Origin of the sequence: Streptomyces sp. AN091965, from assembly GCF_022698285.1 — a bacterium.
In the GTDB taxonomy this organism is placed as follows: domain Bacteria; phylum Actinomycetota; class Actinomycetes; order Streptomycetales; family Streptomycetaceae; genus Streptomyces.
In genome coordinates this window covers 1-55970 of record NZ_JALDMY010000001.1, presented here as the reverse complement: position 1 = coordinate 55970, position 55970 = coordinate 1, and the positions used below count along the sequence as shown (strand labels likewise).

At 70.9% G+C, this 55970-nt stretch carries 56 protein-coding genes and 1 pseudogene (1 of these 57 running past the window's edge); 28 read left to right on the top strand and 29 right to left on the bottom strand.

The features are described 5' to 3' along the window. Positions 1-499, bottom strand: partial view of a sensor histidine kinase gene (locus MQV74_RS00295; RefSeq protein WP_242713963.1) — the 5' portion only. It extends 716 nt beyond the left edge of the window; only the first 499 of its 1215 coding nucleotides appear in the window; the start codon lies at positions 497-499; its stop codon lies beyond the left edge, outside the window. Positions 500-674: 175 nt separating this feature from the next. On the opposite strand from MQV74_RS00295, the gene MQV74_RS00290 reads away from it, so the two are divergent. The 3 genes from MQV74_RS00290 (at position 675) to MQV74_RS00280 (ending at position 2075) form a co-directional block, all read left to right on the top strand. Further along, positions 675-824 (top strand): hypothetical protein, encoded by a 150-nt coding sequence (locus MQV74_RS00290; RefSeq protein ID WP_242713962.1) that lies wholly within the window; start codon positions 675-677, stop codon positions 822-824. A 211-nt stretch (positions 825-1035) separates the two neighbouring features. Further along, a complete protein-coding gene (locus MQV74_RS00285) occupies positions 1036-1539 on the top strand; it encodes a hypothetical protein (RefSeq protein WP_242713961.1) in 504 nt (167 codons plus the stop codon). After that, complete coding sequence (locus tag MQV74_RS00280; protein ID WP_242713960.1) at positions 1536-2075, top strand: GNAT family N-acetyltransferase; 540 nt, start codon at positions 1536-1538, stop codon at positions 2073-2075. Before MQV74_RS00285 ends, MQV74_RS00280 begins: the two co-directional genes overlap by 4 nt. 424 nt (positions 2076-2499) lie before the next feature. On the opposite strand, the gene MQV74_RS00275 is transcribed toward MQV74_RS00280, so the two are convergent. From MQV74_RS00275 to MQV74_RS00260, 4 genes are all read right to left on the bottom strand, one after another. Then, positions 2500-2916, bottom strand: coding sequence for a hypothetical protein (locus tag MQV74_RS00275; RefSeq protein ID WP_242713959.1), 417 nt, complete (start codon positions 2914-2916; stop codon positions 2500-2502). A gap of 266 nt (positions 2917-3182) precedes the next feature. Continuing rightward, positions 3183-3479, bottom strand: coding sequence for a hypothetical protein (locus tag MQV74_RS00270; protein WP_242713958.1), 297 nt, complete (start codon positions 3477-3479; stop codon positions 3183-3185). A 117-nt stretch (positions 3480-3596) separates the two neighbouring features. Next, a complete protein-coding gene (fabG, locus tag MQV74_RS00265) occupies positions 3597-4394 on the bottom strand; it encodes a 3-oxoacyl-ACP reductase FabG (protein WP_242713957.1) in 798 nt (265 codons plus the stop codon). A gap of 170 nt (positions 4395-4564) precedes the next feature. Then, positions 4565-5920, bottom strand: a complete 1356-nt coding sequence (locus MQV74_RS00260) for a tetratricopeptide repeat protein (RefSeq protein WP_242713934.1) — start codon at positions 5918-5920, stop codon at positions 4565-4567. A 105-nt stretch (positions 5921-6025) separates the two neighbouring features. On the opposite strand from MQV74_RS00260, the gene MQV74_RS00255 reads away from it, so the two are divergent. Both MQV74_RS00255 and MQV74_RS00250 read left to right on the top strand, forming a co-directional pair. Continuing rightward, entirely contained in the window at positions 6026-6181 is a 156-nt protein-coding gene (locus MQV74_RS00255) for a hypothetical protein (RefSeq protein ID WP_242713935.1), read from the top strand. Between the two features lie 499 nt (positions 6182-6680). Beyond that, positions 6681-8204, top strand: coding sequence for a chitinase (locus MQV74_RS00250; RefSeq protein WP_242713936.1), 1524 nt, complete (start codon positions 6681-6683; stop codon positions 8202-8204). A gap of 23 nt (positions 8205-8227) precedes the next feature. On the opposite strand, the gene MQV74_RS00245 is transcribed toward MQV74_RS00250, so the two are convergent. The 4 genes from MQV74_RS00245 to MQV74_RS00230 form a co-directional block, all read right to left on the bottom strand. Further along, positions 8228-8416, bottom strand: a complete 189-nt coding sequence (locus tag MQV74_RS00245) for a hypothetical protein (protein WP_242713937.1) — start codon at positions 8414-8416, stop codon at positions 8228-8230. A 210-nt stretch (positions 8417-8626) separates the two neighbouring features. After that, positions 8627-9373, bottom strand: coding sequence for an aminoglycoside phosphotransferase family protein (locus tag MQV74_RS00240; RefSeq protein WP_242728458.1), 747 nt, complete (start codon positions 9371-9373; stop codon positions 8627-8629). Between the two features lie 106 nt (positions 9374-9479). Next, positions 9480-10145, bottom strand: a complete 666-nt coding sequence (locus tag MQV74_RS00235) for an MSMEG_1061 family FMN-dependent PPOX-type flavoprotein (RefSeq protein ID WP_242713938.1) — start codon at positions 10143-10145, stop codon at positions 9480-9482. 210 nt (positions 10146-10355) lie between these two features. Continuing rightward, positions 10356-11948 (bottom strand): hypothetical protein, encoded by a 1593-nt coding sequence (locus tag MQV74_RS00230; protein ID WP_242713939.1) that lies wholly within the window; start codon positions 11946-11948, stop codon positions 10356-10358. Positions 11949-12722: 774 nt separating this feature from the next. Here MQV74_RS00230 and MQV74_RS00225 point away from each other — a divergent pair. The 5 genes from MQV74_RS00225 to MQV74_RS00205 all read left to right on the top strand — a co-directional run bounded on the left by MQV74_RS00225 (position 12723) and on the right by MQV74_RS00205 (position 19048). Further along, positions 12723-12989: an acyl carrier protein gene (locus tag MQV74_RS00225; protein ID WP_242713940.1), complete on the top strand. Its 267-nt coding sequence runs from the start codon at positions 12723-12725 to the stop codon at positions 12987-12989. After that, positions 12986-14212, top strand: coding sequence for a beta-ketoacyl-[acyl-carrier-protein] synthase family protein (locus tag MQV74_RS00220; protein WP_242713941.1), 1227 nt, complete (start codon positions 12986-12988; stop codon positions 14210-14212). The genes MQV74_RS00225 and MQV74_RS00220 overlap by 4 nt, the downstream gene beginning before the upstream one ends. A gap of 5 nt (positions 14213-14217) precedes the next feature. Next, positions 14218-16434, top strand: coding sequence for an MMPL family transporter (locus tag MQV74_RS00215; protein ID WP_242713942.1), 2217 nt, complete (start codon positions 14218-14220; stop codon positions 16432-16434). Positions 16435-16618: 184 nt separating this feature from the next. Beyond that, positions 16619-17200: an AAA family ATPase gene (locus tag MQV74_RS00210; protein WP_242713943.1), complete on the top strand. Its 582-nt coding sequence runs from the start codon at positions 16619-16621 to the stop codon at positions 17198-17200. 342 nt (positions 17201-17542) lie between these two features. Beyond that, a complete protein-coding gene (locus MQV74_RS00205) occupies positions 17543-19048 on the top strand; it encodes an FAD-binding oxidoreductase (protein WP_242713944.1) in 1506 nt (501 codons plus the stop codon). 227 nt (positions 19049-19275) lie between these two features. Here MQV74_RS00205 and MQV74_RS41280 read toward each other — a convergent pair whose 3' ends face one another. Next, positions 19276-19821 (bottom strand): Clp protease N-terminal domain-containing protein, encoded by a 546-nt coding sequence (locus MQV74_RS41280; protein WP_374120558.1) that lies wholly within the window; start codon positions 19819-19821, stop codon positions 19276-19278. Position 19822: 1 nt separating this feature from the next. Continuing rightward, positions 19823-20065, bottom strand: a complete 243-nt coding sequence (locus tag MQV74_RS00190) for a hypothetical protein (protein ID WP_242713945.1) — start codon at positions 20063-20065, stop codon at positions 19823-19825. A gap of 751 nt (positions 20066-20816) precedes the next feature. On the opposite strand from MQV74_RS00190, the gene MQV74_RS00185 reads away from it, so the two are divergent. Then, positions 20817-21179 carry a hypothetical protein gene (locus tag MQV74_RS00185; RefSeq protein ID WP_242713946.1) on the top strand — a complete coding sequence of 121 codons (363 nt, stop codon included), beginning with the start codon at positions 20817-20819 and terminating at the stop codon, positions 21177-21179. Positions 21180-21617: 438 nt separating this feature from the next. Here MQV74_RS00185 and MQV74_RS00180 read toward each other — a convergent pair whose 3' ends face one another. The 3 genes from MQV74_RS00180 to MQV74_RS00170 all read right to left on the bottom strand — a co-directional run bounded on the left by MQV74_RS00180 (position 21618) and on the right by MQV74_RS00170 (position 24082). Next, positions 21618-22151, bottom strand: a complete 534-nt coding sequence (locus MQV74_RS00180; protein WP_242713947.1) for a GNAT family N-acetyltransferase — start codon at positions 22149-22151, stop codon at positions 21618-21620. A 335-nt stretch (positions 22152-22486) separates the two neighbouring features. Beyond that, complete coding sequence (locus MQV74_RS00175; RefSeq protein ID WP_242713948.1) at positions 22487-22915, bottom strand: DUF4331 domain-containing protein; 429 nt, start codon at positions 22913-22915, stop codon at positions 22487-22489. 456 nt (positions 22916-23371) lie between these two features. Further along, entirely contained in the window at positions 23372-24082 is a 711-nt protein-coding gene (locus MQV74_RS00170; protein WP_242713949.1) for a S1 family peptidase, read from the bottom strand. A gap of 310 nt (positions 24083-24392) precedes the next feature. On the opposite strand from MQV74_RS00170, the gene MQV74_RS41040 reads away from it, so the two are divergent. Further along, the gene (locus tag MQV74_RS41040) at positions 24393-24941 is read left to right on the top strand and encodes a hypothetical protein (RefSeq protein WP_308402212.1); all 549 of its coding nucleotides are present in this window, start codon (positions 24393-24395) and stop codon (positions 24939-24941) included. A 3-nt stretch (positions 24942-24944) separates the two neighbouring features. Here MQV74_RS41040 and MQV74_RS00160 read toward each other — a convergent pair whose 3' ends face one another. The 3 genes from MQV74_RS00160 to MQV74_RS00150 all read right to left on the bottom strand — a co-directional run bounded on the left by MQV74_RS00160 (position 24945) and on the right by MQV74_RS00150 (position 27281). After that, entirely contained in the window at positions 24945-25301 is a 357-nt protein-coding gene (locus tag MQV74_RS00160; RefSeq protein ID WP_242713950.1) for a hypothetical protein, read from the bottom strand. 1403 nt (positions 25302-26704) lie between these two features. Next, on the bottom strand, positions 26705-26920 hold the full coding sequence (locus tag MQV74_RS00155) for a hypothetical protein (RefSeq protein ID WP_242713951.1): 216 nt from the start codon (positions 26918-26920) through the stop codon (positions 26705-26707). Between the two features lie 4 nt (positions 26921-26924). Next, complete coding sequence (locus MQV74_RS00150) at positions 26925-27281, bottom strand: hypothetical protein (RefSeq protein WP_242713956.1); 357 nt, start codon at positions 27279-27281, stop codon at positions 26925-26927. 405 nt (positions 27282-27686) lie between these two features. On the opposite strand from MQV74_RS00150, the gene MQV74_RS00145 reads away from it, so the two are divergent. The 3 genes and pseudogenes from MQV74_RS00145 to MQV74_RS00135 all read left to right on the top strand — a co-directional run bounded on the left by MQV74_RS00145 (position 27687) and on the right by MQV74_RS00135 (position 29896). Further along, positions 27687-28454, top strand: coding sequence for a helix-turn-helix domain-containing protein (locus tag MQV74_RS00145; protein ID WP_242713953.1), 768 nt, complete (start codon positions 27687-27689; stop codon positions 28452-28454). A gap of 14 nt (positions 28455-28468) precedes the next feature. Further along, a complete protein-coding gene (cyaB, locus tag MQV74_RS00140) occupies positions 28469-29023 on the top strand; it encodes a class IV adenylate cyclase (RefSeq protein ID WP_242713955.1) in 555 nt (184 codons plus the stop codon). A 296-nt stretch (positions 29024-29319) separates the two neighbouring features. After that, positions 29320-29896, top strand: a pseudogene (locus MQV74_RS00135) (transcriptional regulator). Between the two features lie 604 nt (positions 29897-30500). Here the strand turns inward: MQV74_RS00135 and MQV74_RS00130 are convergent. The 3 genes from MQV74_RS00130 to MQV74_RS00120 form a co-directional block, all read right to left on the bottom strand. Next, on the bottom strand, positions 30501-31076 hold the full coding sequence (locus tag MQV74_RS00130; protein ID WP_242713954.1) for a transcriptional regulator: 576 nt from the start codon (positions 31074-31076) through the stop codon (positions 30501-30503). Between the two features lie 148 nt (positions 31077-31224). After that, on the bottom strand, positions 31225-31926 hold the full coding sequence (locus MQV74_RS00125) for a class IV adenylate cyclase (RefSeq protein ID WP_374120559.1): 702 nt from the start codon (positions 31924-31926) through the stop codon (positions 31225-31227). Positions 31927-31940: 14 nt separating this feature from the next. Beyond that, positions 31941-32708, bottom strand: coding sequence for a helix-turn-helix domain-containing protein (locus MQV74_RS00120; RefSeq protein WP_242713953.1), 768 nt, complete (start codon positions 32706-32708; stop codon positions 31941-31943). 248 nt (positions 32709-32956) lie between these two features. On the opposite strand from MQV74_RS00120, the gene MQV74_RS00115 reads away from it, so the two are divergent. From MQV74_RS00115 to MQV74_RS00105, 3 genes are all read left to right on the top strand, one after another. Beyond that, a complete protein-coding gene (locus MQV74_RS00115) occupies positions 32957-33469 on the top strand; it encodes a hypothetical protein (protein ID WP_242713952.1) in 513 nt (170 codons plus the stop codon). A gap of 4 nt (positions 33470-33473) precedes the next feature. After that, positions 33474-33689: a hypothetical protein gene (locus MQV74_RS00110; protein WP_242713951.1), complete on the top strand. Its 216-nt coding sequence runs from the start codon at positions 33474-33476 to the stop codon at positions 33687-33689. 1403 nt (positions 33690-35092) lie between these two features. Further along, the gene (locus MQV74_RS00105) at positions 35093-35449 is read left to right on the top strand and encodes a hypothetical protein (protein WP_242713950.1); all 357 of its coding nucleotides are present in this window, start codon (positions 35093-35095) and stop codon (positions 35447-35449) included. Positions 35450-35452: 3 nt separating this feature from the next. Here MQV74_RS00105 and MQV74_RS41035 read toward each other — a convergent pair whose 3' ends face one another. Next, a complete protein-coding gene (locus tag MQV74_RS41035; protein WP_308402212.1) occupies positions 35453-36001 on the bottom strand; it encodes a hypothetical protein in 549 nt (182 codons plus the stop codon). Positions 36002-36311: 310 nt separating this feature from the next. On the opposite strand from MQV74_RS41035, the gene MQV74_RS00095 reads away from it, so the two are divergent. From MQV74_RS00095 to MQV74_RS00085, 3 genes are all read left to right on the top strand, one after another. Next, positions 36312-37022: a S1 family peptidase gene (locus MQV74_RS00095; protein ID WP_242713949.1), complete on the top strand. Its 711-nt coding sequence runs from the start codon at positions 36312-36314 to the stop codon at positions 37020-37022. Positions 37023-37478: 456 nt separating this feature from the next. After that, positions 37479-37907, top strand: a complete 429-nt coding sequence (locus MQV74_RS00090) for a DUF4331 domain-containing protein (protein ID WP_242713948.1) — start codon at positions 37479-37481, stop codon at positions 37905-37907. Between the two features lie 335 nt (positions 37908-38242). Then, positions 38243-38776 (top strand): GNAT family N-acetyltransferase, encoded by a 534-nt coding sequence (locus MQV74_RS00085; RefSeq protein ID WP_242713947.1) that lies wholly within the window; start codon positions 38243-38245, stop codon positions 38774-38776. Positions 38777-39214: 438 nt separating this feature from the next. On the opposite strand, the gene MQV74_RS00080 is transcribed toward MQV74_RS00085, so the two are convergent. Further along, the gene (locus MQV74_RS00080; RefSeq protein WP_242713946.1) at positions 39215-39577 is read right to left on the bottom strand and encodes a hypothetical protein; all 363 of its coding nucleotides are present in this window, start codon (positions 39575-39577) and stop codon (positions 39215-39217) included. Positions 39578-40328: 751 nt separating this feature from the next. Between MQV74_RS00080 and MQV74_RS00075 the strand changes: the two genes are divergently transcribed. Continuing rightward, on the top strand, positions 40329-40571 hold the full coding sequence (locus tag MQV74_RS00075) for a hypothetical protein (RefSeq protein WP_242713945.1): 243 nt from the start codon (positions 40329-40331) through the stop codon (positions 40569-40571). Between the two features lies 1 nt (position 40572). Then, the gene (locus MQV74_RS00065; protein WP_374120558.1) at positions 40573-41118 is read left to right on the top strand and encodes a Clp protease N-terminal domain-containing protein; all 546 of its coding nucleotides are present in this window, start codon (positions 40573-40575) and stop codon (positions 41116-41118) included. Positions 41119-41345: 227 nt separating this feature from the next. Here MQV74_RS00065 and MQV74_RS00060 read toward each other — a convergent pair whose 3' ends face one another. From MQV74_RS00060 to MQV74_RS00040, 5 genes are all read right to left on the bottom strand, one after another. Next, positions 41346-42851, bottom strand: a complete 1506-nt coding sequence (locus tag MQV74_RS00060; RefSeq protein ID WP_242713944.1) for an FAD-binding oxidoreductase — start codon at positions 42849-42851, stop codon at positions 41346-41348. 342 nt (positions 42852-43193) lie between these two features. Next, complete coding sequence (locus tag MQV74_RS00055) at positions 43194-43775, bottom strand: AAA family ATPase (protein ID WP_242713943.1); 582 nt, start codon at positions 43773-43775, stop codon at positions 43194-43196. 184 nt (positions 43776-43959) lie between these two features. Next, the gene (locus MQV74_RS00050) at positions 43960-46176 is read right to left on the bottom strand and encodes an MMPL family transporter (RefSeq protein ID WP_242713942.1); all 2217 of its coding nucleotides are present in this window, start codon (positions 46174-46176) and stop codon (positions 43960-43962) included. Positions 46177-46181: 5 nt separating this feature from the next. Beyond that, positions 46182-47408 (bottom strand): beta-ketoacyl-[acyl-carrier-protein] synthase family protein, encoded by a 1227-nt coding sequence (locus MQV74_RS00045; protein ID WP_242713941.1) that lies wholly within the window; start codon positions 47406-47408, stop codon positions 46182-46184. After that, positions 47405-47671, bottom strand: coding sequence for an acyl carrier protein (locus MQV74_RS00040; RefSeq protein ID WP_242713940.1), 267 nt, complete (start codon positions 47669-47671; stop codon positions 47405-47407). Before MQV74_RS00040 ends, MQV74_RS00045 begins: the two co-directional genes overlap by 4 nt. Before the next feature lie 774 nt (positions 47672-48445). Here MQV74_RS00040 and MQV74_RS00035 point away from each other — a divergent pair. From MQV74_RS00035 to MQV74_RS00020, 4 genes are all read left to right on the top strand, one after another. Beyond that, entirely contained in the window at positions 48446-50038 is a 1593-nt protein-coding gene (locus tag MQV74_RS00035) for a hypothetical protein (protein WP_242713939.1), read from the top strand. 210 nt (positions 50039-50248) lie between these two features. Further along, positions 50249-50914: an MSMEG_1061 family FMN-dependent PPOX-type flavoprotein gene (locus MQV74_RS00030; protein ID WP_242713938.1), complete on the top strand. Its 666-nt coding sequence runs from the start codon at positions 50249-50251 to the stop codon at positions 50912-50914. Between the two features lie 106 nt (positions 50915-51020). Continuing rightward, on the top strand, positions 51021-51767 hold the full coding sequence (locus MQV74_RS00025; RefSeq protein ID WP_242728458.1) for an aminoglycoside phosphotransferase family protein: 747 nt from the start codon (positions 51021-51023) through the stop codon (positions 51765-51767). A gap of 210 nt (positions 51768-51977) precedes the next feature. Continuing rightward, entirely contained in the window at positions 51978-52166 is a 189-nt protein-coding gene (locus MQV74_RS00020; RefSeq protein ID WP_242713937.1) for a hypothetical protein, read from the top strand. Between the two features lie 23 nt (positions 52167-52189). Here MQV74_RS00020 and MQV74_RS00015 read toward each other — a convergent pair whose 3' ends face one another. Together MQV74_RS00015 and MQV74_RS00010 are read right to left on the bottom strand one after the other, a co-directional pair. Beyond that, on the bottom strand, positions 52190-53713 hold the full coding sequence (locus MQV74_RS00015; RefSeq protein WP_242713936.1) for a chitinase: 1524 nt from the start codon (positions 53711-53713) through the stop codon (positions 52190-52192). 499 nt (positions 53714-54212) lie between these two features. After that, entirely contained in the window at positions 54213-54368 is a 156-nt protein-coding gene (locus MQV74_RS00010; protein WP_242713935.1) for a hypothetical protein, read from the bottom strand. 105 nt (positions 54369-54473) lie between these two features. On the opposite strand from MQV74_RS00010, the gene MQV74_RS00005 reads away from it, so the two are divergent. Then, a complete protein-coding gene (locus MQV74_RS00005) occupies positions 54474-55829 on the top strand; it encodes a tetratricopeptide repeat protein (protein ID WP_242713934.1) in 1356 nt (451 codons plus the stop codon). Positions 55830-55970: the final 141 nt, after the last annotated feature.

Below are 55970 nucleotides of genomic sequence, written 5' to 3'. Positions count from 1 at the left end.
CATACAGCCCCAGCAGCACCATCGACACCCCGGCCAGCGCGAAGAACGGCACCCCGTAGGCACTGACCTTGCCGTACTCGTAGCCGGGCAGCCGCAGCAGCACCAGCGGCGCGGTCAGCCACGCCCCGGCGGCAAGCACCGGCGCGCGCACGACGCCGAGATGACGCACCGCCCGCGGCATCAACAGCAGCAGCGCCCCCATCTCCACCAGCCCCGGAATGTGCTCCGGGCGCTGGGACAGCCGCATGGTGAGCACCGACAGCGCACACGAGAGGACCACCGCCGCCGTGCCCGCCCGCCACAGCCACCGCGCGGGCACCACCAGCCCCGCCACGGCCAGGACACCGCTCACCACGGTCGCCACCCCGGTGGGCCAGAACCCGGTGTCCAGGCCCTCCGTGACGATCACCGCCAGCACCACGGCGCCCCCGGCCCCCGCGGCCGCCCGGCGCGGCAGCGACCAGGTCCCCGTGGAGCGGCGCGCCAAAAGATCGATCATGACGGTCACCGTACGGTGCCCCCGCGCGGCCCTGCCTCCCCCTTTCGGCCGACCACACCCCCGCCCTGGGGCATCAGACCTTCAGCCGATCCCCCACCTCACCCCACCAGGCACAATCGGCATAGCCACCGGCCTTGTGGGCGGTGGCTATCCTCATCCACCCAGAGAAACAACCATGACTGAACACCCTCTCCGCCGCTGGCTCACCCGCCTCACCGTGCTCGTCTCCTGCCTGCCCTACGCACTGGTCCTGCTCAGCCAGGAACGAAAAGACCGCCGCGCCGCCCGCCACCACACCCGCCGCGACACCGGCAACACCCGCTGACCACCGGGCCCCTCCAGGGAGGGGCGGACCGACCTGCCGGACCTGGGGGAGCGGCTGGAGCAGACCTACGCCCTCCCAGACGTACGCCGCATGGGAGACGCTGGTCGCCGACCTGCCGTTGGGCGGTGGCCCGGGGCCGCAGACCCTCGTACTGAAGACGAACACGGCACCGATCCGGCAGACCGGCCCCTGGGCGGTGCCGGCGCACCGCGTGGCCGAGCGCCAGATGCTGAACATCCTGCTCGACTTCACCCAAGCCGCCTGCCCGCACCGCGAGGTGACCCTGGAGGCGACCTGCGGCACGGGCACCGTCCAGGCCGTGGTGCCCCCGGGCCGGACGGTACGCATCGACCCGGCGAGCACCAACACCGCGCACATCACCCACCAGGCAACCGGTCCCGCAGACCCCACCGCCCCGGTCCTGACAGGGCTCGGCCACCTCAGGATCCGGGCACATCAAGATCAAACGGCCCCGCAGGCAGCGGCACGACGGCCACCGGGACCCACCCGCCCGCGCGGTGGGGGCATCACGGGCAGCCCCCAACAGCGGTGGCCCGCCCGGGCGATGCAGCACACGCGCCGCAGCGGCGACCAGCGGCGCGCCCCGGCACCCCTGCCGGGCCCGGCCCTGGCGCGAAAACACCCCGACCGGCGCGCGGCCGCCCCGCACCGCGGCAGGCGATGTCAGTGCGTCCTGCCAGACTCCGCGCCATGACCACCGACTCCTTCCACCTGCACCAAGTCGCCTCGGCCCGGGACATCGACGCGCATGTGCGCCAGGCCCTGCTCGAGTGCTGGGCCGATGTCACCAACGACGGCGGCGCCGCGGGCTTCCCCTTACCGCCCCTCAACACCCAGCAGGCCGCGTCCGCCCTGGATGCCATCATCGAGGGCCTGGCCCCGCACACGTCCCGCCTGCTGACCGCCTGGGACGGCGGCGAACTGGTCGGCTGGCTGCACCTGCGCCGCGACGCCTCGCCCCTCACCGCCCACTGGGGGACCGTGCACCACGTGCAGACCCACCCCAGCATGCGCGGCCGGGGCATCGGCGCCGCCCTGACCGAACACGCCCACCACATCGCGGCCACCGAGATGGGCCTTGAGCAACTGCACCTGGCCGCGCGCGCCGGAGCGGGCCTGGAGACCTTCTACGCGCGCCTGGGCTGGCAGGAGATCGGCCGCTGGCCCAAAGCCCTGCGCCTGGCCCCCGGAGACGACCGCGACGAAATCCTCATGCTCCTGCACCTGTAACCCCCGCCCGGCGACGGACACCCCACCCGGCCAACGCGCCACCGGGCCACCCACGACACGGCGACCCCCGCCCTGCGCGGAGGCAACCGCACGCCGACGAGCCGCAGATCAGCCCCGAGCGGATGAGCCCCGGACGAAGGGACACGCAACCCGATGTCGCTGCACGAGATCGAGGACCTGGTCACGGACTCCGTACGCGTCCTGGACGGCCACGCCGAGCCGGGCGGCCCGCGCGTGCGGGGCCGGTTCGCGGCGCTGTACGCCTTCCAGAGCGCCCCGACCACGCCGAGCGGACCGACTGCCTCGCCGCGCAGTGGCCGTGAGCCCGCGGCGGACGGCACAGTCCTCCACCACACAGGCGCACCTCACGGCGCGGGTGCGCCACGGCTCGCGGGAACACCCCGTCGGCGCTGCCGGGGCCCGGTCAGGCGGCGTCGAGGGCGTCGGTGATCTTGCGGGCCATGGCGGTCGGCGCGGGGCCGGGCTCGGCGCGGTGCGCGCGGGCGGCGGCCTGCACGGCGATGGTCACGGTGGTGCGGAAGTTGGCGGCTTCGGCGGGGGAGTGCCGCTGGAGCAGTTCCATCGCTGCGGTGAGGGCGGGCAGTACGTGCTCGGCGAGTGCGGCGGTGGTGGTGCCGTCGAGGTGGGCGATGGGGGTCTTCTCGGCGAGGACGTGTCCGACCTGCCCGGTGGCGGAGGTCAGGGCGATGGTGCCCTGGGTGGCGGTCTTGTGGGGCTTTCCGGCGGCATCCGCGGCGGCCATGAGGCAGACGGCGCCGTAGGCGGCGGTGCGCAGGGTGTTCTTGTCCTGGTCAGTGAGGGCGGCGAGGGTGAGAGACATGAGGTGCTCCTTTAAGGGGATCGGGCCGGTGGCGGGGCCGCCGGGCCGGTGCTTGATGTCTCTACGATCTCCGCCGCGGCTGTCAGCGGCCTGACACCCCGCTGACACGGCCCCTGACACCGACGGCCGCCACCCACACCCCCGCGAGCCCGCCACACAGCCGGGCACCCGCCCGCCCAGGGCGACCGTACGGGCGCCGCGCCTTGGCCCCCCCGCATCAGCGCAAGCAGCCCCCGCGCCCCTCGCGGGGGTGATCTGCCGGTGGGCTAGCGCAGTTTGCCGCGTCCGCCGCCGGGTGCGGCGGCGGCCCGGCGGCCACGGGCGGGGCGGCGGTGCAGCCGTGGCCGGCGCGGCTGGCCCTCCAGGCCGACGGCGCGCCGGGCGAGCTCGCCGAGCTTGTCCTGCGGCAGGCCGCAGAGCGCGACGGCCTCGCGGACGGCGGCGGCGCAGCCGGGCCCGGTGCAGTGCGCGGGCGAGGCGGTCAGGCCGAGGCAGGGGTAGGCCATGTCCTCGGGGGGCAGGTAGAGGGCCGCGCACCCGATGCACACGTAGATCGATCGCATGGCTCTGCCTCTCCTCACCTCGCAGCGGGGCCTGTTGAGCAGGATGCCCGACAGGCCCCGCCGGTGTCAGGCGGCCCGGACGACCTCACTCGCCGTCACGCCACACGCCGGGGCCGCTCACGCGGTGGTGGTGAGCGCGTCGAGGGATTCCGGCAGGGTCTGGCCGCCGTCGATGGTGAGGCTCTGGCCGGTGATGAACGCGGCTTCGTCGGAGGCGAGGAAGAGCACCGCGTGGGCGATGTCGGAGCTCTCGCCGATCCGGCCCAGGGGGATGGAGGAGGTCATGCGCCGCAGGTAGTCCTCGCCCATCGCGTCCAGGCCCTCGGTGCGGACGTTGCCGGGCAGTACGGCGTTGACGGTGATGCCCTGCGGAGCGAGCTCCAGGGCCGCGCCGCGCAGGAAGCCGAGCTGGCCCGCCTTGCTCGCGCCGTAGTGGGACCAGCCCGGAAAGCCGGTGGCCGGGCCGGTGATGGAGGAGGTGAGGACGATGCGGCCGTGCCCGGCGCGCTCCATCGCGGGCAGGCAGGCCCGCACCGCGAGCATCGAGCCGCGCAGGTTGACCTGAAGGACCTCGTCGATGTCGGCGGCCGTCAGCGCGCGCAGCGGCTTCTCGGGGAAGATCCCGGCGTTCGCGCACAGCACGTCGACGTGCCCGTGACGGCGTTCGGCCTCCGCGGCCATCGCCTCGATCGCCTCCGGGTCACGCAGGTCCACGCCCAGGCCGCACACCTGGCCGCCGGTGGCCCGGGCCAGGTCGCCGGCGGCCTTCGCGGCGGCCGCGGCGTCCCGCCCGGTGAGCGCCACGGCCGCGCCCTGCCGGGCGAAGAGCTCCGCGATGCCGCGTCCGATGCCGCGCGTTCCGCCGGTCACGATGACGGACCGGTCCTGCCAGATGGTGCCGGGGGTGAAGCTCATGCGGGGGAGTACCTCGCCGTCCTTGGTCGCCTTGTGCCTGCCTGCCTGCCTGCCCGACCGGTCGGCCCGGCGGGCAAGGCCACCGTAGGGGGAGCTCCCGCCCCAGGGCCTGCATTCAGCCGTGCCGCACACCCCCGCCGGCGGAGGGGAAGCCCAAGGACGGACAACGCTCACCCGCGGCCCGGCTGCTGCGCGGCCGTCAGGCGTGCCCACGCCTGCTGGTTGTAGGGGCAGCGCGAGCGCAGGCTGATGCGTTCGCTCAGCAGCGCGCGGCCCAGGTCGTAGGCGCCCGCGTGCAAGACGGCCTCGACGAGGGTCTTGTGCAGGGCGTCCCGCTGGGCGTGGCTGCCGCCGAACTCCTGGAAGCGGTAGCGCAGCGGCAGCAGCAGGTCCACCACGTCGGCGTAGCGCCGCTGCCCGTACGCCACCAGGGCCCGGCACACCGGAAGGCCGATCTCGGCGGTCATCGCCACGTTGGACGGCCCCGCGCCGGCCTCGCGCAGCCACCGCTCCCGCTCGCCGATGAGCTGCTGGGCGTCGCCGATGCGTCCGGCCCCGACGTAGGCCATGACGGCGTGGACGTCGTTGAAGGCGTAGTGGGGCCCGTCGCCCCGGCGCGCCCACGCCTCGGCGAGCGCGGGCCAGCGGCCACCGGTGTCGGTGCCCGCCAGCTGCAGGCGCCACAGCAGCGCGGCCGCGTCCAGGAGCTCCATCGCCGCGCCGGGGGAGCCCTCGTGGTGCAGGGCGGCGTCGTAGACGGCCAGGACCTTGTCGGTGCGCCCCGTCTCCAGCAGGTACAGGGCGTAGTGCCACCAGTTGTGCACGTTCAGGTAGTTCCCGGCCGACCAGGCCTCGGTGCGGGCGTCGAGGTAGCCGATGCCGTCCTCGTGCCGTCCTTGCATCTCGTAGGCGTGGACGACGGCGTGGATGCCCCACACGTCGCGGGCGTTGCGTTCGACGGCCTCCAGGCCGACCTGTTCGGCCAGGGCGTAGTGCCCGCACTCCTCCAGGCCGAAGGCGTACATGCCCTGCAGCAGGCCGTAGTGCGGGTCGTCGCGGTCCCAGGAGGCCAGGGCGCCGCCGATGCGGTCGCGCAGGAGGACGGCGTTGCCGGTGAAGAAGTCGATCTGGTGGCCGACGGCCAGGGCGAGGATGTCCTTGGGGTGGGCCACCGTGAGTTCGCCGAGCAGCCGGCCCGCCCGGTGCAGGTCACCGGCCAGCCAGGCGGAGGCGGCCTCGGCGTGCAGGCGCTCGCGCACGCTCAGGCCCTCCAGCGGCACGTGCCGGTAAAACGTCCGGAACGCTGCGGCCCCTTCGGCCGCGTCCTTCTCCTCCGTGCCGAGCAGGGCGAGGTAGGCGCGCAGGACGTGGCCCATGGCGGAGCGGGGCGAGGCCTCAAGGACGGCCCCGGTCTGCCCGGACACCTCCTCGCGGAAGAACAGAAGGTCCTCCAGGGCCTTCTCGTAGTGCCGCACCGCTGCGGCGCCGGTGTCCGTCATCACCTGGCCGTGCCGGTCCACGCTCACCCTGTCCGCCTCCCGAAGGCCGCCCGCGAGAACCCTGCCCCGCCCGGGGGGAGCGGACACCACGGCACGCGCGGGCCGTTCACCCGGGCGGGGCAGCGTTGCGGCATGACCCCCTCCGGGCCGCCCCGGTTTCCGCCGTACCCGCTGCGCGGCGTTCGCGTGCTGCACCAGCGGCAGAACTGCGCGCCGCAGTTCGCGGGGATCACGGTGGACTTCGAGCCTGCGGCCGAGGGCTTCGTCTTCGAGGTCGCCAGGGGCTGAGGGTTGCGTACGAGCTTGCCGGGGACCTGCCGCGCTTCTTCGCGGCCGCGGCCGCGGGCATCGAGGAGCGGCTGCGCCTGCCCGGGCACGGGGTGGTGGTGGCCGTCCGGGTGGTGCTGCGGGGTGCCCGCGCCGACGCGTTCGGCTCGCACGAGCCGGCGTTCAGGGTCGCGGGCCATCTCGCCGTCCGCGAGGCGCTGGAGCATGCGGGGGCGGCGCGTTGGGGAGCAGGCCCCGGAGGTTGTTGAAATTACGGTCAAGCGGTACGGCCGGGCGCCCGGGGCGGCGGCCTGCGGCCCGGGGGCGGGCGGCCGTCTGACCAGCGGCCCCCGCCGCGCAGCCCCGCACGCGGCTGCTCCCGGTGAGAAGGAGCCCCGAAATTGGTCTAGTCCTCGCCTGGTCCATACCATTGACATGTCTGTGACCACAGGGCTACCTCATGGGGCAACAGCCGCGCGTCAGCCCCTCCCTGACGCCCCTTCACCCCTTAGGGATGGCCATGAGACGAATGCGTTCCCTCCGTGCCGCTCTCGCCGCGGCGGCCACCGCGGTGGCCGCCGCGGGCCTGACCGCGCTCTCCAGCGCCCCCGCCCAGGCCGCCACCCCGCTGCCCGCCCATGTCTTCGCCCCCTACTTCGAGTCGTGGACGGGCGAGAGCCCCGCCGCCCTCAGCGCCCAGTCCGGCGCCAAGCACCTCACGATGGCCTTCCTCCAGACGGCGACGAAGGGCTCCTGCACCGCCTACTGGAACGGCGACACCTCCCTGCCGGTCGACACCAAGTCCTTCGGCGCCGACATCAAGACGATCCAGGGCCGCGGCGGAGACGTCATCCCCTCCTTCGGCGGCTACACGGCCGACACCACCGGAACCGAGATCGCCGACAGCTGCACCGACGTCGACCAGATCGCCGCCGTCTACCAGAAGGTCATCACGACCTACGACGTCCCCCGGCTCGACATGGACATCGAGGTCGACGCCCTGGACAACACCGCGGGCATCGACCGCCGCAACAAGGCGATCAAGAAGGTCCAGGACTGGGCCGCCTCCACCGGCCGCCAACTGGAGATCTCCTACACCCTGCCGACGACCACCCGCGGCCTGGCGGCCGGCGGCCTGGCCCTGCTCAAGAACGCGGTCGCCAACGGCGCGCGCGTCGACGTCGCCAACATCATGACGTTCGACTACTACGACAACGCCCAGCACGACATGGCCCAGGACACCAAGACCGCCGCCCAGGGCCTGTACGACCAGCTCGCCAGGCTCTACCCCGCCAAGACCCCCGCCCAGCTCTGGGGCATGATCGGCGTCACGGAGATGCCGGGCGTCGACGACTTCGGCCCCGCCGAGACCTTCACCCTGCCCAACGCCACCACGGTGTACGACTGGGCGCTCGCCAAGGGAATCAACACGCTCAGCTTCTGGGCGCTGCAGCGCGACAACGGAAAGTGCCCCGGCGGCGGAGCCAGGGACGACTGCTCCGGCATCGAACAGGGCACCTGGGACTTCTCCCGTGTCTTCGCGCCCTTCACCCGCGCCAGCACCCCGCCGAGCGACGACTTCTCCCTGGCCCTCTCTCCGGCCGCCGCCACCCTCAAGGCGGGCGCCTCCGCCACCAGCACCCTGAAGACCGCGGTCACCGCGGGCACCGCCCGCACCCTCGACCTGAGCGTCAGCGGCGCGCCCGCCGGAGTCACCGCCACCCTCAGCCCCGCCTCCGTCACGGCCGGCGAGACCTCCACCCTCACGGTCTCCACCACCACGGCGGCCGTCAACGGCACCTACAGCCTCGTCGTCACCGCCACGGGCCCCTCGGCCGCCCACTCCACGACCTACTCCCTGACCATCACCGGCGGCAGCGGCAACCAGTGCACCGCGGCCCCCTGGGCCCCGGCCGCCGTCTACACCGCGGGCCAGCAGGTGTCCCACAAGGGCCACACCTGGAAGGCCAAGTGGTGGACGACCGGCGAGGAACCCGGCACCACCGGCCAGTGGGGCGTCTGGCAGGACCTGGGAGCCTGCTGACCCGGGCGGTGTCACCCTGAGGGTCAGGCCGCGCGGGTGTAGCGGTCGGCGGTGCCGGTGCGCTGGGCCGTCAGGCGGGCCTCGGCGGCTTCCCGGCCGAGCACCCGGCGGCGGGGCCTGGCGGCCTTGAGGGCTTCGCGTACGAGGCGGTGGTGGGCGGCTTCCTGGGCGAGCTCGGCGGCGCGGAACTGGTGGATCTCGTAGTCGAACATTTTCTTTTCCCCCTGGGTGGTGGTGTCTCGCTCTCTGCGATGACTCCACTTTCGTTTCCCAGGGGGGTGCGGCACATCGGGAAGGTTCCGCATCTTCCGGCGGGGCGGGGGCCTTAGGCATAGGAAAGTGCCTTAGCCCGCCGGCCGGGCCCCGCCACTGGTGCCCCATGGACAGGCCGGGGCCCTCGGACCCCGTCGGGGCGCGGCCGCTCACATGCGAGATCGCAGGACGTCGACCTCGCAGCCCGGGGCGAACGGGTCGAAGCCGTGCTCGATCAGCCAGCGGACCCCCAGCAGGCTGCGCAAGGACCACCAGGCGCGGATCACGTCGGGATCGGCGTCGGCGCCGTACCCGGCGAGGACGTCGTCGAGGTGTTCCTCGTGGCCGAGGGTGAAGGCGGCCAGGTCGTGCAGGGCATCGCCCTGGCCGGCCTCGGTCCAGTCGATGATGCCCGTGATCCGCTCGCCGTCGGCGAAGACGTGGGCGATCTGCAGGTCGCCGTGGGTGAAGGCCGGGGTCCACGGCCGCAGGGCGGCCTGGGCGACCTGGTGGTTGCGGGTGACCAGCTCGGCGGGCAGGAGGCCGTTGGCCACGAGCAGCGCGCATTCGCCGTCGAGTTCCGCCCTCACCTCCTCAAGTCCGCGGCCGGCCCTCCCGGTCCAGGGCGGCAGCGGCGCGTCGTGCAGCTGGCGGATGGCGGCGCCCGCCGCGGCCCACGCCGCCGGGGACGCGGTCGAGGGCTTGCCGAGGCGGCCGAGCGGCGCTCCCCGCAGCGCGGCGAGCGCGAGCACGGGCGGTCGGCGCCACAGCACCTCAGGGGTGGGGACCGGCGCCCTGGCCATCGCCTCGACTTCGACGTCGGTGCGCGTCTGGTCGGCGTCCACCTTGAGGAACACGTCGCCGACGCGCAGCGTCGCGCACTCGTGATGGGCGACGACGACCTTGACCTCATCGATATCCATGGGCGGCCAGTATCCCGGCGGTGATCGCCGATGTCGCCGGGTTTACTGCGCGCGACGGCGTGGCCGACCGGCAGGCCCTGGTGCCACGCCCGCGTCCGGTTCACTCGTAGCGCAGGCGCAGCGACTCCCGCTCGGCCTCCTCGATCTGCTCGATGGTCAGGCCCGGCAGGTTCAGCTGGGCCAGCGTCACCTCGGCGCTGGCGGGCTGGGCGTCGGCGGGCACCCACTGCTCCGGCTGCCACGCGTGGGCGCGCATCAGGGATTTGGGGCAGTGGGGGTAGACCTGTTCGACGTGTACGACCAGCGCGGTGACGGGCGGTTTGCCGACGGGCGTGAGCTGGGTGAGCAGTTCCGGGCGGGCGGAGACGCAGGCGCGGCCGTTGACGCGCAGGGTGGTCGGGCGGCCGGGGATGAGGAAGAGCAGTCCGACGCGTCCGGTCTGCAGCACGTTGTGCATGGTGTCGAGCCGCTTGTTGCCGGTCGCGTCGGGGATCACCAGGGTCCGCTCGTCCAGCACGGAGACGAACCCGGCCGGGCCGCCGCGCGGCGTCACGTCCGCCCTGCCCTCGGCGTCGGCGCTGCCTATGAACACCAGCGAAGAACAGCCGATCAGCGCGCGGGTCTGGTCGGTCAGGTGGTCGATCTCCTTGCGGACTGCGTTCGGGTTCGGCTGCGAGTAGAGCTCGGCCAGCTGAGCCGGGCTGGTGAGAGCGTCCGCCCGCAGGGCGTCGAAGAGCAGGCCGGTGGTACCCGTATCGATCATCATGGAACCGACCCTAGAAGACGACCGGCCCGGCGCGGCGCCCCGCACGTGATCGCGCCCGCTTGGCCCGGCCGCCGCGCCCTCCTTGTCCAGGGCCGTGCCGGTGCTCGCTGCACCCGCTGCGGGTGCGCCGGTCCGGTGGCGGGCCCCGCAGCGCAGGCGGCCCCGCCGGACGGATTCCGGCGGGGCCGCCCGGTGCGCGGTGGGCGCCGGCTAGCGGACGTCGACGTAGTCCTCGCTCCCGTAGTCCGCGTAGTGGGAGGCGTCGGTGTCGGTGTAGCGCATCTGCCAGGTGCCGTCCTGCTTCGCGGTGAACTTCTTGCTGAACGTGCCGTCGCTGAGCGTCTTGGTGCTGCCCAGCTCCTTCCACGCCGAGCCGGCGCTCTTGGCCTTGAACCAGACGCGGATCTTGTGTCCGGCGTACGGCCGCCAGGTGGATCCGGACTTGTGCATCAGGCCGCCCTTGGCGGTGAGCGTCGAGCCCTTGCGCACGCCCTCGGGCGAGACGCCGTCGTTCCACACCCGCGTGTACGTGCGTCCCAGCTTGACGCCGGGACTGTCCACGCCCGCGTGGACGAGGCGCAGCCGCCACTGGGCGCCCGAGTCGGCCTTCTTCGGCGAGGACGCGGTGAAGGAGGAGCCGTAGGCGGCCTCGAAGGTGCCGGTGCTCGTCCAGGACCCGCCCGCGGGGCGGTGGTCGATGGAGATCTCCGCCTTGGTGCCCGCCGGGTAGGTGCCCTCGGTGACGCCGAGCTTGCCGGTGAAGGTGACCTTGCGGTACTTGTCCACCGTGCCCTTGACGTTCGACAGCGTGCTGGTCTGGGGAGGCCGGGCCACCGTGAAGGAGTGCGGGGCCGGCGCGGTGAACCAGTTCGACCCGGTCGGCCACACACGCACCTGCCCGCTCTGCTTGACGGTGTACCCCGTGGCCAGGACGCCGTCCTGGCCGCTGACCGCGGTGGTGTCGGTGCCGGCGCCGGTGCCGATGCGCACCTCCTTGGCGACGGGCTTCTCGGTGCCGTCGTCCGCGATGCGGGTGAGCTTGCCCCGGATGGGGATCTCACTGCCGTAGGGGGCGGTGAGAGTGCCCGTGGGGGTGTCCACCGTGAGCTTCAGTTCCTGCTGGCGGAAGGGCAGGCTCAGCGACTCGTACTGCTCGTCAAACATGTACTCGAACTTGGTGGTGGCGGCGGAGCTGTACTCGTCGTAGTACTTGGTGGTGGTGAAACGCCCCTTCTGGTTCGTCCACACCCACCCCTCGCCGTGGGCCTCGCGGGCGCGGTAGTAGAGGCCCACCCCGGCGAACGGCTTGACCTCGTGGGTGTTCGGGTCCTCGGCCACCAGGGATCCGGACACCTTGGCGGTGGGGTGGTCGTAGGAGACCCACGGGTGGCTGCTGCTGAGGGTCAGCTTGGGGTTGAGGCCGTAGTTGAGGAAGCCGGTCGAACGCTGGACGACCTCGTCCGGCTGCCCTTCCCTGGCCACGACGTCGATCACGTAGGCGCCCATGGCGGGCAGGGTGACCGGCTCGGACCGGAAGACGTCCTCGTAGCAGTCGCTCGTGGCCGGGCACGTGTCGGTGCCCACGAGACGGACGCTGGCGAGGACCTCGGACCTGTTCTTCTCATGGATCTTGAGCGTGACGTCCTCCGGGCGGAACCGGGAGGACATGTGCTCGTAGGAGGCGTAGATCGTGCCGCCCTCCTGCACCGTCTCCGTACGGCCGCGGGAGTCGCCGTCCCCCGCGTGCGCCGCGGGCACGGCGATCAGCGTGGCAGAGGAGGCCACCAGGCTTGTGGCCAGCACTGCCGTGAACTTCTTCAAAGCTCCCCCAACGGGTGATGCCATCGTGTCGCGCGTACGACCCGCGGGGCAGGCCAATGGTTGTACGGACAACCAACTGCTTGTGCCGCCGCGGCCGCTGCCGCGTTGCTTCCGGCAAAGGATCCTGCGCACCTCGAAAGAGGCGGGGGAGAGGCCTGCCGGCCCGCATCACGGAGCCCCGGTTTCGGTTCTGTCATGTCCGGCGCGTTTCGTGTGTCCTCTCAATGGAGGAATCCGCGCGCCGGTAGCGCCACTTTCGCTCCTGCCATGGTCAAACTGTGCGAGGAATCCGGTTTCGACATGAAGTGATGGGAAAACAACATGCTTTGCTGCCCATCCGGTTCCCCCTCATGTGCCGTGCGGCGTTCACGGTGTCCGGGATCGCCGCCGTGAGCCCCGCCGCCCCCTCGGAGGCGCTCGCCCCCCGGCCGTCCGCCAGGGCCTGCCCGCCAGGCCACCTCTCATCCGCCCCCCGCCCGCTGCCCGGCAAGGGCGAGCGTGACGCGCGCACCAGGCCCACAGGAAGCCCCCGGCGGATGAGCGCCTGTGCGACGGCGGCCTGAGGCAAAAAGACCCCGCGCACACCACGGCAGCAATCACACACGCCACACTCACTGCCGCTCCCGGACGCGCGCGCTCCCGGACTTGTTCTCACCGCTGAGCACGGCGGGCGTGCGCAGGACGCCGTGCACGCCGGCGGCAACGACCGGCACACCTCACACCCGACGCCCCCCACCCATGCGAAGGAGAACACCGATGGAGCCCGTCTACGACGTGATGACCCGCCTGCTCACCGAGCACTTCGGCGTACCGAAGGACCAGATCCGCCCGGACGCCACCCTTGAGGCACTGGAATTCGACTCACTCGCCCGGCTGGAGCTGGGCATGCTCCTCACGGACACCTTCGGCGTGAGCCTGCCCGAGGACCGCGCGGACATCACCCTCGCCGAGGCGGCCGAGCACCTGACCGCGGCCGTCGCCGCGGCGGGAGCAGCCCCGTTGCCGCACAAGGCCGTCCGGTGACAGCACGGGACATGGCCGTCACCGGGCTCGGCCTGGTCACCCCCGCGGGGGTGGGCGTCGAGGAATCCTGGACGGGCATCTGCGCGGGCAGCGGCCTCGCCGCGCGCGACGAGGTCCTCACCGGTCTCCCCGTCGACTTCTCCTGCCGGGTGCCGGACTTCGACGCCGCCACCCTGCTCGGCCCGCGGCTCACCTGGCGCATCGACCGGTTCACCCAGCTCGCCATGGTGGCCGCCCGCCAGGCCGTCGCAGACGCGGCACTGGACCCCCAGGCGTGGGACGCACCGCGGGTCGCCGTCGTCCTCGGCGTGGCCGCCGCCGGGGGCGACACCTGGGCGGACGCCTACCGCAGCCTCGCCGAGGGCCGCCTCCACGCCATCTCCCCCCTCACGCTGCCCCGTTCCCTGCCCAACATGGTCGCCGGCGAGGTCTCGATGGACCTGCACGCCACCGGCCCCTGCCTCACCACCTCCACGGCCTGCGCCTCCGGAGCCACCGCGCTGGGCATCGCCCGCGACCTGCTGCGCGCCGGATCCTGCGACATCGCCATCGCGGGCGGCACCGACTGCGCCCGGGTACCGATGGGCTCGGCCGCCTTCTACCGGCTCGGCGCCCTCTCCCAGCGCCGCGACGATCCGGCCGCCGCCTCCCGCCCCTTCGACACCCACCGGGACGGCTTCGTCCTCAGCGAGGGCGCCGGCATCGTCGTCCTGGAGCGCCCGGAGCACGCCCGTGCCCGCGGCGCCCGCATCCGCGGCTACCTCGCCGGCTACGGGGCCTCCGCCGACGGCTTCCACGCCACCAGCCCCCGGCCGGACGGCGACGGCGCACGGCGAGCCATCCAAGCGGCCCTCACCGACGCCGGGGCCCAACCGGCAGACGTCCACCACATCAACGCCCACGGCACCTCGACCCCGCAGGGCGACCGCATCGAGGCCGGCCTCCTCGCCACCCTCTTCCAGCCGGGCACACCCCCGGTGACCTCCGCCAAGGGCGCCATCGGCCACACCCTGGGCGCCGCCGGAGCAGTCGATGCCGCACTGACGGTGCTCTCCCTGGAGCGGCAGCTCATCCCGCCCACCGCCAACCTCAACCAGCACGACGAAGACCTGGCCATCGACGTCGTCACCAAAACGCCCCGGACCCACCGGATGACGGGCGCCCTCAGCAACGCCTTCGGATTCGGCGGCCAGAACGCGGTGCTCTTCTTCCGCGCCGCATGACCCGCGTGAGCACCCGCCCGCGCCTCCAGCATGCCCGCCCCCGTCTGCTGCTGCTGCTCGCCGCCCTGGTGGCCGCCCTCTGCGCGGCCGCGGGCACGGGCACGCACGAACGGCTCGCCAACGGCGGCTACACCGCCAAGAACACCCCAGCGGACCGGACGGCCGCCCTGCTGGCCCGCGCCGGCGCGGCCCCGCCGGACCTGGTCCTGCTGGCCCGCTCCTCCACCGCACTGGACACCGCCGCCGCCCGGCGGGCGGGCCGCGCCCTCACCCGGGAGCTGGCCGCGGCCGACGGGGTGACCTCGACCCGCTCCTACTGGGTCACCCCCGACCCCCTGCTGCGCTCCCACGACATACGGGCCGCCCTGATCACCGCCGACCTCGCGGGCGACGACCGGGACGCGACCGCCACAGCCCGCCGCCTGGTGCCCAAGCTGACAGGCCGCCACGGGCCCCTGGAGGTCTCTGCCACCGGCGGCTCCTGGGTGAGCGTGCAGGCCGCGCAGGCGAGCGCACACGACCTCCTCACCGCCGAACTGATCGCAGCACCCCTGACACTGCTGCTCCTCACGATCGCGCTGCGCTCGCTGCTCGCCGCCCTGGTACCCGTCGTGATCGGCGCGCTCGCGGTCGCGGCCACCACGGCGCTCCTGCGGGCCCTGACGTACGCCATGCCGGTGTCGGTGTTCGCGATGAACCTCACCACGGCACTCGGCTTCGGCCTCGCGGTGGACTACGGCCTCTTCCTCATCACCCGCTTCCGCGAGGAGCTGGACCACGGCCGTGAGGTGCCCGACGCGGTGGCGCGCACGGTGCGCACCACCGGCCGCACGGTGGCCGCCTCGGCCTGCACCGTGGCCCTCGCGATGGCGGCACTGCTCGTGCTGCCGCTGCCGTTCCTGCGCTCCATGGCCTGCGCGGGCATGGCAGTGGCCCTCCTCGCGGCGGCCGCCGCCATGGCCGTCGTACCGCCGCTGCTGCTTCTGCTCGGCCGCCGCATCGGCCGCACCGGGCGCCCCGACAGCCCGCTGTGGCGGCGGGCCGCGACGGTGGTCACCCGGCGCCCCGCCCTGTACGGGATCGGCTGCACCGTGGCCCTGCTGCTGTGCGCGATGCCGTTCGGACACGTGCGGTTCGGGCTCATCGACGAGCGGACCCTGCCGGCGAGCACCGAGGCCCACGCGACGGGCCAAAAGATCCGGGAGGGCTTCGCCGCGCCCGCCGAGCGCACCCTCACCGTGGTCCTGCCCAAGGCCGCGGACGCCACGGCCTACCGGCAGCGGGCGGCCGCCCTTGACCACGTCGCCGCGGTCCGCCCCGCGACCCTGCCCGGACTCGGCCCGGTGCTGAGCGTCCTCAGCACGGCCGAACCCCAATCCGCCGCCGCCCAGCGACTCGTGGCCGGCCTCCGCGCGCTCCCCGAGGGCGCCCGGGTGGCGGGCCGCGCGGCGATGCTCGCCGACACCAAGGCGGCGGTGGCCCAGCGGCTGCCCCTGGCCGGCGCCATGCTGGCGATCACCACGTGGGCGATGCTCTTCCTGCTGACCCGCAGCGTGCTGCTGCCCTTCAAGGCGCTGCTGGTGGGCGCGTTGAGCCTGACGGCGAGCTTCGGCCTGGTCGTGCACATCTTCCAGGACGGCCATCTGCAGGGCGCGCTCGGCGAGTTCGCCGTCACGGGCGCCCTGGACCTGACGCTGCCCCTGCTCATGGCGGCCGTCGCCTTCGCACTCGCGATCGACTACGAGATCTTCCTGCTCTCCCGCGTACGCGAGCAGTGGCTGCGGGGCCTGAACAACCGGGACGCCGTGGTGGAGGGCGTGGCCCGCACCGGGCGGCTCGTCACCACAGCGGCCCTCGCCGTGGCCCTGGTCACCGGGGTGCTCGCCACCTCCGCACTGACGGTCCTGAAACTCCTCGGCACCGGCCTCGCCGTCGCCGTCCTCCTCGACGCCACGGTGGTGCGGGGAATCCTGGTACCGGCCTTCCTCACCCTGGCGGGCCGCGCCAACTGGTGGGCACCCGCGTGGCTGCCCCAAGGCACCCGGCCCCCAGACCCCGGCCGCGCAGAACACCACGAAGCCCTTCATGACGGCGGCGGCTTGCGGCGGGGAGGCGGGCGCGGCGGTGGTGGGCCGCGTGCTGAGTGTGGCTATCGGCGGTGGCGCAGCGACCGCGGGGCCGCGCTCGAAGCCGAAGCCGAGTGCCTGAAGCGCATTCGATGAAGTCAGCCTCACACCATCGAGTCAGAACAACACACCCAGCACAGCAACGAGTTGCGCCATCCCGGCACTGACCGGCGTCCCGATCGGCGCCCTTGACTGATTCTTCTTCATCAGCCGACAAAACCCGTCAGTACCCTCGGAGCTAACGTTCCGGCCGACAGCAGAGGACCGAAAGGAGCCCATTGTGCAGACCCCAGACACTTCCATGCCGCGACGGCCCGGCAGCCTGCTGCTGCTCGGCGGGCCACCGGGAGCCGGCAAGTCCGCCGTCGCCGACGCCCTCGCCTCGGGTGCCGAGCAGCCGACGGTCCACCTGCGCACGGACAGCCTCTACGTGTGGATCCGCTCGGGCTTCGTCCCGCCCTACCTTCCTCAGGCCCAACGCCAGAACGAGGTCGTCCTCGACGTCATGACCCGCGCGGCGTGCGCGTACGGGCGGGGCGGATACGACGTCGTCCTGGACGGCATCCTCGGCCCCTGGGTCCTGGCGGCATTCCGCACGGCCTGCCGACAGGACGACCTCGCACTGGCGTACGCCGTGCTGCGGCCGAGCCTGGACGTGGCCATCGCGCGCGCCACCCAGCGCAAAGGACGGCAGCTGAAGGACACCGACACCATCGTCGGCCTGTACGGTGCGTTCCAAGAGCTGGGTGCGCTGGAAGGCCACGTGGTCGACTCGAGCAGCCAGACACCGGAGCAGACCGCAGCAGACCTCGCCACCGGTCTACGGGCAGGCCGGTTCACCCTCGCCGCCACAGAGCAGTGACCGTCCTGCCGCTGCAGGACCGCGTGATCGGCGCCACTCCAGACCCCTGGCAGCAGGGCACGCGCCGTAGCGGCGGACCGTGCTGAGCACAGGTGCACGGACCTTCCGCACCCCCTCGTCGGCGCAGGGCCCACCCGCGCAGGCTCCCGCAGGCCCGCGTCGCACCGCACCAGCACGGACCGGCGCCCCGCTCCCTCCCACGCGCCCGCAGCAACCGCACGCCCGCGCGCTGACCCACCGTTGAGCCGCTGTTGATCACCCGATGCCAGTCTCCTCCGTGACGCCCCCGGCGTCGTCGTATCCGTACGACACGAGAGTTCACAAGAGACAAGGAACCACCAGGTGTCACAGCAGCAGCCCGGCCGCCGTACCGCGCTCAAGGCCGCAGGCGCCGGCGCCCTCGCCGTCGCCGCCGGTGCGGCGGCCGCCGACACGGCGACCGCCCAGAACAGCACGACCGCGACCCGAGGAGAGCGCGCTCTGGCCGCACAGCTGCGCCGCGCACTGCCCGACGAGCGGGTACTGGTCCGCGGGGACGCCGCCTACGACGCCGAGCGCGCCGCCTACCACCGGGTCATCGACCACCACCCGGCAGCGATCGTCGTGCCCCGCCACGCCGATGACATCGCCACCGCCGTACGCATCGCCTCGCACCACCGCGTACCGATCGCCGTGCAGGCCACCGGCCACGGCATCTCCCGCTCCGCGCACGGCGGGCTGCTCATCAACACCCGCCGGCTCAACCGCATCCGCATCGACCCCTCCCAGCGCACCGCCGTGGTGAGCCCCGGCGTGGTCTTCTCCGACCTCATCGACGCGGCCGCCGCCCACGGCCTGGCACCCGCCAGCGGCTCGGCAGTGGACGTCAGCGTCACCGGGTACACCAGCGGCGGCGGCCTCCCGGTGATCGGGCGCACCGTCGGCTACGCGGCCGACCACATCACCCGCGTCGACCTGGTCGACGCCAAGGGACGACGCCGCAGGCTCACCCCGCACCGCGACGCCGACCTGTTCTGGGCGGTACGCGGCGGCAAGTCCAACTTCGGCGTGATCACCGAAATCGAGACGGCACTCTTCCCCCTCACCCGGCTCTACGGCGGGAACATGCTGTTCATCGGCGGTGTGCCCGAACTCCTCAGGGCCTACCAGAAGTTCACCCGCAACCTCACCGAGCGGATGACGACCTCCCTGGTGATCGTGAACGTCCCCACCGACAGCCCCGCCTTCCCCGCCCCGCTGCGCGGCAAGACCCTCGCCAAGCTGCGCGTGGCATTCACCGGCGACGCGGCCGAGGGCGAGAAACTGCTGCGCCCGCTGCGCGCCCTCGGCCCCGCCCAGGACAGCGTGGCCGACATGCCGTACACCGACATCGCCAAGATCTACGCCGATCCGGCGGGCCCGATCCGCACCCGCGAGCGCGCCGGCGCGCTGCGGGCCCTGGACGACGCCACGCTGCGGCGCCTGCTGCGGGCCGCGGGCCCCGACGCCGACCGGCCCCCGATGGTCGTCGAGATCCGTCACCTCGGCGGCGCGCTCGCCCGCGCCCCGAAGCACCCCAACGCGGTGGGGCCGCGCGATGCCGCGTTCAACCTGTTCGTCGCGGACGTGGCACCCGATCCCGGCCAGGACGCCGCCCTCGAAGCCGGACAGCAGCGCCTCTTCGACATCCTCGGCCCCTCACTGACCGGGCACACGCAGCCCAACTTCCTCACCGACCACGACACGACCGCCACCCGGGTGCGCCGCGCCTACCGCCCGCGCGACTACGAACGCCTCACCACACTCAAGCGCCGCTACGACCGCCACAACCTCTTCCGCGTCAACCACAACATCCCGCCCGCGGCCTGAGCCCGAGCTCCCACCGCCCCTCGCGGACCGGCGGACGTCTAACGATCCGCGTGCTGCCCGTGCGGGCTCTTCGGCTGCCGCATCCACGCGGCCAGCAGCCGAAGCCGATGCGCACCACCGGCCCAAACCTCGCACCACGCCCAGTCGTGACGGGCTGTCAGCTCTGCAACCCCCGCCCTGTTCCCTTCGCGTCCCACACGCGGGGCGGCTCGTCTCCGCAGCCGGCGCTACGAGGCGCCCCCGGCCACGCGGGCCAGTACCGCCTCGCGCAGCCCCGCGCGGTCGACCTCCAGGGCGTTCAGGACGTCCAGGCCACGGCCTTCTCCTGCGGCCAGCAGGCCGAGCAGGATGTGTTCGGTGCCGAATCTGTTGTGGCCGAGCGCGTGTGCCTCGCTCAGGGTCTGTTCGAGGGCTTTCCTGGCGTCCTGGGTGTAGGTGGGCCGGGGATACTGGAAGGCGCCGGGGCCGAAGCTGTCGTCGGCCTTGCGCTGGATCTCCTCGACGTCGATGCCGAGGCAGGACAGGGCGTCCTTCGCGCCTTGCCCGCCGGTGGTGGCGACTCCGGCGGCCTCCAGGATGCGCAGGGTCTCCTGCCTGATCCGCGCTTGCCCGGCGCCCTGCTTGCGCAGTACCTCCCCGGCCGTGCTCCGGTCGGTGCCGGCCAGGCCGAGCAGCAGGTGTTCCGTGCCGATGAAGTCGTGGCCGAGGGCGATCGCCTCGTCTTGGGCCAGGGTCACGGCGTGCCGTGCGCGGTCGGTGAAGAACTCGAACACCCTACTTCTCCTTGCCTTCGGCCTTACGCCTGCTCGCATGCTTCTCGTGCACTGACTGCCGGCTGACGTTCAGCGATGTGGCGATGCTCTGCCAGGACCAGCCCTGTTTGCGGGCGTTGTCGACGTGGACCCGCTCGAGTTCCTCCAGCAGGCGGCGCAGGGCGACGACGGCCTGCAGTCCGATCTCGGGGTTTTTGTCGGTGACCTGTCCGGCCAGCGAGGCCGGTGTGTCCTCAGCTCCCATGTCTGTCAGGGTGCCCTGACGCGTAGCGAGTGTCAAGGGACCCTGACAAGCGGCGGCGCCGGCGCCGCGTTGCTGACCTGCGAGGCCAGCGCAAGGACCTCTTGCCGCTCGCCAGCTCCTCTCATGCCGTTCAGGGTGCCGACGCCGCTCAGGTCAGTGAGGGTGCCGCTGCCGTTGTCATTCGCCGACATGGTCGTTGCCGGGCCCGGCGGCTCCGGCCACGCCGCACTCGCCGCACTCGCAGTGCTCATCGGCCGGCATCCGGCACGGACTTGAGTAATGACTACTCAAGACATCACAAATTCACCGCCATACTCTTCCCTGTGTCTTCCGAATTTCCGCGAGAAAAAGCACAGCCAAAGGCCCTGCGAAACCCGCTGGGCCGGACGGCCCTTGTGCGCGGGGGAGTGGCTGTGCGCCCAAGTGATGGGCGCACAACCTGGTGGAAGATGCCTCGTGACACAGGAAATCCCTGCTCCGATCCCGGTGCAGGACTTGACCGCGAAGCGGCGAAGAGCGCGGTGCTACTACGCCGGATACTCATCCCGGGCACCTGAAAAAGTGAAAACTCAATCCTGGCCGGGCAGGCAGGCGGATTTCACGAGAAGTGACATAGCTACCGCGACTGGATCCTGGACATGCTGTGCCGCAGGCCAAAGAAATGGCCTAACCAATCCGAGGAGATTTCATGCGTCGACCGCTTTTCGGACGCGAGTCCATCACGTCCTTGAAGATCAAACCGTTAGTCGTCATGGCAGCGGCCAGTGCCGCTCTCTTCGCCGCGCCGACAGCGGCATCCGCCGCACCGACCGGCACCGTCACGCCGGTTACCCAGAACCAGGCCGCCCCCACCATCTCGGGCACCGCGAGCAGCGAGCACACCGACGCCGGCATCGCCGCCGTCTTCGACTGCCGGTACTTCAGCCGCGCACCGTTCCAGACGGTCCAGTTCACCTGCCTGGTGCGCTCCGGTCACGTCAAGGTGGTCGTGAACTGCGCCGACGGACGGCGTGTCTCCGGCCCCCTGCTGGGACCGCGCCCCAACTGGCAGACCTTCAACGTCAGCTGCGCGCCCGCCCGATTCACCACCTTCGACTTCTACACGCGCGGCTGACACATTCCAAAAAGCCCGACAGAACCGCAGTCCCCGCGTGGACCACCGCTCGTGCCGCACCAAGCAACGCGGGTCTTCGCAACGAGAACGAACACACAGAGGCGCGAAACTGCTACCCCGGCAGCGAGACAGGCACAGGCCCTGGCGATCAGGGAGCCGCGACGCTCCACGATCACCGGAGAGACCTGTGCCTGTGCTGCCATCAGCGTCGGCCTGGGCGACCCGGGCTGGCCCGGCGCCCGGACCAGAACCCGCTCACTGCCCACCGCCGGTCCCATCCGCAGCTCCAGCAGCACCTGGCGCTGCCCGCCCCCCAGCTGGGGCCACCTGCGTGCTGGTCGCACAGCCACTTGCCGGGGTCATCCCCTGGTCATCAAGCGCAGGGACGCATGAACAGCGGTCGGCTGCTGTCTTATGGTGATCGAAGGCGCGGCTGGCTCACGCCTGGAACTCGGTGAGATCGATGGCGTGAACCTGCAGGGGATAGGCGTACTCGGGATGCACGGTCTCCCGCTCGGGCACCATGCCGAGCTTGCGGACGATGTTCTCGGAGGCGTGGTCACCCACCCGGTTGATACTGATGATGCGGTCGAGGCCGCGGTCCTGGAGCGCGAACTCCAGCGTGGCGTGGGCGGCTTCGGAGGCGTATCCCTGGCCCCAGAACGGTGAGCCGAGCCGCCAGCTGATGGCCACGGCGGGCCCCACCTCCGGCAGGAACTCGGGCACGGACAGACCCGTGAAGCCCGCCAGCTCACCCGAGGCCAGCAGCTCGACGGCGAAGAGCCCGAAGCCCTCCTCGTCCCACTCCTCCTCCCACCGCTCGATTGCCTCTGCGGTGTGGTCCAGGTCGCGCACCGAGCCGTCATCGATCCAGCGCATGACCCGCGGGTCCGCGTTGATGTCCGCCATCGGCGCGAGGTCGTCGTCATGCCAGCGACGCAGGAGCAGGCGGGGTGTGCGGATCTCGGTCATGGCACCCATCCTGCCGAAGACAATGGCCATACCGGTAATCCGGCGCCCGGCCGCGCAGCCGCGCGGGGACCGCGGGGCAGCACGCTGCACAGCCGCCGCACAGCGGACAGCTGTCGCCCGATCGGCTTTGTTTCACCAATAAACGGACAGCAGATGCTCACCTCTACAGGAGACACCGGCAGAGCCGCACAGGCAGCAAGGCAGGACCTGAACCCCCACAGCGAGCGTTGAGGAACACAGCCCCCGGGCCAGGCGCGGCCCCGGTGACAGGTGCCCGCAGGAGAGCCTGCGGGCACCCGCCACCCCGGCCCGCCCGTCGAACGCTGAGAGCCCGGTCAGGCTGCCGGGGCTGGATGGGGTGTGCCGAGGTAGGGGAAGTCGGGGAGCAGGTCGGTGTGCGGGGGGATGTTGGCGTTGGGGACCTTGCCGCGCGAGAGCATGTCGATCCGGGCGGTCTCGACGTCGTCGGTGAGGGTGCGGCCGTTGGGGTAGGCGGCGGGCGCGGAGCGGTCGTAGCGCAGGACGTCCGGGAGAATGGCGCGCAGGGTCTGCTCGGCGTCCTTGGCGTCGTAGTGGCCGGTGTGTGCGAGGACCGCGGTCCACGGCTCGAGGTAGGTGTCCCAGTCCTGGGCGGGTTCGCCCGCGTTGTACGCCGCTTTGGCCTCTTCCTGGTTGAAGTAGGCCGTGACGGAGGGGTGGGCGCGGCGGTCGACTGTCCGCTCTCGTGAACAAAGCCACTCGATGCCATGCGCCGTGACAGCCATATCCCGGCGGCCCACCGCCGCACTGCGCACTGCGGTGGGCCGCCGGGCGCTGCTGCGACACGGCACGAGCCAGCGGCGTACCCCCGCGGAGGTGCCCGGCAGCCCACCGCACGAGCACAGTGGCGAGGCCGACAGTACTCAGCGCGGCTGTCCACTAGGCGTCGAAGATGCCGAATGACCCGGCCCCGCGGTCAGCAACGCGCCCGGCAAGGCCACGTGCGAACATGGCGCCCGCCTTCACGACACTGCCTCCGGTCGCCGAACTGCTGACCCACTGGGTGTTCGAGCCACACGTGCTGGACGTGGTCGGGGCTGATGGTCATGCCGAATGAGGACTGCTCCGGTGCACCGGCGTCCTGCCACATAGCGAGGGCGTCCTCGACTTGGTCCCACAGCTTCAGCGGCCCGGCCGCCTGGGATCTGTCACCCGGGGGCCGGGCTTTCGGCGGGTGGGGTTCAGGAGGCGAGGTGGAATCCTGCGCCGACGCCGCCGTTGGTGTTCATCTCGTCGATGATGCTCAGGATCGGCGAACTGTGCTGTGCGCCCCAGGCGTTGCCCACCAGCGTCTGGCCGTGGACGACGGGAGCGCCGGAGTCGCCGCCGTTGGTCCAGATGAGGTGGCTGAACCAGATGCCGTTGGTGCCCAGCTTGATGCCGCAGGTGAGGCCGGTGCGGTGGCCCTGCTTGCACATGCGTGTGCCGTTGGCGGGCGGGGCGCCGATCGAAGTGATGGTGACCGAGCCGACGGTGTCGGTGGGCGCGACCCTGGTCTCGTCCAGGTCGATCACCGCGTAATCCAGGCCCTTGGGGCCGCTGTTGAGGAGGTTGTTCGGTGTGCTGACGTACGTCACCGTGCCGATGGCGCCCGTCTTGAGGTCGGGACGGCTGTCGGGGATCGGGGCCGGGGCCGCGGCGGTTCCGGCGGGTGAGCTGTCCAGATACACCTTTTCGCCGACCAGCTTGTTGCCCTTGTCGTCGATGAAACAGTGGGCGTTGGTCAGGCCAACGAGGTTGCCGGTGTTGTCACGGCCGACGGCGGTGAGCGTACAGATGTAGTAGCTCTGGGGTGCCTCCGGAGTCGGGCTCAGCCGGAAGATGATCCCGCTGCCGCCGCCGACGGGTGTGAGGGGGTCCGCACTGGCGGACGGGGCGGTGGCAATGGACATGCCCGCCAGGAGAACGGCGAGGCCAAGGGCGCGCAGGGTTCGTAACATGCGTTCACTTTCCATGTGAGGCTGGAGTGGCCAGATGGGCGATGACGCCACATAGGAACATGGCCGGACATGCGCCGCCATAGAGTTCTCGGCCAGCCGCCGGTGTACGGCGTTCTACCAGGCAGGCGGTGGGGGCGTTGCCGGGGTTCTGAACGCCAGGGTCCAGCGCGGGCGGCCCGGCCATATTCCATGCGTGGATGACGATCACGGACAACTCCTGGCAGGGCGCTACCGGTTGGGCCGACTGCTGGGCCAAGGGGGCATGGGTACTGTCTGGCATGCTCGCGATGAGCAGTTGGAACGGGACGTCGCTGTCAAGGAGTTGCGGCTGCCCGAGACGCTGTACGCCGCGGTGGAGGGCCACGCCCCGTTCGCCGGGACAGCCCCGAGCGCGGCCCTGGTCGCCGTCGTGACGGAGCCGCTGATTACGGCCGTGCGGCTGCGGCTGGTGCTCCGCCCGCTGCGCGACGTCCGGCGGGCCCTGCTCGTCCCCACGGTCGGGTTCGTAGGACTCCAGCGCGCGCAGCATGTTGATCACCGGTACCCAGTCCGGTCCGACGAGCGTGTCGTCCACCTGGCCTTCTCGGTCAACGGCCCGCGCGGGGGCGAGCTGCCCGGACGCCGCGTGGACAACCTCACCCTCACAGGCGGTGTCCGACTCCCGGTCGTCCACTACTCCTACGGCGCCGACGCCTGGCGGTGCCTGCTGCACGAGCACGGCTTCACCGCCACCCACGTGCTGCCCGTCGAGGGACCCGATACCAGCCCGTACCGCACCCTCGTCACCCGGGCCCGCCGCAGCGGCACCTGAGGGTCAGGGCCGGGCGAGCTCCGCCCGTTCTCCCAGCTCCACGGGCACCGGCCGCCGAGCCAGGGCCCTGGACGCGATCCACGCGGCCACCCCGGCGGCGGCGGTCAGCGCGCCGCCTGCGGCGAAGGACGCCCGCGGGGCGCGCTCCAGCAGCGCGGGCAGCAGCAGCATGCTGCTCATGCTGGCCACATGCAGCTTGACCGAGTCGGCGGTGAACAGCCGCAGCCGCTGCAGACCGGGCAGGGTGCCGATCTCCGCGTTCAGGCTGATCGACGACAACGGCACCAGAGCGCTCGCGGCTGCGGCGATGGCCCCCACCTGCAGCAGCGTGGAGCTGAAGGCGAACGCCGCCAACAGCACGCCGCGGGCCGCCCAGACCAGGCAGTACGCCCGGGAATCGGCCCGGCAGCGCCACGTTCCCGGCCAGCAGATTGCCGACCACCGCGCCGATCCCCATCGCGGATTCTTGCGGCCCGGCCGCCGTCCCCCAGACGATGACGTCGGCAGCAGAGGCCCAATGCTCGCCCACAACTCATCGTCGACCAGCCAGGGTTGAGGGTTCCTCTTGCTCACACTCAAGCGACCGCCGAGCACATCAAGAAGACACGGCTACCCGCGTTGCGTTAGGAGTTCTAAGCGGTGTCCGCCAGGAACAACAGCACGAAGAAGCCGAGCAGCAGGACCACCACGATCGCGCTCTGGACCAACGCCGTCAGCATGCCCTGCCGACGCGTCTCCTGCTGACGCTTCTCCTCGTATGCCTGCTGCAGTGCCTTACGCCCTCCCTCTGTGGCCCTTCCTCGGTCACCCACCGCGGCAACACTGCCGGGACCCACGACGCCTTGGCCGACCTCTTTGCCCCTGACAGCGTCAGCGACATGCCGTTTCAACCCCGCCACCGCCGTACCGACGCGTCGTTCGCGACGCCCGGCGGCAAGGCCCCCGGCCGCGGCATCCCCACTGACCACTCGGAGGCAGACCTCTGTCCTCCCGGAGGCAGACTGCAGGGCCGCCGACGACCATCTGCCGGTGCCGGCGGCCCTGCGGGTCCCGGCCGCGGGACAGCGCCGCACAGGGCGATCGACAACGCCGCGTACTCGTTCTGCGTCTTGAAGCACCTGCACCGCCCGCCGCGCCGATGGGAGGTACTCGCCACCGGCGGAGTACGGACACGATGACCGACGCGACCTTGTCCGGGTTGCCGTAGCCGTAACGGAGGGCCCTGCCCGCGATCTGCAGCAGGTCACCTTCGGGGTGGTGTGTGGCGGTGTGGGTGCGGTCGCCGTCCCGATCACGCCGCCGGCGCGGCTTACGGTGCTGTCGGACAGCTTGTGGTGGTGGGGCATCTGCGGGTGTGGAGGTAGCCGTACACCGGCCCGCTCAGCCCCTGCCAGAGGTGCGGACGCAGTGGCTCGCCGCGGGCGATCGGGGTCCGGCAACCCACACACGACAACTCCGGCTTGCCCGCCTGCTCCCGCCAGGCCTGGTGCCGCGCAGCCAGGGCCCTGCCGCGCTCACAGGGACCGAAGGGACAGTACAGGCAGGTGACGATGTGGTCGTACCAGCCGAGGTACGTGACCAGGACCCGCACCTGGACCGTGTGACACGGCGTACAGGCACGCAGACGGCCATCCGGACTGAGGCCGACCCCCACGCCAGGCGGCAGCACGCGCGGACACCACACGCACACAGCACCAGAGCGCTGCTCCAGGCAGAGGGCACTGAGGGCAGGCACCACGGCCAGAAGCAGGCCCCGGGTCACATCAGGCACGAGTGCGCACCTCCCAATAAAACCGCGGGCTCGTTCCGGCTGCTCCATAGCCGGGCCAGTCCTCCTCCAGCCATCCGGCGCACAACCGCGCGCCCTCGACGCAGTTGGTGAGCAGGCCGGTGTGGATGAGGGGGCAGGTGTCGAGGTGCTCGCGGTAGGCCCCGTACAGGTCCGGGAACTCGTAGTCATCACGGTCGTCGGTCGTCATCGGCCTACCGTCGCAGTGGATCGGCGGTGGCCAGCAGTGTGCGCAGAGCCAGGGTGTCGCAGAGGTTGCCGGGGTGCTCCGGTGGCACGACCCAGGTCATGAGGTAGGCGATGTGTCCTACGCGGGGGACCCCGAGGTAGGTGCCGGTGCTCAGGCGGGTCTCCGGGCCGTCCCATTTTGCGTCGGGGGCCATGAGGAAGTAGTACGCGCCCGCAGGGCTGCGCAGGTCCCGGATGACGGGGCCGTGCAGCCAGTCGCTCAGGGCTGCGGCCACGGTGGCGGGTTCGTCGCTGGCGACGGCTGTGTGGATCCGCTGGGCGGGGACGCGTACGGTGTCGAAGCGCCGTCCGAGCGGGATCATCGCGACGTAGGCGTCCCGTCCACTCCGGCCGGGCCCGGTCCGGCAGGGGGTGAGCCTGGGCGAGCCAGTTCGCGATGAGCCGGTTCTCCGCCTGTGTGGGGACCTGCGTCCGAGCACTGCTTCTCGGTGCTGGCCTGGGGGCCGTACTCTCGCCCATGTCGACTCCTTGGTGGTCGGCCATGCCCCGGGGCGGGTCGCACGGGCGCCGGGGCCTCTTGTGATCGGGCCAGGATCTTGTGACGCAACGTGGTCACTCGATACCCTGCCGGTAATCTCACGGTGAGATGACTTTCCATCTCGTTGTGAGTAGCAGGGAGTGCGATGCCGACCGCATCAGGGCCCATCGAATTACCGGACTGGGCGTGGGAGCGCGCCGAGGTACGGCAAGCCCTCAGAGCTCGCGACATGGGAGCCGTGTTCCGGTACGTGCAGCAGTACACCGGAGCAAGCCAAGCCCGCATCGCCGCGGCCGTCGGGATGACACAGGCCCGCGTCAACGAGATCATCAACAGTCGCCGTGAGGTGAGCAGACTCGATGTGTACGAGCGGATCGCCGACGGCGTACACATGCCCGACGACGCTCGCCACCTTCTCGGGCTGGCCGCAGGCCGTGAGAAGCGCAGCGGGGGCGTCGCCTTCGACCTAGCCGCCTTCCCGGAGGTCGTGCGGGTCTACGCGGCGCAAAGATCGGCAGCAGAAGAAATCCAGCAACAGACTCGCGATGCCGAGGAGTTGGACGTCCTGGCTGTACGTGGCCTTGGTCTGATCGGGCTGAACGACAGCCTGCTTCGAGCCTGCCTGCCGCGAGATCAAGGAGGTAAAGGGCTTCAGGTCCGGGTGGCGTTGCTCGACCCTGACAGCACGGCCTTGGCACGGCGGGCAGCCGAGATCGGCGAGTCCGCAGAGTCGTTGGCGTCTGGGGTCCGGCTCACCGAGGCACGGCTGCGGGAGCTGGCAGACACCTGCGACGTCAGCGTGTGGCGGTACAGCATGCTTCCGACCTGGCGCCTCATCCGGACGGGCGAGGTCATGTTCGTGGGTGCGTTCGACAGGGGGTGGGAAGGGCACGAATCAGCGACGTACAAGGTGATGGCGACACCCCACGGACCCCTCTTCAGGGGGTTCAGCAGGATGTTCGAGGCGGTCATCCACGGCGCGCACCGCACTATCTGATGGAAGGGGAACCAGTGATCGAGGCCGAGTTGAAGGCGCGCGTGCGCATGCCGGAGGCGGTCCTGGGTGAGCTGAACAAGCGGGCGCCCGCTCGCATTGAGGTGTACCAGGACACCTACTACGACCGGCCTAACGGGGCGCTGGAGGCGGCGGGCCAGGAGCTGCGAGTGCGCACGGTGCGCGGACCGGAAAGCACTCGAACGATACTGACGTTCAAGGGAACGTCGGTTGATGAGGCATCCGGATCCAAGCCGGAGCACGAGACCCTCGTCGAGAGCGTGGAAGCAGCACACGCGATTCTGCGCGGCCTAGGCCACGTGGTGGTCATCGCGTTCGAAAAACAGTGCCGCAACTACGAGTTCGAGGCCAAAGGGCGGCAGATGCTCGCAACGCTGGTACGCGTTCCCGAGCTCGACGGCGTGTTCCTGGAATTGGAAACACTCGTGCACGAAGCTGAGCTGGCGGATGCCCTGGCAGACATCCGAGCGGTACTCGCCGAACTCGGCATTGCTCCTGAGGACCTCACGAAGGAGACGTACACAGGGGCGGTTGCTGCTCAGCGAATGTGATCCTGGGCGTGTGAAGCTCTCTTCCGTCCGGAGGAGCGAGGCGATAAGCGGCGGCGCCGGTTTGGATGATCGCGCCGTTGAGAGTGAGCCCGATCGCCGATTGCCGCGCAGGGGAGAAGCGAGATCGCCAGCAGCCAGTTATAGCTAGTGACTGCCCTCAGTGAATTTTACCTGGTGGCTCAGAGGATTAGCGAGGTTTCGCACTTTTGGTTTGCGTTAATTCGCGGCAAGGTGAGGGCACTTGAGGTATTCTGGAGGCTGTGGTGTACGGCTTTAGTGAAGGGGAATGAGGCGGGATGCCGGAGAGGAATGACGAGTTCGGTAAGTACGGTGCTCGTGGTATCAAGGGTCATGAGGCTGTTGCTCGTCAGCTCGACCGGCTCGCTGGTTTCATTGCTACGCCGATCACTGTGCGGCGTGGTTTGGTAGCGCGTCTGCATTATCTGACGCGTAGTGAGCGTTCTCGTGAGGCTGCGCGTGAGGCGGGCCTGACGGTCACTGATCGTACGGTGAAGGCGTGGCTGGAGGGTAAGCGGAGTCCGTCGAAGCGGAACTTGGAGAGGATCGAGGCTGCTTACCGGGGCGGTGCGTCGCCGCAATGTAGCCCGGTACCTTCTGGCTCGTCTGAACCGTGATGGCCGGGGGACTAGGGTGGAGTTTCATCCGTTGAACCAGTCGCAGGTGGAGCGGCCCCGTCAGCGGGTGGTGGAGTTCCGTACGCTGAATGTCCGTCACTGGGACCGTATTGTTGAGGCTTGGGGCAGGGGTGATGTTGCTGGCCTTGATGAGGCGTGGGTCGATGACGCTGTTGTGGATCTTGGCTCGCAGTGGGGGCAGTTCGAGTATGTTTCGAATATTGGGTTTGCGGCCTAGCGGCACGATATCTGTGGGTGATCGCTGATTCCAGCGGAGGGCTGAATGGGTTTTCCTAAGCGTCAGGAATTTTTCTGACGCTTAGTCAGGTTGATAAGGGGAAAGCCAAAGTGAGGCCGGTCAACCCGTAGCCAGCCACAGTGAATTCGCGGAGCGAATTCCTGAACCGAATCGCGGAGCCGATTCGGTTTGCCGGGCAAAACGGAGTTGCCCGGCGCGGCCCCGGAAGGGCGCGGCAGAGTCAGCGCGGAGCGCTGCTTCTTGTCCCGCCGGCGTAGCGGCGAGCGCGGTCGCGTCTGCGTGACGCAGACGCGACCGCGCTCGCCGCTACGCCGGCGGGACAAGAAGCAGCGCTCCGCGCTGACTCTGCCGGCACCCTCCGGGGCCGCGCCGGGCAACTCCGTTTTGCCCGGCAAACCGAATCGGCTCCGCGATTCGGTTCAGGAATTCGCTCCGCGAATTCACTGAGGCTGGCAACGGGTTGACCGGCGTCACTTTGGCTTTCCCCTTATCAACCTGACTAAGCGTCAGAAAAATTCCTGACGCTTAGGAAACCCATTCAGCCCTCCGCTGGAATCAGCGATCACCCACAGATATCGTGCCGCTAGGCCGCAAACCCAATATTCGAAACATACTCGAACTGCCCCCACTGCGAGCCAAGATCCACAACAGCGTCATCGACCCACGCCTCATCAAGGCCAGCAACATCACCCCTGCCCCAAGCCTCAACAATACGGTCCCAGTGACGGACATTCAGCGTACGGAACTCCACCACCCGCTGACGGGGCCGCTCCACCTGCGACTGGTTCAACGGATGAAACTCCACCCTAGTCCCCCGGCCATCACGGTTCAGACGAGCCAGAAGGTACCGGGCTACATTGCGGCGACGCACCGCCCGGTAAGCAGCCTCGATCCTCTCCAAGTTCCGCTTCGACGGACTCCGCTTACCCTCCAGCCACGCCTTCACCGTACGATCAGTGACCGTCAGGCCCGCCTCACGCGCAGCCTCACGAGAACGCTCACTACGCGTCAGATAATGCAGACGCGCTACCAAACCACGCCGCACAGTGATCGGCGTAGCAATGAAACCAGCGAGCCGGTCGAGCTGACGAGCAACAGCCTCATGACCCTTGATACCACGAGCACCGTACTTACCGAACTCGTCATTCCTCTCCGGCATCCCGCCTCATTCCCCTTCACTAAAGCCGTACACCACAGCCTCCAGAATACCTCAAGTGCCCTCACCTTGCCGCGAATTAACGCAAACCAAAAGTGCGAAACCTCGCTAATCCTCTGAGCCACCAGGTAAAATTCACTGAGGGCAGTCACTAGCTATAACTGGCTGCTGGCGATCTCGCTTCTCCCCTGCGCGGCAATCGGCGATCGGGCTCACTCTCAACGGCGCGATCATCCAAACCGGCGCCGCCGCTTATCGCCTCGCTCCTCCGGACGGAAGAGAGCTTCACACGCCCAGGATCACATTCGCTGAGCAGCAACCGCCCCTGTGTACGTCTCCTTCGTGAGGTCCTCAGGAGCAATGCCGAGTTCGGCGAGTACCGCTCGGATGTCTGCCAGGGCATCCGCCAGCTCAGCTTCGTGCACGAGGGTTCCAATTCCAGGAACACGCCGTCGAGCTCGGGAACGCGTACCAGCGTTGCGAGCATCTGCCGCCCTTTGGCCTCGAACTCGTAGTTGCGGCACTGTTTTTCGAACGCGATGACCACCACGTGGCCTAGGCCGCGCAGAATCGCGTGTGCTGCTTCCACGCTCTCGACGAGGGTCTCGTGCTCCGGCTTGGATCCGGATGCCTCATCAACCGACGTTCCCTTGAACGTCAGTATCGTTCGAGTGCTTTCCGGTCCGCGCACCGTGCGCACTCGCAGCTCCTGGCCCGCCGCCTCCAGCGCCCCGTTAGGCCGGTCGTAGTAGGTGTCCTGGTACACCTCAATGCGAGCGGGCGCCCGCTTGTTCAGCTCACCCAGGACCGCCTCCGGCATGCGCACGCGCGCCTTCAACTCGGCCTCGATCACTGGTTCCCCTTCCATCAGATAGTGCGGTGCGCGCCGTGGATGACCGCCTCGAACATCCTGCTGAACCCCCTGAAGAGGGGTCCGTGGGGTGTCGCCATCACCTTGTACGTCGCTGATTCGTGCCCTTCCCACCCCCTGTCGAACGCACCCACGAACATGACCTCGCCCGTCCGGATGAGGCGCCAGGTCGGAAGCATGCTGTACCGCCACACGCTGACGTCGCAGGTGTCTGCCAGCTCCCGCAGCCGTGCCTCGGTGAGCCGGACCCCAGACGCCAACGACTCTGCGGACTCGCCGATCTCGGCTGCCCGCCGTGCCAAGGCCGTGCTGTCAGGGTCGAGCAACGCCACCCGGACCTGAAGCCCTTTACCTCCTTGATCTCGCGGCAGGCAGGCTCGAAGCAGGCTGTCGTTCAGCCCGATCAGACCAAGGCCACGTACAGCCAGGACGTCCAACTCCTCGGCATCGCGAGTCTGTTGCTGGATTTCTTCTGCTGCCGATCTTTGCGCCGCGTAGACCCGCACGACCTCCGGGAAGGCGGCTAGGTCGAAGGCGACGCCCCCGCTGCGCTTCTCACGGCCTGCGGCCAGCCCGAGAAGGTGGCGAGCGTCGTCGGGCATGTGTACGCCGTCGGCGATCCGCTCGTACACATCGAGTCTGCTCACCTCACGGCGACTGTTGATGATCTCGTTGACGCGGGCCTGTGTCATCCCGACGGCCGCGGCGATGCGGGCTTGGCTTGCTCCGGTGTACTGCTGCACGTACCGGAACACGGCTCCCATGTCGCGAGCTCTGAGGGCTTGCCGTACCTCGGCGCGCTCCCACGCCCAGTCCGGTAATTCGATGGGCCCTGATGCGGTCGGCATCGCACTCCCTGCTACTCACAACGAGATGGAAAGTCATCTCACCGTGAGATTACCGGCAGGGTATCGAGTGACCACGTTGCGTCACAAGATCCTGGCCCGATCACAAGAGGCCCCGGCGCCCGTGCGACCCGCCCCGGGGCATGGCCGACCACCAAGGAGTCGACATGGGCGAGAGTACGGCCCCCAGGCCAGCACCGAGAAGCAGTGCTCGGACGCAGGTCCCCACACAGGCGGAGAACCGGCTCATCGCGAACTGGCTCGCCCAGGCTCACCCCCTGCCGGACCGGGCCCGGCCGGAGTGGACGGACGCCTACGTCGCGATGATCCCGCTCGGACGGCGCTTCGACACCGTACGCGTCCCCGCCCAGCGGATCCACACAGCCGTCGCCAGCGACGAACCCGCCACCGTGGCCGCAGCCCTGAGCGACTGGCTGCACGGCCCCGTCATCCGGGACCTGCGCAGCCCTGCGGGCGCGTACTACTTCCTCATGGCCCCCGACGCAAAATGGGACGGCCCGGAGACCCGCCTGAGCACCGGCACCTACCTCGGGGTCCCCCGCGTAGGACACATCGCCTACCTCATGACCTGGGTCGTGCCACCGGAGCACCCCGGCAACCTCTGCGACACCCTGGCTCTGCGCACACTGCTGGCCACCGCCGATCCACTGCGACGGTAGGCCGATGACGACCGACGACCGTGATGACTACGAGTTCCCGGACCTGTACGGGGCCTACCGCGAGCACCTCGACACCTGCCCCCTCATCCACACCGGCCTGCTCACCAACTGCGTCGAGGGCGCGCGGTTGTGCGCCGGATGGCTGGAGGAGGACTGGCCCGGCTATGGAGCAGCCGGAACGAGCCCGCGGTTTTATTGGGAGGTGCGCACTCGTGCCTGATGTGACCCGGGGCCTGCTTCTGGCCGTGGTGCCTGCCCTCAGTGCCCTCTGCCTGGAGCAGCGCTCTGGTGCTGTGTGCGTGTGGTGTCCGCGCGTGCTGCCGCCTGGCGTGGGGGTCGGCCTCAGTCCGGATGGCCGTCTGCGTGCCTGTACGCCGTGTCACACGGTCCAGGTGCGGGTCCTGGTCACGTACCTCGGCTGGTACGACCACATCGTCACCTGCCTGTACTGTCCCTTCGGTCCCTGTGAGCGCGGCAGGGCCCTGGCTGCGCGGCACCAGGCCTGGCGGGAGCAGGCGGGCAAGCCGGAGTTGTCGTGTGTGGGTTGCCGGACCCCGATCGCCCGCGGCGAGCCACTGCGTCCGCACCTCTGGCAGGGGCTGAGCGGGCCGGTGTACGGCTACCTCCACACCCGCAGATGCCCCACCACCACAAGCTGTCCGACAGCACCGTAAGCCGCGCCGGCGGCGTGATCGGGACGGCGACCGCACCCACACCGCCACACACCACCCCGAAGGTGACCTGCTGCAGATCGCGGGCAGGGCCCTCCGTTACGGCTACGGCAACCCGGACAAGGTCGCGTCGGTCATCGTGTCCGTACTCCGCCGGTGGCGAGTACCTCCCATCGGCGCGGCGGGCGGTGCAGGTGCTTCAAGACGCAGAACGAGTACGCGGCGTTGTCGATCGCCCTGTGCGGCGCTGTCCCGCGGCCGGGACCCGCAGGGCCGCCGGCACCGGCAGATGGTCGTCGGCGGCCCTGCAGTCTGCCTCCGGGAGGACAGAGGTCTGCCTCCGAGTGGTCAGTGGGGATGCCGCGGCCGGGGGCCTTGCCGCCGGGCGTCGCGAACGACGCGTCGGTACGGCGGTGGCGGGGTTGAAACGGCATGTCGCTGACGCTGTCAGGGGCAAAGAGGTCGGCCAAGGCGTCGTGGGTCCCGGCAGTGTTGCCGCGGTGGGTGACCGAGGAAGGGCCACAGAGGGAGGGCGTAAGGCACTGCAGCAGGCATACGAGGAGAAGCGTCAGCAGGAGACGCGTCGGCAGGGCATGCTGACGGCGTTGGTCCAGAGCGCGATCGTGGTGGTCCTGCTGCTCGGCTTCTTCGTGCTGTTGTTCCTGGCGGACACCGCTTAGAACTCCTAACGCAACGCGGGTAGCCGTGTCTTCTTGATGTGCTCGGCGGTCGCTTGAGTGTGAGCAAGAGGAACCCTCAACCCTGGCTGGTCGACGATGAGTTGTGGGCGAGCATTGGGCCTCTGCTGCCGACGTCATCGTCTGGGGGACGGCGGCCGGGCCGCAAGAATCCGCGATGGGGATCGGCGCGGTGGTCGGCAATCTGCTGGCCGGGAACGTGGCGCTGCCGGGCCGATTCCCGGGCGTACTGCCTGGTCTGGGCGGCCCGCGGCGTGCTGTTGGCGGCGTTCGCCTTCAGCTCCACGCTGCTGCAGGTGGGGGCCATCGCCGCAGCCGCGAGCGCTCTGGTGCCGTTGTCGTCGATCAGCCTGAACGCGGAGATCGGCACCCTGCCCGGTCTGCAGCGGCTGCGGCTGTTCACCGCCGACTCGGTCAAGCTGCATGTGGCCAGCATGAGCAGCATGCTGCTGCTGCCCGCGCTGCTGGAGCGCGCCCCGCGGGCGTCCTTCGCCGCAGGCGGCGCGCTGACCGCCGCCGCCGGGGTGGCCGCGTGGATCGCGTCCAGGGCCCTGGCTCGGCGGCCGGTGCCCGTGGAGCTGGGAGAACGGGCGGAGCTCGCCCGGCCCTGACCCTCAGGTGCCGCTGCGGCGGGCCCGGGTGACGAGGGTGCGGTACGGGCTGGTATCGGGTCCCTCGACGGGCAGCACGTGGGTGGCGGTGAAGCCGTGCTCGTGCAGCAGGCACCGCCAGGCGTCGGCGCCGTAGGAGTAGTGGACGACCGGGAGTCGGACACCGCCTGTGAGGGTGAGGTTGTCCACGCGGCGTCCGGGCAGCTCGCCCCCGCGCGGGCCGTTGACCGAGAAGGCCAGGTGGACGACACGCTCGTCGGACCGGACTGGGTACCGGTGATCAACATGCTGCGCGCGCTGGAGTCCTACGAACCCGACCGTGGGGACGAGCAGGGCCCGCCGGACGTCGCGCAGCGGGCGGAGCACCAGCCGCAGCCGCACGGCCGTAATCAGCGGCTCCGTCACGACGGCGACCAGGGCCGCGCTCGGGGCTGTCCCGGCGAACGGGGCGTGGCCCTCCACCGCGGCGTACAGCGTCTCGGGCAGCCGCAACTCCTTGACAGCGACGTCCCGTTCCAACTGCTCATCGCGAGCATGCCAGACAGTACCCATGCCCCCTTGGCCCAGCAGTCGGCCCAACCGGTAGCGCCCTGCCAGGAGTTGTCCGTGATCGTCATCCACGCATGGAATATGGCCGGGCCGCCCGCGCTGGACCCTGGCGTTCAGAACCCCGGCAACGCCCCCACCGCCTGCCTGGTAGAACGCCGTACACCGGCGGCTGGCCGAGAACTCTATGGCGGCGCATGTCCGGCCATGTTCCTATGTGGCGTCATCGCCCATCTGGCCACTCCAGCCTCACATGGAAAGTGAACGCATGTTACGAACCCTGCGCGCCCTTGGCCTCGCCGTTCTCCTGGCGGGCATGTCCATTGCCACCGCCCCGTCCGCCAGTGCGGACCCCCTCACACCCGTCGGCGGCGGCAGCGGGATCATCTTCCGGCTGAGCCCGACTCCGGAGGCACCCCAGAGCTACTACATCTGTACGCTCACCGCCGTCGGCCGTGACAACACCGGCAACCTCGTTGGCCTGACCAACGCCCACTGTTTCATCGACGACAAGGGCAACAAGCTGGTCGGCGAAAAGGTGTATCTGGACAGCTCACCCGCCGGAACCGCCGCGGCCCCGGCCCCGATCCCCGACAGCCGTCCCGACCTCAAGACGGGCGCCATCGGCACGGTGACGTACGTCAGCACACCGAACAACCTCCTCAACAGCGGCCCCAAGGGCCTGGATTACGCGGTGATCGACCTGGACGAGACCAGGGTCGCGCCCACCGACACCGTCGGCTCGGTCACCATCACTTCGATCGGCGCCCCGCCCGCCAACGGCACACGCATGTGCAAGCAGGGCCACCGCACCGGCCTCACCTGCGGCATCAAGCTGGGCACCAACGGCATCTGGTTCAGCCACCTCATCTGGACCAACGGCGGCGACTCCGGCGCTCCCGTCGTCCACGGCCAGACGCTGGTGGGCAACGCCTGGGGCGCACAGCACAGTTCGCCGATCCTGAGCATCATCGACGAGATGAACACCAACGGCGGCGTCGGCGCAGGATTCCACCTCGCCTCCTGAACCCCACCCGCCGAAAGCCCGGCCCCCGGGTGACAGATCCCAGGCGGCCGGGCCGCTGAAGCTGTGGGACCAAGTCGAGGACGCCCTCGCTATGTGGCAGGACGCCGGTGCACCGGAGCAGTCCTCATTCGGCATGACCATCAGCCCCGACCACGTCCAGCACGTGTGGCTCGAACACCCAGTGGGTCAGCAGTTCGGCGACCGGAGGCAGTGTCGTGAAGGCGGGCGCCATGTTCGCACGTGGCCTTGCCGGGCGCGTTGCTGACCGCGGGGCCGGGTCATTCGGCATCTTCGACGCCTAGTGGACAGCCGCGCTGAGTACTGTCGGCCTCGCCACTGTGCTCGTGCGGTGGGCTGCCGGGCACCTCCGCGGGGGTACGCCGCTGGCTCGTGCCGTGTCGCAGCAGCGCCCGGCGGCCCACCGCAGTGCGCAGTGCGGCGGTGGGCCGCCGGGATATGGCTGTCACGGCGCATGGCATCGAGTGGCTTTGTTCACGAGAGCGGACAGTCGACCGCCGCGCCCACCCCTCCGTCACGGCCTACTTCAACCAGGAAGAGGCCAAAGCGGCGTACAACGCGGGCGAACCCGCCCAGGACTGGGACACCTACCTCGAGCCGTGGACCGCGGTCCTCGCACACACCGGCCACTACGACGCCAAGGACGCCGAGCAGACCCTGCGCGCCATTCTCCCGGACGTCCTGCGCTACGACCGCTCCGCGCCCGCCGCCTACCCCAACGGCCGCACCCTCACCGACGACGTCGAGACCGCCCGGATCGACATGCTCTCGCGCGGCAAGGTCCCCAACGCCAACATCCCCCCGCACACCGACCTGCTCCCCGACTTCCCCTACCTCGGCACACCCCATCCAGCCCCGGCAGCCTGACCGGGCTCTCAGCGTTCGACGGGCGGGCCGGGGTGGCGGGTGCCCGCAGGCTCTCCTGCGGGCACCTGTCACCGGGGCCGCGCCTGGCCCGGGGGCTGTGTTCCTCAACGCTCGCTGTGGGGGTTCAGGTCCTGCCTTGCTGCCTGTGCGGCTCTGCCGGTGTCTCCTGTAGAGGTGAGCATCTGCTGTCCGTTTATTGGTGAAACAAAGCCGATCGGGCGACAGCTGTCCGCTGTGCGGCGGCTGTGCAGCGTGCTGCCCCGCGGTCCCCGCGCGGCTGCGCGGCCGGGCGCCGGATTACCGGTATGGCCATTGTCTTCGGCAGGATGGGTGCCATGACCGAGATCCGCACACCCCGCCTGCTCCTGCGTCGCTGGCATGACGACGACCTCGCGCCGATGGCGGACATCAACGCGGACCCGCGGGTCATGCGCTGGATCGATGACGGCTCGGTGCGCGACCTGGACCACACCGCAGAGGCAATCGAGCGGTGGGAGGAGGAGTGGGACGAGGAGGGCTTCGGGCTCTTCGCCGTCGAGCTGCTGGCCTCGGGTGAGCTGGCGGGCTTCACGGGTCTGTCCGTGCCCGAGTTCCTGCCGGAGGTGGGGCCCGCCGTGGCCATCAGCTGGCGGCTCGGCTCACCGTTCTGGGGCCAGGGATACGCCTCCGAAGCCGCCCACGCCACGCTGGAGTTCGCGCTCCAGGACCGCGGCCTCGACCGCATCATCAGTATCAACCGGGTGGGTGACCACGCCTCCGAGAACATCGTCCGCAAGCTCGGCATGGTGCCCGAGCGGGAGACCGTGCATCCCGAGTACGCCTATCCCCTGCAGGTTCACGCCATCGATCTCACCGAGTTCCAGGCGTGAGCCAGCCGCGCCTTCGATCACCATAAGACAGCAGCCGACCGCTGTTCATGCGTCCCTGCGCTTGATGACCAGGGGATGACCCCGGCAAGTGGCTGTGCGACCAGCACGCAGGTGGCCCCAGCTGGGGGGCGGGCAGCGCCAGGTGCTGCTGGAGCTGCGGATGGGACCGGCGGTGGGCAGTGAGCGGGTTCTGGTCCGGGCGCCGGGCCAGCCCGGGTCGCCCAGGCCGACGCTGATGGCAGCACAGGCACAGGTCTCTCCGGTGATCGTGGAGCGTCGCGGCTCCCTGATCGCCAGGGCCTGTGCCTGTCTCGCTGCCGGGGTAGCAGTTTCGCGCCTCTGTGTGTTCGTTCTCGTTGCGAAGACCCGCGTTGCTTGGTGCGGCACGAGCGGTGGTCCACGCGGGGACTGCGGTTCTGTCGGGCTTTTTGGAATGTGTCAGCCGCGCGTGTAGAAGTCGAAGGTGGTGAATCGGGCGGGCGCGCAGCTGACGTTGAAGGTCTGCCAGTTGGGGCGCGGTCCCAGCAGGGGGCCGGAGACACGCCGTCCGTCGGCGCAGTTCACGACCACCTTGACGTGACCGGAGCGCACCAGGCAGGTGAACTGGACCGTCTGGAACGGTGCGCGGCTGAAGTACCGGCAGTCGAAGACGGCGGCGATGCCGGCGTCGGTGTGCTCGCTGCTCGCGGTGCCCGAGATGGTGGGGGCGGCCTGGTTCTGGGTAACCGGCGTGACGGTGCCGGTCGGTGCGGCGGATGCCGCTGTCGGCGCGGCGAAGAGAGCGGCACTGGCCGCTGCCATGACGACTAACGGTTTGATCTTCAAGGACGTGATGGACTCGCGTCCGAAAAGCGGTCGACGCATGAAATCTCCTCGGATTGGTTAGGCCATTTCTTTGGCCTGCGGCACAGCATGTCCAGGATCCAGTCGCGGTAGCTATGTCACTTCTCGTGAAATCCGCCTGCCTGCCCGGCCAGGATTGAGTTTTCACTTTTTCAGGTGCCCGGGATGAGTATCCGGCGTAGTAGCACCGCGCTCTTCGCCGCTTCGCGGTCAAGTCCTGCACCGGGATCGGAGCAGGGATTTCCTGTGTCACGAGGCATCTTCCACCAGGTTGTGCGCCCATCACTTGGGCGCACAGCCACTCCCCCGCGCACAAGGGCCGTCCGGCCCAGCGGGTTTCGCAGGGCCTTTGGCTGTGCTTTTTCTCGCGGAAATTCGGAAGACACAGGGAAGAGTATGGCGGTGAATTTGTGATGTCTTGAGTAGTCATTACTCAAGTCCGTGCCGGATGCCGGCCGATGAGCACTGCGAGTGCGGCGAGTGCGGCGTGGCCGGAGCCGCCGGGCCCGGCAACGACCATGTCGGCGAATGACAACGGCAGCGGCACCCTCACTGACCTGAGCGGCGTCGGCACCCTGAACGGCATGAGAGGAGCTGGCGAGCGGCAAGAGGTCCTTGCGCTGGCCTCGCAGGTCAGCAACGCGGCGCCGGCGCCGCCGCTTGTCAGGGTCCCTTGACACTCGCTACGCGTCAGGGCACCCTGACAGACATGGGAGCTGAGGACACACCGGCCTCGCTGGCCGGACAGGTCACCGACAAAAACCCCGAGATCGGACTGCAGGCCGTCGTCGCCCTGCGCCGCCTGCTGGAGGAACTCGAGCGGGTCCACGTCGACAACGCCCGCAAACAGGGCTGGTCCTGGCAGAGCATCGCCACATCGCTGAACGTCAGCCGGCAGTCAGTGCACGAGAAGCATGCGAGCAGGCGTAAGGCCGAAGGCAAGGAGAAGTAGGGTGTTCGAGTTCTTCACCGACCGCGCACGGCACGCCGTGACCCTGGCCCAAGACGAGGCGATCGCCCTCGGCCACGACTTCATCGGCACGGAACACCTGCTGCTCGGCCTGGCCGGCACCGACCGGAGCACGGCCGGGGAGGTACTGCGCAAGCAGGGCGCCGGGCAAGCGCGGATCAGGCAGGAGACCCTGCGCATCCTGGAGGCCGCCGGAGTCGCCACCACCGGCGGGCAAGGCGCGAAGGACGCCCTGTCCTGCCTCGGCATCGACGTCGAGGAGATCCAGCGCAAGGCCGACGACAGCTTCGGCCCCGGCGCCTTCCAGTATCCCCGGCCCACCTACACCCAGGACGCCAGGAAAGCCCTCGAACAGACCCTGAGCGAGGCACACGCGCTCGGCCACAACAGATTCGGCACCGAACACATCCTGCTCGGCCTGCTGGCCGCAGGAGAAGGCCGTGGCCTGGACGTCCTGAACGCCCTGGAGGTCGACCGCGCGGGGCTGCGCGAGGCGGTACTGGCCCGCGTGGCCGGGGGCGCCTCGTAGCGCCGGCTGCGGAGACGAGCCGCCCCGCGTGTGGGACGCGAAGGGAACAGGGCGGGGGTTGCAGAGCTGACAGCCCGTCACGACTGGGCGTGGTGCGAGGTTTGGGCCGGTGGTGCGCATCGGCTTCGGCTGCTGGCCGCGTGGATGCGGCAGCCGAAGAGCCCGCACGGGCAGCACGCGGATCGTTAGACGTCCGCCGGTCCGCGAGGGGCGGTGGGAGCTCGGGCTCAGGCCGCGGGCGGGATGTTGTGGTTGACGCGGAAGAGGTTGTGGCGGTCGTAGCGGCGCTTGAGTGTGGTGAGGCGTTCGTAGTCGCGCGGGCGGTAGGCGCGGCGCACCCGGGTGGCGGTCGTGTCGTGGTCGGTGAGGAAGTTGGGCTGCGTGTGCCCGGTCAGTGAGGGGCCGAGGATGTCGAAGAGGCGCTGCTGTCCGGCTTCGAGGGCGGCGTCCTGGCCGGGATCGGGTGCCACGTCCGCGACGAACAGGTTGAACGCGGCATCGCGCGGCCCCACCGCGTTGGGGTGCTTCGGGGCGCGGGCGAGCGCGCCGCCGAGGTGACGGATCTCGACGACCATCGGGGGCCGGTCGGCGTCGGGGCCCGCGGCCCGCAGCAGGCGCCGCAGCGTGGCGTCGTCCAGGGCCCGCAGCGCGCCGGCGCGCTCGCGGGTGCGGATCGGGCCCGCCGGATCGGCGTAGATCTTGGCGATGTCGGTGTACGGCATGTCGGCCACGCTGTCCTGGGCGGGGCCGAGGGCGCGCAGCGGGCGCAGCAGTTTCTCGCCCTCGGCCGCGTCGCCGGTGAATGCCACGCGCAGCTTGGCGAGGGTCTTGCCGCGCAGCGGGGCGGGGAAGGCGGGGCTGTCGGTGGGGACGTTCACGATCACCAGGGAGGTCGTCATCCGCTCGGTGAGGTTGCGGGTGAACTTCTGGTAGGCCCTGAGGAGTTCGGGCACACCGCCGATGAACAGCATGTTCCCGCCGTAGAGCCGGGTGAGGGGGAAGAGTGCCGTCTCGATTTCGGTGATCACGCCGAAGTTGGACTTGCCGCCGCGTACCGCCCAGAACAGGTCGGCGTCGCGGTGCGGGGTGAGCCTGCGGCGTCGTCCCTTGGCGTCGACCAGGTCGACGCGGGTGATGTGGTCGGCCGCGTAGCCGACGGTGCGCCCGATCACCGGGAGGCCGCCGCCGCTGGTGTACCCGGTGACGCTGACGTCCACTGCCGAGCCGCTGGCGGGTGCCAGGCCGTGGGCGGCGGCCGCGTCGATGAGGTCGGAGAAGACCACGCCGGGGCTCACCACGGCGGTGCGCTGGGAGGGGTCGATGCGGATGCGGTTGAGCCGGCGGGTGTTGATGAGCAGCCCGCCGTGCGCGGAGCGGGAGATGCCGTGGCCGGTGGCCTGCACGGCGATCGGTACGCGGTGGTGCGAGGCGATGCGTACGGCGGTGGCGATGTCATCGGCGTGGCGGGGCACGACGATCGCTGCCGGGTGGTGGTCGATGACCCGGTGGTAGGCGGCGCGCTCGGCGTCGTAGGCGGCGTCCCCGCGGACCAGTACCCGCTCGTCGGGCAGTGCGCGGCGCAGCTGTGCGGCCAGAGCGCGCTCTCCTCGGGTCGCGGTCGTGCTGTTCTGGGCGGTCGCCGTGTCGGCGGCCGCCGCACCGGCGGCGACGGCGAGGGCGCCGGCGCCTGCGGCCTTGAGCGCGGTACGGCGGCCGGGCTGCTGCTGTGACACCTGGTGGTTCCTTGTCTCTTGTGAACTCTCGTGTCGTACGGATACGACGACGCCGGGGGCGTCACGGAGGAGACTGGCATCGGGTGATCAACAGCGGCTCAACGGTGGGTCAGCGCGCGGGCGTGCGGTTGCTGCGGGCGCGTGGGAGGGAGCGGGGCGCCGGTCCGTGCTGGTGCGGTGCGACGCGGGCCTGCGGGAGCCTGCGCGGGTGGGCCCTGCGCCGACGAGGGGGTGCGGAAGGTCCGTGCACCTGTGCTCAGCACGGTCCGCCGCTACGGCGCGTGCCCTGCTGCCAGGGGTCTGGAGTGGCGCCGATCACGCGGTCCTGCAGCGGCAGGACGGTCACTGCTCTGTGGCGGCGAGGGTGAACCGGCCTGCCCGTAGACCGGTGGCGAGGTCTGCTGCGGTCTGCTCCGGTGTCTGGCTGCTCGAGTCGACCACGTGGCCTTCCAGCGCACCCAGCTCTTGGAACGCACCGTACAGGCCGACGATGGTGTCGGTGTCCTTCAGCTGCCGTCCTTTGCGCTGGGTGGCGCGCGCGATGGCCACGTCCAGGCTCGGCCGCAGCACGGCGTACGCCAGTGCGAGGTCGTCCTGTCGGCAGGCCGTGCGGAATGCCGCCAGGACCCAGGGGCCGAGGATGCCGTCCAGGACGACGTCGTATCCGCCCCGCCCGTACGCGCACGCCGCGCGGGTCATGACGTCGAGGACGACCTCGTTCTGGCGTTGGGCCTGAGGAAGGTAGGGCGGGACGAAGCCCGAGCGGATCCACACGTAGAGGCTGTCCGTGCGCAGGTGGACCGTCGGCTGCTCGGCACCCGAGGCGAGGGCGTCGGCGACGGCGGACTTGCCGGCTCCCGGTGGCCCGCCGAGCAGCAGCAGGCTGCCGGGCCGTCGCGGCATGGAAGTGTCTGGGGTCTGCACAATGGGCTCCTTTCGGTCCTCTGCTGTCGGCCGGAACGTTAGCTCCGAGGGTACTGACGGGTTTTGTCGGCTGATGAAGAAGAATCAGTCAAGGGCGCCGATCGGGACGCCGGTCAGTGCCGGGATGGCGCAACTCGTTGCTGTGCTGGGTGTGTTGTTCTGACTCGATGGTGTGAGGCTGACTTCATCGAATGCGCTTCAGGCACTCGGCTTCGGCTTCGAGCGCGGCCCCGCGGTCGCTGCGCCACCGCCGATAGCCACACTCAGCACGCGGCCCACCACCGCCGCGCCCGCCTCCCCGCCGCAAGCCGCCGCCGTCATGAAGGGCTTCGTGGTGTTCTGCGCGGCCGGGGTCTGGGGGCCGGGTGCCTTGGGGCAGCCACGCGGGTGCCCACCAGTTGGCGCGGCCCGCCAGGGTGAGGAAGGCCGGTACCAGGATTCCCCGCACCACCGTGGCGTCGAGGAGGACGGCGACGGCGAGGCCGGTGCCGAGGAGTTTCAGGACCGTCAGTGCGGAGGTGGCGAGCACCCCGGTGACCAGGGCCACGGCGAGGGCCGCTGTGGTGACGAGCCGCCCGGTGCGGGCCACGCCCTCCACCACGGCGTCCCGGTTGTTCAGGCCCCGCAGCCACTGCTCGCGTACGCGGGAGAGCAGGAAGATCTCGTAGTCGATCGCGAGTGCGAAGGCGACGGCCGCCATGAGCAGGGGCAGCGTCAGGTCCAGGGCGCCCGTGACGGCGAACTCGCCGAGCGCGCCCTGCAGATGGCCGTCCTGGAAGATGTGCACGACCAGGCCGAAGCTCGCCGTCAGGCTCAACGCGCCCACCAGCAGCGCCTTGAAGGGCAGCAGCACGCTGCGGGTCAGCAGGAAGAGCATCGCCCACGTGGTGATCGCCAGCATGGCGCCGGCCAGGGGCAGCCGCTGGGCCACCGCCGCCTTGGTGTCGGCGAGCATCGCCGCGCGGCCCGCCACCCGGGCGCCCTCGGGGAGCGCGCGGAGGCCGGCCACGAGTCGCTGGGCGGCGGCGGATTGGGGTTCGGCCGTGCTGAGGACGCTCAGCACCGGGCCGAGTCCGGGCAGGGTCGCGGGGCGGACCGCGGCGACGTGGTCAAGGGCGGCCGCCCGCTGCCGGTAGGCCGTGGCGTCCGCGGCCTTGGGCAGGACCACGGTGAGGGTGCGCTCGGCGGGCGCGGCGAAGCCCTCCCGGATCTTTTGGCCCGTCGCGTGGGCCTCGGTGCTCGCCGGCAGGGTCCGCTCGTCGATGAGCCCGAACCGCACGTGTCCGAACGGCATCGCGCACAGCAGCAGGGCCACGGTGCAGCCGATCCCGTACAGGGCGGGGCGCCGGGTGACCACCGTCGCGGCCCGCCGCCACAGCGGGCTGTCGGGGCGCCCGGTGCGGCCGATGCGGCGGCCGAGCAGAAGCAGCAGCGGCGGTACGACGGCCATGGCGGCGGCCGCCGCGAGGAGGGCCACTGCCATGCCCGCGCAGGCCATGGAGCGCAGGAACGGCAGCGGCAGCACGAGCAGTGCCGCCATCGCGAGGGCCACGGTGCAGGCCGAGGCGGCCACCGTGCGGCCGGTGGTGCGCACCGTGCGCGCCACCGCGTCGGGCACCTCACGGCCGTGGTCCAGCTCCTCGCGGAAGCGGGTGATGAGGAAGAGGCCGTAGTCCACCGCGAGGCCGAAGCCGAGTGCCGTGGTGAGGTTCATCGCGAACACCGACACCGGCATGGCGTACGTCAGGGCCCGCAGGAGCGCCGTGGTGGCCGCGACCGCGAGCGCGCCGATCACGACGGGTACCAGGGCGGCGAGCAGCGAGCGCAGCGCGATCGTGAGGAGCAGCAGTGTCAGGGGTGCTGCGATCAGTTCGGCGGTGAGGAGGTCGTGTGCGCTCGCCTGCGCGGCCTGCACGCTCACCCAGGAGCCGCCGGTGGCAGAGACCTCCAGGGGCCCGTGGCGGCCTGTCAGCTTGGGCACCAGGCGGCGGGCTGTGGCGGTCGCGTCCCGGTCGTCGCCCGCGAGGTCGGCGGTGATCAGGGCGGCCCGTATGTCGTGGGAGCGCAGCAGGGGGTCGGGGGTGACCCAGTAGGAGCGGGTCGAGGTCACCCCGTCGGCCGCGGCCAGCTCCCGGGTGAGGGCGCGGCCCGCCCGCCGGGCGGCGGCGGTGTCCAGTGCGGTGGAGGAGCGGGCCAGCAGGACCAGGTCCGGCGGGGCCGCGCCGGCGCGGGCCAGCAGGGCGGCCGTCCGGTCCGCTGGGGTGTTCTTGGCGGTGTAGCCGCCGTTGGCGAGCCGTTCGTGCGTGCCCGTGCCCGCGGCCGCGCAGAGGGCGGCCACCAGGGCGGCGAGCAGCAGCAGCAGACGGGGGCGGGCATGCTGGAGGCGCGGGCGGGTGCTCACGCGGGTCATGCGGCGCGGAAGAAGAGCACCGCGTTCTGGCCGCCGAATCCGAAGGCGTTGCTGAGGGCGCCCGTCATCCGGTGGGTCCGGGGCGTTTTGGTGACGACGTCGATGGCCAGGTCTTCGTCGTGCTGGTTGAGGTTGGCGGTGGGCGGGATGAGCTGCCGCTCCAGGGAGAGCACCGTCAGTGCGGCATCGACTGCTCCGGCGGCGCCCAGGGTGTGGCCGATGGCGCCCTTGGCGGAGGTCACCGGGGGTGTGCCCGGCTGGAAGAGGGTGGCGAGGAGGCCGGCCTCGATGCGGTCGCCCTGCGGGGTCGAGGTGCCGTGGGCGTTGATGTGGTGGACGTCTGCCGGTTGGGCCCCGGCGTCGGTGAGGGCCGCTTGGATGGCTCGCCGTGCGCCGTCGCCGTCCGGCCGGGGGCTGGTGGCGTGGAAGCCGTCGGCGGAGGCCCCGTAGCCGGCGAGGTAGCCGCGGATGCGGGCGCCGCGGGCACGGGCGTGCTCCGGGCGCTCCAGGACGACGATGCCGGCGCCCTCGCTGAGGACGAAGCCGTCCCGGTGGGTGTCGAAGGGGCGGGAGGCGGCGGCCGGATCGTCGCGGCGCTGGGAGAGGGCGCCGAGCCGGTAGAAGGCGGCCGAGCCCATCGGTACCCGGGCGCAGTCGGTGCCGCCCGCGATGGCGATGTCGCAGGATCCGGCGCGCAGCAGGTCGCGGGCGATGCCCAGCGCGGTGGCTCCGGAGGCGCAGGCCGTGGAGGTGGTGAGGCAGGGGCCGGTGGCGTGCAGGTCCATCGAGACCTCGCCGGCGACCATGTTGGGCAGGGAACGGGGCAGCGTGAGGGGGGAGATGGCGTGGAGGCGGCCCTCGGCGAGGCTGCGGTAGGCGTCCGCCCAGGTGTCGCCCCCGGCGGCGGCCACGCCGAGGACGACGGCGACCCGCGGTGCGTCCCACGCCTGGGGGTCCAGTGCCGCGTCTGCGACGGCCTGGCGGGCGGCCACCATGGCGAGCTGGGTGAACCGGTCGATGCGCCAGGTGAGCCGCGGGCCGAGCAGGGTGGCGGCGTCGAAGTCCGGCACCCGGCAGGAGAAGTCGACGGGGAGACCGGTGAGGACCTCGTCGCGCGCGGCGAGGCCGCTGCCCGCGCAGATGCCCGTCCAGGATTCCTCGACGCCCACCCCCGCGGGGGTGACCAGGCCGAGCCCGGTGACGGCCATGTCCCGTGCTGTCACCGGACGGCCTTGTGCGGCAACGGGGCTGCTCCCGCCGCGGCGACGGCCGCGGTCAGGTGCTCGGCCGCCTCGGCGAGGGTGATGTCCGCGCGGTCCTCGGGCAGGCTCACGCCGAAGGTGTCCGTGAGGAGCATGCCCAGCTCCAGCCGGGCGAGTGAGTCGAATTCCAGTGCCTCAAGGGTGGCGTCCGGGCGGATCTGGTCCTTCGGTACGCCGAAGTGCTCGGTGAGCAGGCGGGTCATCACGTCGTAGACGGGCTCCATCGGTGTTCTCCTTCGCATGGGTGGGGGGCGTCGGGTGTGAGGTGTGCCGGTCGTTGCCGCCGGCGTGCACGGCGTCCTGCGCACGCCCGCCGTGCTCAGCGGTGAGAACAAGTCCGGGAGCGCGCGCGTCCGGGAGCGGCAGTGAGTGTGGCGTGTGTGATTGCTGCCGTGGTGTGCGCGGGGTCTTTTTGCCTCAGGCCGCCGTCGCACAGGCGCTCATCCGCCGGGGGCTTCCTGTGGGCCTGGTGCGCGCGTCACGCTCGCCCTTGCCGGGCAGCGGGCGGGGGGCGGATGAGAGGTGGCCTGGCGGGCAGGCCCTGGCGGACGGCCGGGGGGCGAGCGCCTCCGAGGGGGCGGCGGGGCTCACGGCGGCGATCCCGGACACCGTGAACGCCGCACGGCACATGAGGGGGAACCGGATGGGCAGCAAAGCATGTTGTTTTCCCATCACTTCATGTCGAAACCGGATTCCTCGCACAGTTTGACCATGGCAGGAGCGAAAGTGGCGCTACCGGCGCGCGGATTCCTCCATTGAGAGGACACACGAAACGCGCCGGACATGACAGAACCGAAACCGGGGCTCCGTGATGCGGGCCGGCAGGCCTCTCCCCCGCCTCTTTCGAGGTGCGCAGGATCCTTTGCCGGAAGCAACGCGGCAGCGGCCGCGGCGGCACAAGCAGTTGGTTGTCCGTACAACCATTGGCCTGCCCCGCGGGTCGTACGCGCGACACGATGGCATCACCCGTTGGGGGAGCTTTGAAGAAGTTCACGGCAGTGCTGGCCACAAGCCTGGTGGCCTCCTCTGCCACGCTGATCGCCGTGCCCGCGGCGCACGCGGGGGACGGCGACTCCCGCGGCCGTACGGAGACGGTGCAGGAGGGCGGCACGATCTACGCCTCCTACGAGCACATGTCCTCCCGGTTCCGCCCGGAGGACGTCACGCTCAAGATCCATGAGAAGAACAGGTCCGAGGTCCTCGCCAGCGTCCGTCTCGTGGGCACCGACACGTGCCCGGCCACGAGCGACTGCTACGAGGACGTCTTCCGGTCCGAGCCGGTCACCCTGCCCGCCATGGGCGCCTACGTGATCGACGTCGTGGCCAGGGAAGGGCAGCCGGACGAGGTCGTCCAGCGTTCGACCGGCTTCCTCAACTACGGCCTCAACCCCAAGCTGACCCTCAGCAGCAGCCACCCGTGGGTCTCCTACGACCACCCCACCGCCAAGGTGTCCGGATCCCTGGTGGCCGAGGACCCGAACACCCACGAGGTCAAGCCGTTCGCCGGGGTGGGCCTCTACTACCGCGCCCGCGAGGCCCACGGCGAGGGGTGGGTGTGGACGAACCAGAAGGGGCGTTTCACCACCACCAAGTACTACGACGAGTACAGCTCCGCCGCCACCACCAAGTTCGAGTACATGTTTGACGAGCAGTACGAGTCGCTGAGCCTGCCCTTCCGCCAGCAGGAACTGAAGCTCACGGTGGACACCCCCACGGGCACTCTCACCGCCCCCTACGGCAGTGAGATCCCCATCCGGGGCAAGCTCACCCGCATCGCGGACGACGGCACCGAGAAGCCCGTCGCCAAGGAGGTGCGCATCGGCACCGGCGCCGGCACCGACACCACCGCGGTCAGCGGCCAGGACGGCGTCCTGGCCACGGGGTACACCGTCAAGCAGAGCGGGCAGGTGCGTGTGTGGCCGACCGGGTCGAACTGGTTCACCGCGCCGGCCCCGCACTCCTTCACGGTGGCCCGGCCTCCCCAGACCAGCACGCTGTCGAACGTCAAGGGCACGGTGGACAAGTACCGCAAGGTCACCTTCACCGGCAAGCTCGGCGTCACCGAGGGCACCTACCCGGCGGGCACCAAGGCGGAGATCTCCATCGACCACCGCCCCGCGGGCGGGTCCTGGACGAGCACCGGCACCTTCGAGGCCGCCTACGGCTCCTCCTTCACCGCGTCCTCGCCGAAGAAGGCCGACTCGGGCGCCCAGTGGCGGCTGCGCCTCGTCCACGCGGGCGTGGACAGTCCCGGCGTCAAGCTGGGACGCACGTACACGCGGGTGTGGAACGACGGCGTCTCGCCCGAGGGCGTGCGCAAGGGCTCGACGCTCACCGCCAAGGGCGGCCTGATGCACAAGTCCGGATCCACCTGGCGGCCGTACGCCGGACACAAGATCCGCGTCTGGTTCAAGGCCAAGAGCGCCGGCTCGGCGTGGAAGGAGCTGGGCAGCACCAAGACGCTCAGCGACGGCACGTTCAGCAAGAAGTTCACCGCGAAGCAGGACGGCACCTGGCAGATGCGCTACACCGACACCGACGCCTCCCACTACGCGGACTACGGGAGCGAGGACTACGTCGACGTCCGCTAGCCGGCGCCCACCGCGCACCGGGCGGCCCCGCCGGAATCCGTCCGGCGGGGCCGCCTGCGCTGCGGGGCCCGCCACCGGACCGGCGCACCCGCAGCGGGTGCAGCGAGCACCGGCACGGCCCTGGACAAGGAGGGCGCGGCGGCCGGGCCAAGCGGGCGCGATCACGTGCGGGGCGCCGCGCCGGGCCGGTCGTCTTCTAGGGTCGGTTCCATGATGATCGATACGGGTACCACCGGCCTGCTCTTCGACGCCCTGCGGGCGGACGCTCTCACCAGCCCGGCTCAGCTGGCCGAGCTCTACTCGCAGCCGAACCCGAACGCAGTCCGCAAGGAGATCGACCACCTGACCGACCAGACCCGCGCGCTGATCGGCTGTTCTTCGCTGGTGTTCATAGGCAGCGCCGACGCCGAGGGCAGGGCGGACGTGACGCCGCGCGGCGGCCCGGCCGGGTTCGTCTCCGTGCTGGACGAGCGGACCCTGGTGATCCCCGACGCGACCGGCAACAAGCGGCTCGACACCATGCACAACGTGCTGCAGACCGGACGCGTCGGACTGCTCTTCCTCATCCCCGGCCGCCCGACCACCCTGCGCGTCAACGGCCGCGCCTGCGTCTCCGCCCGCCCGGAACTGCTCACCCAGCTCACGCCCGTCGGCAAACCGCCCGTCACCGCGCTGGTCGTACACGTCGAACAGGTCTACCCCCACTGCCCCAAATCCCTGATGCGCGCCCACGCGTGGCAGCCGGAGCAGTGGGTGCCCGCCGACGCCCAGCCCGCCAGCGCCGAGGTGACGCTGGCCCAGCTGAACCTGCCGGGCCTGACCATCGAGCAGATCGAGGAGGCCGAGCGGGAGTCGCTGCGCCTGCGCTACGAGTGAACCGGACGCGGGCGTGGCACCAGGGCCTGCCGGTCGGCCACGCCGTCGCGCGCAGTAAACCCGGCGACATCGGCGATCACCGCCGGGATACTGGCCGCCCATGGATATCGATGAGGTCAAGGTCGTCGTCGCCCATCACGAGTGCGCGACGCTGCGCGTCGGCGACGTGTTCCTCAAGGTGGACGCCGACCAGACGCGCACCGACGTCGAAGTCGAGGCGATGGCCAGGGCGCCGGTCCCCACCCCTGAGGTGCTGTGGCGCCGACCGCCCGTGCTCGCGCTCGCCGCGCTGCGGGGAGCGCCGCTCGGCCGCCTCGGCAAGCCCTCGACCGCGTCCCCGGCGGCGTGGGCCGCGGCGGGCGCCGCCATCCGCCAGCTGCACGACGCGCCGCTGCCGCCCTGGACCGGGAGGGCCGGCCGCGGACTTGAGGAGGTGAGGGCGGAACTCGACGGCGAATGCGCGCTGCTCGTGGCCAACGGCCTCCTGCCCGCCGAGCTGGTCACCCGCAACCACCAGGTCGCCCAGGCCGCCCTGCGGCCGTGGACCCCGGCCTTCACCCACGGCGACCTGCAGATCGCCCACGTCTTCGCCGACGGCGAGCGGATCACGGGCATCATCGACTGGACCGAGGCCGGCCAGGGCGATGCCCTGCACGACCTGGCCGCCTTCACCCTCGGCCACGAGGAACACCTCGACGACGTCCTCGCCGGGTACGGCGCCGACGCCGATCCCGACGTGATCCGCGCCTGGTGGTCCTTGCGCAGCCTGCTGGGGGTCCGCTGGCTGATCGAGCACGGCTTCGACCCGTTCGCCCCGGGCTGCGAGGTCGACGTCCTGCGATCTCGCATGTGAGCGGCCGCGCCCCGACGGGGTCCGAGGGCCCCGGCCTGTCCATGGGGCACCAGTGGCGGGGCCCGGCCGGCGGGCTAAGGCACTTTCCTATGCCTAAGGCCCCCGCCCCGCCGGAAGATGCGGAACCTTCCCGATGTGCCGCACCCCCCTGGGAAACGAAAGTGGAGTCATCGCAGAGAGCGAGACACCACCACCCAGGGGGAAAAGAAAATGTTCGACTACGAGATCCACCAGTTCCGCGCCGCCGAGCTCGCCCAGGAAGCCGCCCACCACCGCCTCGTACGCGAAGCCCTCAAGGCCGCCAGGCCCCGCCGCCGGGTGCTCGGCCGGGAAGCCGCCGAGGCCCGCCTGACGGCCCAGCGCACCGGCACCGCCGACCGCTACACCCGCGCGGCCTGACCCTCAGGGTGACACCGCCCGGGTCAGCAGGCTCCCAGGTCCTGCCAGACGCCCCACTGGCCGGTGGTGCCGGGTTCCTCGCCGGTCGTCCACCACTTGGCCTTCCAGGTGTGGCCCTTGTGGGACACCTGCTGGCCCGCGGTGTAGACGGCGGCCGGGGCCCAGGGGGCCGCGGTGCACTGGTTGCCGCTGCCGCCGGTGATGGTCAGGGAGTAGGTCGTGGAGTGGGCGGCCGAGGGGCCCGTGGCGGTGACGACGAGGCTGTAGGTGCCGTTGACGGCCGCCGTGGTGGTGGAGACCGTGAGGGTGGAGGTCTCGCCGGCCGTGACGGAGGCGGGGCTGAGGGTGGCGGTGACTCCGGCGGGCGCGCCGCTGACGCTCAGGTCGAGGGTGCGGGCGGTGCCCGCGGTGACCGCGGTCTTCAGGGTGCTGGTGGCGGAGGCGCCCGCCTTGAGGGTGGCGGCGGCCGGAGAGAGGGCCAGGGAGAAGTCGTCGCTCGGCGGGGTGCTGGCGCGGGTGAAGGGCGCGAAGACACGGGAGAAGTCCCAGGTGCCCTGTTCGATGCCGGAGCAGTCGTCCCTGGCTCCGCCGCCGGGGCACTTTCCGTTGTCGCGCTGCAGCGCCCAGAAGCTGAGCGTGTTGATTCCCTTGGCGAGCGCCCAGTCGTACACCGTGGTGGCGTTGGGCAGGGTGAAGGTCTCGGCGGGGCCGAAGTCGTCGACGCCCGGCATCTCCGTGACGCCGATCATGCCCCAGAGCTGGGCGGGGGTCTTGGCGGGGTAGAGCCTGGCGAGCTGGTCGTACAGGCCCTGGGCGGCGGTCTTGGTGTCCTGGGCCATGTCGTGCTGGGCGTTGTCGTAGTAGTCGAACGTCATGATGTTGGCGACGTCGACGCGCGCGCCGTTGGCGACCGCGTTCTTGAGCAGGGCCAGGCCGCCGGCCGCCAGGCCGCGGGTGGTCGTCGGCAGGGTGTAGGAGATCTCCAGTTGGCGGCCGGTGGAGGCGGCCCAGTCCTGGACCTTCTTGATCGCCTTGTTGCGGCGGTCGATGCCCGCGGTGTTGTCCAGGGCGTCGACCTCGATGTCCATGTCGAGCCGGGGGACGTCGTAGGTCGTGATGACCTTCTGGTAGACGGCGGCGATCTGGTCGACGTCGGTGCAGCTGTCGGCGATCTCGGTTCCGGTGGTGTCGGCCGTGTAGCCGCCGAAGGAGGGGATGACGTCTCCGCCGCGGCCCTGGATCGTCTTGATGTCGGCGCCGAAGGACTTGGTGTCGACCGGCAGGGAGGTGTCGCCGTTCCAGTAGGCGGTGCAGGAGCCCTTCGTCGCCGTCTGGAGGAAGGCCATCGTGAGGTGCTTGGCGCCGGACTGGGCGCTGAGGGCGGCGGGGCTCTCGCCCGTCCACGACTCGAAGTAGGGGGCGAAGACATGGGCGGGCAGCGGGGTGGCGGCCTGGGCGGGGGCGCTGGAGAGCGCGGTCAGGCCCGCGGCGGCCACCGCGGTGGCCGCCGCGGCGAGAGCGGCACGGAGGGAACGCATTCGTCTCATGGCCATCCCTAAGGGGTGAAGGGGCGTCAGGGAGGGGCTGACGCGCGGCTGTTGCCCCATGAGGTAGCCCTGTGGTCACAGACATGTCAATGGTATGGACCAGGCGAGGACTAGACCAATTTCGGGGCTCCTTCTCACCGGGAGCAGCCGCGTGCGGGGCTGCGCGGCGGGGGCCGCTGGTCAGACGGCCGCCCGCCCCCGGGCCGCAGGCCGCCGCCCCGGGCGCCCGGCCGTACCGCTTGACCGTAATTTCAACAACCTCCGGGGCCTGCTCCCCAACGCGCCGCCCCCGCATGCTCCAGCGCCTCGCGGACGGCGAGATGGCCCGCGACCCTGAACGCCGGCTCGTGCGAGCCGAACGCGTCGGCGCGGGCACCCCGCAGCACCACCCGGACGGCCACCACCACCCCGTGCCCGGGCAGGCGCAGCCGCTCCTCGATGCCCGCGGCCGCGGCCGCGAAGAAGCGCGGCAGGTCCCCGGCAAGCTCGTACGCAACCCTCAGCCCCTGGCGACCTCGAAGACGAAGCCCTCGGCCGCAGGCTCGAAGTCCACCGTGATCCCCGCGAACTGCGGCGCGCAGTTCTGCCGCTGGTGCAGCACGCGAACGCCGCGCAGCGGGTACGGCGGAAACCGGGGCGGCCCGGAGGGGGTCATGCCGCAACGCTGCCCCGCCCGGGTGAACGGCCCGCGCGTGCCGTGGTGTCCGCTCCCCCCGGGCGGGGCAGGGTTCTCGCGGGCGGCCTTCGGGAGGCGGACAGGGTGAGCGTGGACCGGCACGGCCAGGTGATGACGGACACCGGCGCCGCAGCGGTGCGGCACTACGAGAAGGCCCTGGAGGACCTTCTGTTCTTCCGCGAGGAGGTGTCCGGGCAGACCGGGGCCGTCCTTGAGGCCTCGCCCCGCTCCGCCATGGGCCACGTCCTGCGCGCCTACCTCGCCCTGCTCGGCACGGAGGAGAAGGACGCGGCCGAAGGGGCCGCAGCGTTCCGGACGTTTTACCGGCACGTGCCGCTGGAGGGCCTGAGCGTGCGCGAGCGCCTGCACGCCGAGGCCGCCTCCGCCTGGCTGGCCGGTGACCTGCACCGGGCGGGCCGGCTGCTCGGCGAACTCACGGTGGCCCACCCCAAGGACATCCTCGCCCTGGCCGTCGGCCACCAGATCGACTTCTTCACCGGCAACGCCGTCCTCCTGCGCGACCGCATCGGCGGCGCCCTGGCCTCCTGGGACCGCGACGACCCGCACTACGGCCTGCTGCAGGGCATGTACGCCTTCGGCCTGGAGGAGTGCGGGCACTACGCCCTGGCCGAACAGGTCGGCCTGGAGGCCGTCGAACGCAACGCCCGCGACGTGTGGGGCATCCACGCCGTCGTCCACGCCTACGAGATGCAAGGACGGCACGAGGACGGCATCGGCTACCTCGACGCCCGCACCGAGGCCTGGTCGGCCGGGAACTACCTGAACGTGCACAACTGGTGGCACTACGCCCTGTACCTGCTGGAGACGGGGCGCACCGACAAGGTCCTGGCCGTCTACGACGCCGCCCTGCACCACGAGGGCTCCCCCGGCGCGGCGATGGAGCTCCTGGACGCGGCCGCGCTGCTGTGGCGCCTGCAGCTGGCGGGCACCGACACCGGTGGCCGCTGGCCCGCGCTCGCCGAGGCGTGGGCGCGCCGGGGCGACGGGCCCCACTACGCCTTCAACGACGTCCACGCCGTCATGGCCTACGTCGGGGCCGGACGCATCGGCGACGCCCAGCAGCTCATCGGCGAGCGGGAGCGGTGGCTGCGCGAGGCCGGCGCGGGGCCGTCCAACGTGGCGATGACCGCCGAGATCGGCCTTCCGGTGTGCCGGGCCCTGGTGGCGTACGGGCAGCGGCGCTACGCCGACGTGGTGGACCTGCTGCTGCCGCTGCGCTACCGCTTCCAGGAGTTCGGCGGCAGCCACGCCCAGCGGGACGCCCTGCACAAGACCCTCGTCGAGGCCGTCTTGCACGCGGGCGCCTACGACCTGGGCCGCGCGCTGCTGAGCGAACGCATCAGCCTGCGCTCGCGCTGCCCCTACAACCAGCAGGCGTGGGCACGCCTGACGGCCGCGCAGCAGCCGGGCCGCGGGTGAGCGTTGTCCGTCCTTGGGCTTCCCCTCCGCCGGCGGGGGTGTGCGGCACGGCTGAATGCAGGCCCTGGGGCGGGAGCTCCCCCTACGGTGGCCTTGCCCGCCGGGCCGACCGGTCGGGCAGGCAGGCAGGCAGGCACAAGG

Coding starts and splice junctions, on each gene's coding strand:
- MQV74_RS00170 (WP_242713949.1), bottom strand. CDS start 24,082: ATGTCCATTGCCACCGCCCCGTCCGCCAGTGCGGACCCCCTCACACCC.
- MQV74_RS00190 (WP_242713945.1), bottom strand. CDS start 20,065: ATGGGAGCTGAGGACACACCGGCCTCGCTGGCCGGACAGGTCACCGAC.
- MQV74_RS00225 (WP_242713940.1), top strand. CDS start 12,723: ATGGAGCCCGTCTACGACGTGATGACCCGCCTGCTCACCGAGCACTTC.
- MQV74_RS00115 (WP_242713952.1), top strand. CDS start 32,957: ATGGGCGAGAGTACGGCCCCCAGGCCAGCACCGAGAAGCAGTGCTCGG.
- MQV74_RS00015 (WP_242713936.1), bottom strand. CDS start 53,713: ATGAGACGAATGCGTTCCCTCCGTGCCGCTCTCGCCGCGGCGGCCACC.
- MQV74_RS00150 (WP_242713956.1), bottom strand. CDS start 27,281: ATGATCCCGCTCGGACGGCGCTTCGACACCGTACGCGTCCCCGCCCAG.
- MQV74_RS00095 (WP_242713949.1), top strand. CDS start 36,312: ATGTCCATTGCCACCGCCCCGTCCGCCAGTGCGGACCCCCTCACACCC.
- MQV74_RS00040 (WP_242713940.1), bottom strand. CDS start 47,671: ATGGAGCCCGTCTACGACGTGATGACCCGCCTGCTCACCGAGCACTTC.
- MQV74_RS00080 (WP_242713946.1), bottom strand. CDS start 39,577: ATGGCAGCGGCCAGTGCCGCTCTCTTCGCCGCGCCGACAGCGGCATCC.
- MQV74_RS00180 (WP_242713947.1), bottom strand. CDS start 22,151: ATGACCGAGATCCGCACACCCCGCCTGCTCCTGCGTCGCTGGCATGAC.
- MQV74_RS41035 (WP_308402212.1), bottom strand. CDS start 36,001: ATGGGTACTGTCTGGCATGCTCGCGATGAGCAGTTGGAACGGGACGTC.
- MQV74_RS00020 (WP_242713937.1), top strand. CDS start 51,978: ATGTTCGACTACGAGATCCACCAGTTCCGCGCCGCCGAGCTCGCCCAG.
- MQV74_RS00270 (WP_242713958.1), bottom strand. CDS start 3,479: ATGCGATCGATCTACGTGTGCATCGGGTGCGCGGCCCTCTACCTGCCC.
- MQV74_RS00130 (WP_242713954.1), bottom strand. CDS start 31,076: ATGCCGGAGAGGAATGACGAGTTCGGTAAGTACGGTGCTCGTGGTATC.
- MQV74_RS00250 (WP_242713936.1), top strand. CDS start 6,681: ATGAGACGAATGCGTTCCCTCCGTGCCGCTCTCGCCGCGGCGGCCACC.
- MQV74_RS00245 (WP_242713937.1), bottom strand. CDS start 8,416: ATGTTCGACTACGAGATCCACCAGTTCCGCGCCGCCGAGCTCGCCCAG.
- MQV74_RS00030 (WP_242713938.1), top strand. CDS start 50,249: ATGATGATCGATACGGGTACCACCGGCCTGCTCTTCGACGCCCTGCGG.
- MQV74_RS00075 (WP_242713945.1), top strand. CDS start 40,329: ATGGGAGCTGAGGACACACCGGCCTCGCTGGCCGGACAGGTCACCGAC.
- MQV74_RS00110 (WP_242713951.1), top strand. CDS start 33,474: ATGACGACCGACGACCGTGATGACTACGAGTTCCCGGACCTGTACGGG.
- MQV74_RS00275 (WP_242713959.1), bottom strand. CDS start 2,916: ATGTCTCTCACCCTCGCCGCCCTCACTGACCAGGACAAGAACACCCTG.
- MQV74_RS00175 (WP_242713948.1), bottom strand. CDS start 22,915: ATGGCTGTCACGGCGCATGGCATCGAGTGGCTTTGTTCACGAGAGCGG.
- MQV74_RS00085 (WP_242713947.1), top strand. CDS start 38,243: ATGACCGAGATCCGCACACCCCGCCTGCTCCTGCGTCGCTGGCATGAC.
- MQV74_RS00290 (WP_242713962.1), top strand. CDS start 675: ATGACTGAACACCCTCTCCGCCGCTGGCTCACCCGCCTCACCGTGCTC.
- fabG (WP_242713957.1), bottom strand. CDS start 4,394: ATGAGCTTCACCCCCGGCACCATCTGGCAGGACCGGTCCGTCATCGTG.
- MQV74_RS00090 (WP_242713948.1), top strand. CDS start 37,479: ATGGCTGTCACGGCGCATGGCATCGAGTGGCTTTGTTCACGAGAGCGG.
- MQV74_RS00235 (WP_242713938.1), bottom strand. CDS start 10,145: ATGATGATCGATACGGGTACCACCGGCCTGCTCTTCGACGCCCTGCGG.
- MQV74_RS00255 (WP_242713935.1), top strand. CDS start 6,026: ATGACCCCCTCCGGGCCGCCCCGGTTTCCGCCGTACCCGCTGCGCGGC.
- MQV74_RS00280 (WP_242713960.1), top strand. CDS start 1,536: ATGACCACCGACTCCTTCCACCTGCACCAAGTCGCCTCGGCCCGGGAC.
- MQV74_RS00010 (WP_242713935.1), bottom strand. CDS start 54,368: ATGACCCCCTCCGGGCCGCCCCGGTTTCCGCCGTACCCGCTGCGCGGC.
- MQV74_RS00155 (WP_242713951.1), bottom strand. CDS start 26,920: ATGACGACCGACGACCGTGATGACTACGAGTTCCCGGACCTGTACGGG.
- MQV74_RS00145 (WP_242713953.1), top strand. CDS start 27,687: ATGGGAGCCGTGTTCCGGTACGTGCAGCAGTACACCGGAGCAAGCCAA.
- MQV74_RS41040 (WP_308402212.1), top strand. CDS start 24,393: ATGGGTACTGTCTGGCATGCTCGCGATGAGCAGTTGGAACGGGACGTC.
- MQV74_RS00120 (WP_242713953.1), bottom strand. CDS start 32,708: ATGGGAGCCGTGTTCCGGTACGTGCAGCAGTACACCGGAGCAAGCCAA.
- MQV74_RS00185 (WP_242713946.1), top strand. CDS start 20,817: ATGGCAGCGGCCAGTGCCGCTCTCTTCGCCGCGCCGACAGCGGCATCC.